The organism is Gemmatimonadaceae bacterium, assembly GCA_016720905.1.
GTDB lineage: Bacteria > Gemmatimonadota > Gemmatimonadetes > Gemmatimonadales > Gemmatimonadaceae > Gemmatimonas.
This window is the reverse complement of sequence record JADKJT010000029.1, coordinates 115344-172316: the sequence shown is the minus strand read 5'-3', so window position 1 is coordinate 172316 and position 56973 is coordinate 115344. Positions and strand designations below refer to the sequence as shown.

The following is a 56973-nucleotide window of genomic DNA, read 5'->3' as shown; positions in this document are numbered from 1 at the left end:
CGTTTGCGCGCTGGGAGGCGGACGTGCGCGAAGCCATGCGCGCTCGGGTCAGTCGCGGACACGTGACACTGACCGCCCGTGCGGAGCGCACTGCGGCCGCCGCGGCGGCGATCGACGAAAGCCGTTTGGCCGAGGTGGTGGCCAATCTGCGCGCCATCCAACAGCGCTTCGCACTCGATGGCGGGGTCGACCTCGCGACCGTTTTGCGAATGCCCGACGTGATCGCGTCGCCCAAGGATGATGAGGAATCAGGAACCGCCGCGGAGCTCGTGGTCATCGTCGAGAAGGCACTCGAGGAACTCGGCCGAGCACGGGCCGAAGAAGGACATCGGCTCGCAGCCATCCTTGCCGAGCGCCTCGATGTGCTGGCGGCCTCTCTGACCCGAATCGCGGCGCGAGCACCCGAGCGACTCGTGGCGCAGCGTGACCGCCTGCGCGCGGCCGTTCGTGAGCTGACAGAGGGTCTGGCCATCGATGAAGGGCGACTCGCCCAGGAAATCGCCATTTTGGCCGACCGGCTCGATGTCAGCGAGGAAATGGATCGCTTCCGCTCGCATATCACGGCATTCCGGACCGCGCTTGCCGATGGGGCCGGTGAGGCCATCGGCAAGCGCCTTGGGTTCCTTTTGCAGGAGATGCTGCGCGAGGCGAATACCACCGGAAGCAAGGGTGCCGATTCGATTATCCTTCACGAGGTCGTGACGGTCAAAGAGGAACTGGAACGGATTCGCGAGCAGGTGGAGAACCTCGAGTGAGTCCATTTCCGGTCATTCTGTCCGCACCGTCCGGGGGTGGAAAGACCACCATTGCGCGCCGCTTGCTGGAGCGCCGGACCGATGTGGGTTATTCTGTCAGTTGTACCACGCGCCCACCCCGCGAAAGTGAGGTGGACGGACGCGACTATCAGTTTATGAGCCCTGAGCAGTTTCTTGCCGCGCGGGCGGCGGGCGAGTTCGCTGAGTGGGCCGAAGTGCACGGGTCGTTGTACGGGACGTTGCGGGCGGAAGTGACGCGGGTACTTCAGGCAGGTCGACACGTGCTCATGGATATCGATGTTCAGGGGGCGCGGCAGTTTCATGCCGCTTTTCCTGACACCGTGATGGTGTTTGTTTTGCCACCGTCTGGCGAGGTCCTCAAGACCCGACTGGCCGGTCGGAAGAGCGAGAGTCGGGAGCGGTTGTTAGTGCGCCTGCGCAATGCGCGCGCCGAGTTGGGCGAGGTCGGTCGGTATCACTATGTGGTGGTGAACGACGATCTCACGCGCGCGGTTGATCAGGTGAGTGCCATCATCGATGCGGAAGGGTTGCGACATGATCGTGTGCATGAAGTCGAGGCACAGGTCGAAGCGCTCATCGCACAGCTGGAACTGGAAATCAACGACTTTACCAAGGGCGACTGACGCATGCAGGTATTCACGCCAGCAGAAGTAGCGAAGCACGCAACGAACAAGTACCTCAGTGTCCTGATCGCCGCGAAGTTCGCGCGCGTGCTCAACGAATTTCCACGCGATCGGTCGCTGCACGAAAAGAAGCTCACTACTCGGGCGCTCGAAGAGTTGTCAGCGGGTGAGATCGAGTATCGGGTGATGCCGCGCCGCAAGCCCGGCTGAGCCACCCACCACCTGCAGTCTCCGCGCCGCGCCGCGACCCATGTCGCGGCGCGGCGCCGTCCTTCTCCCCCCGTCGCGTGCGTCCCTTCGATCGTCAGCGCGTTCTGCTTGGAGTGACCGGCGGGATCGCGTCGTACAAATCGGCGTGGCTGGCCCGCTTGCTCACGCAAGCCGGCGCCGAGGTCGACGTGGTGCTGACGCGTTCCGCGCGCGAGTTCATTGGAGACGTCACGTTCGAAGCGCTCACCGGTCGCCCGGTCCATTCGGCACTGATTGCCTCTGGACACGCGCTTGATCATATCAAGCTTGCCCGCGCCGCCAAGGTCGTGATCGTGGCGCCGACAACGGCCGATTTTCTGGCGCGAGCGGTTGGCGGTCACGCAGACGACCTGCTCTCGGCGTGTCTGTTGGCGACAACCGCCCCCGTGTTACTGGCACCGGCGATGAACGATCGCATGTGGGCGCACCCGCAGGTGCGGCACAATGTCACCTCGGCGCGCGCGCTCGGGTATCATGTGCTCGAACCCGACACGGGCGCCCTGGCCGTCGGTGAGGGCAGCGGTCCTGGACGTATGCCGGAGCCTGAGGCCATCCTCGCGCACATTGGCCGACTGCTGGAACCGGCGTCGGCGTTGCGCGGACGACGTGTGCTGGTGACGGCCGGTCCGACGCGTGAGCCCGTTGACCCGGTGCGTTTCCTCTCCAATCGGTCGAGTGGACGCATGGGTGTCGAAATCGCGGCGGCTGCCTGGCGACGTGGTGCCGCAGTCACGTTGATTGCGGGACCGCTTGAGGTGGCGTCACCGGAAGGCGCGCACCTGATTTCCGTTGCCACCACACACGACATGCGCGAAGCAGTCGCCGAGGCGTTGCCCATCGCCGATGTGTTTGTCATGTCGGCTGCGCCGGCTGATTTCTCGGCGGCGGCGCCAGCCGAAGCGAAGATCAAGAAGGCGCAAGCACCAGGCGCCATCGCGTTAACCCCCACGCCGGACATCCTGCTGACCACGCGAGACGTGCGGCCGCCACACTGCGTCATTGTCGGTTTCGCGCTCGAAACCGGGAATGCGGTCAACGAGGGTCGCCGCAAGCGACGCGACAAGGCGATGGATCTGGTGGTGATCAACGATGCGACCGAACCCGGCGCCGGCTTTGGGGTGGACACCAATCGCGTCACCCTTGTCGGCCCGGATGATCGCGACGAGGTCCTGCCGTTGCAGAGCAAGCGCGAAGTCGCCGACGCCATTCTTGACCGCGTCGAGGTCCTGCTGCATGGACGCTAGAGAACGCCTGCGCCTGTATCTTGAACAACGTCGCGAGCTCGGCGAATCGGAACTCGTGCTCGACAGTCTGGCGGTCGACGACGTGATGGCCATGCTGGGCGCGCGCACCACGGCGAAACCGCCCCGCGGGGTGCGCGGTCCCGTATCCGCCATGGTACCGCCATCGAGTGCCACACCCGCCATGCACGCTGCGCCGCTCGCCGCGCCGACTCCCCCATTGGTCGTTCCGCCGTCAGTTCCGGAGACGCGATTCGACGAGACCGCCGCGAGCAGCGACTGGCGACAGACGTTGCGGAACGCCGACTCGACAGGCGTCGGATCGCCCGGCATCGCGCCTGGAAGCGCGCCGGCGCAGCCGGCGGCCCCCCGCGCCGCCGTGCTGCCGCCGTGGCTCATGACGCTGGGAATCCCGGCCGGGATGTCCGTCGAGCCGGAGATCGCCCCAGTCGCGGGATTGACTGCTCACGCCTCGGTGAGCGTGGACAACCTGGAGGCCATCGCGGAACTGATCCGCCTGTGTACGCGCTGTGCGTTGCACACGACCGCGCGCAATCCGGTGCCGGGTGAAGGCAACCCGCACGCTGAATTGCTGTGCGTGGGTGAAGCGCCCGGAGCGACGGAAGATGAGCAAGGCCGACCGTTCGTGGGTGAAGCGGGGCAACTCCTCACCAAGATCCTCGCGGCGATTCAACTCTCCCGGGACAGCGTGTACATCTGCAACGTCCTGAAGCATCGTCCGCCGGCGAATCGTGACCCGCTGCCGGAGGAGGTCACGGCCTGCCGGCCGTTTCTCCAGCGACAGGTGGAGCTTATCCGGCCACGGGTCATCCTGGCCCTCGGACGATTCGCGGCGCAGACACTTCTCGGCACCTCGACGTCACTTGGACAGTTGCGCGGACACGTGCACCAGTATCGTGGCATTCCCGTGATCGCGACATATCATCCGGCAGCGCTGTTGCGCAACGATGCCTGGAAACGGCCCACGTGGGACGATGTGAAGCTCGCCCGTTCAATTCTTGATGCCTCGCGCGCTGCTGACCGCCGCGTTGGCGACCAGTAGACTCCGCCCATGACCAGTCTCGCCATTCCCGGACCGTCGGCCGTCCCCGCAGTGCGCAATCCGTACAAGGAGCGTCTCGCGCCTTGGTCGCAGGAAGCTGAACAGGCCGTGCTGGGCGCCATGTTGCTCGATGCGGACGCGGTCATGCGCGCCATCGAGCATGTGGATGACACGATGTTCTATCAGGAAGGACATCGTCGGCTCTTTCGGGCGATGTATGCCATCACCGAACGCGGCGGGGTCATCGACCCGCTGACGTTGGCCGACGAACTCGAACGGCGCGGCGAGTTGGCGCACGCGGGTGGACGCGAGTATCTGGCATTCCTGCTGGACGCGGTGCCCACCGTGGCGAACGTCGAGTATCACGCGCGCATCGTCAAGGAAAAGGCGCTGTTGCGTCGGCTGATTGAAGTGTCGACGGAAGTCGTCAGTGAAGCCTTTGAAGGGCGCACCACCGCGTCCGACCTGCTCGATTCCGCCGAAGCGCGCATCTTTTCGCTGGGTCAGTCGAAGGAACGCACCGGCTTCTCGCGCATCAAGGAACTGCTCTGGCCCGCCATGGAGAAGCTGGAACTCCTGGCCCAGCGCGAATCCGCCATTACCGGGGTGCCCAGTGGATTTTATGACCTCGACAATCTGACCTCGGGCTTCCAGCCGGCCGACCTGGTGATTGTGGCGGCCCGTCCGTCAATGGGCAAGACCGCGTTCACGTTGAATATCGCGCAGCACGCCGCAATCACGGCCAAGACCGGTGTCGCGTTTTTTTCGCTGGAAATGAGCAAGGAATCGCTGGTGCAGCGTATGCTCGCCAGTGAAGCGCTCATCGACGCGCAGGCGTTGCGGAAAGGTGGTAGGGCGCTCGATGAATCGATGCCGCGCTTGGCGCAAGCTGCGGGTATTCTCAGTCATGCGCCAATCTTCATCGATGACACGCCGGGTATCGGTCTCTTGGAAATGCGCGCCAAGGCGCGACGTCTCAAGGCGGAACACGATATCGGCCTCATCATGGTCGACTACCTGCAACTCATGAGCGGACCGTCCAATTCCGAGAACCGTCAGCAGGAGGTGTCGCAGATCTCGCGCGGCCTCAAGGGACTGGCGAAGGAACTCGGCGTGCCGGTCATCGCGTTGTCGCAGCTCTCGCGCGCGCCGGAACAACGCACTGGCGATGATAAGGGCCGGCCGCAACTTTCCGACTTGCGTGAGTCGGGCGCCATTGAGCAGGACGCCGATGTCATCATGTTCATCTTTCGACAGGAAGTGTACGCCGAGCGTGATGAAACTGGGCGTCTCAAGGATCCGACGCTGGAAGGCAAGGCCGAGATCATCATCGGCAAGCAGCGCAACGGACCCATCGGCAGTGCGCGGCTGTTCTTTCACAAGCAATACACGCGCTTCGACAACTTCTCGAGTCGACAGGCGCCCACCGATGCCGGGATGGGGCCGAAGCTGGTGAAAGGTCCCGATGACTACGCGCCCTTCTGATGGCGAAGGCGCGCACGGTGTACCGCTGCACAGAGTGCGGCGCGGAATTTCCGAAATGGGCCGGGCGATGTGAAAGTTGCGCGGCCTGGAACACCTTGGCCGAAGAGCCGGTCGCGGCGACCACGGTCAGCAAGCGCACCGCGGCGCGCGTCGCAGGCGGTCTCGCGGGAGCGACCGTCCAGTTGCGTTCGGTCACGGGGGCGGAGACCCATCGGTGGCGCACCGGGCTCAATGAGTTCGACTTTGTCCTCGGCGGCGGTATCGTGCCGGGCAGTATGGTGCTGGTCGGTGGCGAGCCGGGCATCGGCAAGAGCACGCTGTTGCTGCAGGTTGCGGCGCGCCTCGAAACCGGGAAGCACGCCACGCTGTACGTCTCCGGGGAAGAGTCGGCGCTGCAGGTGAAGCTGCGGGCCGACCGTCTGACCGAAGCAGCGGGCTCCGTGTCGTTGCTCACCGAGACGTCGCTCGAAACCATCCTCGCCACTGCATCGCAGGCGCGGGACGATGGACAGCGCATCGACGCATTGGTGATTGATTCCATCCAGACCGTCCACACCGAGTTGCTGGAAGGCGCGCCGGGCAATGTCGGGCAGGTGCGAGAGTGCGCCGCACGGCTGATGCGGTTCGCCAAGGAAACCGGCACGACCGTGTTCGTGATCGGTCATGTCACGAAGGGTGGCGGTATTGCCGGGCCCAAGACGCTCGAGCACATCGTCGATACGGTGCTGTACTTCGAGGGTGACGGCACGCTGGATCATCGCGTGCTTCGCGCCACGAAGAACCGCTTTGGCTCCGTTGATGAGATCGGCGTCTTCCGCATGCTGCCGACTGGACTGGTGCCGGTGGAAAACCCGTCGGCGCTATTCGTGGGCGATCGCTCCGATGTCGCCAGCGGCAGCGCCGTCTGTGCCCTCATGGAGGGCACCCGTCCCGTGCTCGTGGAAGTGCAGGCGCTGGCGGTGCGTGCGGGATTCGGCACGCCGCAGCGAGTGGCCAGCGGCATCGACTCGCGGAGACTGGCATTGCTGCTGGCGGTGCTCGACAAGCGCGGCGGATTCTCGTGCGCCCAACTCGACGTGTTCTGCAACGTGGTCGGGGGGATGCGCGTGCAGGAACCGGCAGTGGACCTGGCCGTGGTAGCGGCGTTGGCGTCAAGCGTGGTGGACCGACCGCTGCCGGCGCGGGCCGTCTTTCTTGGTGAACTTGGCCTTGGCGGCGAAGTACGTCCGGTGTCGCAGGCCGAACGTCGACTCTCCGAGGCCTCGAAACTCGGCATGACGCAAGCGTTTCTGTCCGATCGCGCGGTACCGCGTCGGGTGCCCAAAGACATGGAGGTTGTCGGCGTGCGCACGTTACGCGATGTGCTCCAGCGAACCGTCGGTGCCGGCGCCGCCTCGTGAGGGCCTCTCAGATATGACCGCCTCTGACTTGCCGCATCCGCGTCGCCACGTCCCGCCGCCGACACCCGCGCGATCTCGGGACGATGCCGTGTCACTCACCAACACGTCCGTGACCCGTGATGTGGGTGTCGTGATTGTTGCCGGCGGGACCGGATCGCGCACCGGCAGCACGGAACTGAAGCAATTCCGCTGGGTGGCCGGTAAGCCGGCGCTGCTCCACAGTGTGCAGGCGTTCATGGCGCGACCCGACGTGGCCATCGTGGTGGTGGTCCTGCCCAAAGCGTACGCGGCCGATCCGCCGCCCTGGCTGTTTCAATGCGACGTCGATCGTCTGCTGGTGAGCACGGGCGGCGCCCATCGGCATGAGAGCGTCGTCAACGGCCTCGAGGATTTGCCGGAGGACGTGGTCATTGCCGTCGTGCATGATGCGGCGCGACCGCTGGTGACCGATGATACGATCGATCGGGTGATCGCCGAGGCACGCAAAGGGCACGGCGCTATCGCCGCATTGCCGGTGGTCGATACGCTCAAGGAAGTCGATGACACGGGTCGCATCGTACGGACCATTGATCGCGCGCATCTCTGGCGTGCGCAAACGCCTCAGGCATTCCCTCGCGCAATCCTTGAGCGCGCGCACGTCGAAGCGCAGCGCGACCGCATCGTGGCCACCGACGACGCGGCACTGGTCGAGCGCCTCGGACTGCCGGTCATGGTGGTGCAGGGGAGTGAGCGCGGCCTCAAGATCACCACGGATTCCGACTTCGCGCGCGCGGATGCGCTGAGCACGATTCCGGAATGAGCATGCAGTCGCTCACCATCCCGTTCTGGTCACCGGCCGAGATCGATGCTGCGCTGCGTGGCGTCATTGAGCACCTGACGAATCGCGGTGTCCTGGCTTATCCGACCGAGACTGTGTATGGCTTTGGGACGGCGGTCGATCATGAGTCGGTGGAGTCGTTGGTGACGCTCAAGGGTCGTCCTCCCGGCAAACCATTCCTCATGTTGATCGGTGACCCCGGGCAAGTGGCGCGACTTGACCTGCACCTGCCCACCTATGCGGCGCATCTGGCGGCCCGCTTCTGGCCGGGTCCACTCACGCTGGTTCTGAAAGGCGGGGATGGACGCGTTCCGACCCGATTGCGCGGTCCCGAAGGCGGCGTGGCGGTGCGGTGGACGCCGCATCCTGGACTGCAACGGCTCCTCACCGCCTACGGCGAACCGATCACCAGCACCAGCGCCAATCGCCCCAGGGTACCGCCAGCCATGACGTGTGGGGAGATTGTGGAACAGTGGTCGGAGGCGATTCATCGGGGCATACTGCACGTGCTCGATGGCGGCCGGTTGTCGCCCTCGCCACCATCCACCGTGGTCGATTGCACCGGACGACGTGGCCGCGTCATCCGACCAGGCGTGTTGTCGGCAGCGCTGCTTCGCGAGTGTGTCCCCGATCTCGTTGGTGATACCTGAACCCATGCACATTCTCTTTGTCTGCACGGGCAACACCTGCCGCAGTCCGATGGCCGAGGGGATTGCGCGCCGACTGATCGCCGACCGCGGCCTGCGTGATCTGGCCGTTTCGAGCGCGGGCACCAGCGCGTGGACGGACGCGCCGGCGTCTGACGGTTCGCTCCTCGTGGCGATGGAACACGGGATCGATCTGGCTGAGCACCGCGCGCGACAACTCTCCCCCGACATTGTGGCGGCCAGCGAGATCATCCTCGCGATGGGACCGCATCATCTCGAACGTGCGGAAGCGCTGGGCGGCAGCGGTCGGACCTGGCTGTTGACGGGTTTCGTCGATGCCAATCGTGCCCGGCCGGTCAGTGATCCGTTTGGCGGAGAACTCGACATCTATCGCGCCACCTACGATGAGTTGGAGGATGAGATCGGTCTGGTGCTTGATCGCATTGTCCGCGACCGCCGTGGGCCCTCGACCTGAGTTCGCCATGTCCGCGCTCGTGAAGCCGTCGCGACTGGTGTTACTCGGACACCCGATCGCGCATTCGCTGTCGCCGGTGTTCCAGAACGCCGCCCTGCGATACATCGGGTCCACGCTGCGCTATGAACTGCTCGATGTGACACCGGCGCGACTCCATGACACGTTGGATGCGCTGGCCGCGGAAGGCGCCGCGGGAAATGTCACCGTCCCGCATAAGTCTGCGGTAGCATCACGAGCCCGATGCACCGCGTTGGCCGAACGGGTCGGCGCCGTCAACACCTTCTGGCACGTTGATGGCATGCTCCATGGCGACAATACCGACGTCGCCGGCGTCTCGGCCTCGATCACCGCGTTGTGCCCCTTTGGCGTCGCAGAGACGCGCTGTGTCGTGATCGGGGCTGGGGGATCCGCCGCGGCCGCCATTGTCGCGTTGAGTACGCTCGGCTGTGGAGACATTGTGATTGCCGCTCGCAACGCCGAGGGGGCGCGTCGTCTCGCCGCGCATGCGGGCATCAGCGTGCGAGTGGTGTCCATCGACGACCCGGGTGTTGGCACCGCCGGATTGGTGATCAATGCCACACCGATTGGCATGACCGACGAATGCATGCCGGTACCGCCGTCCGCCTTGTCGGCCAACACCGCGGCCCTCGATCTGGTTTATCGGCGGAACGCCACCGCGTGGGTGCGGGCGTGCCGCGAGCGCGGTCACCGCGCTGAAGATGGGTTGCGCATGCTCCTGGCACAGGGCGCATCGGCGTTCGAACGGTGGTTTGGAGTCCCGGCCCCTCGCGAAGCCATGTCACGCGCCCTCATCGCGGAAGCCGGTCGGTGCGCCTGATGGTTGCAACCACCAGCCTCTCCCGATTCACCGGTGCCTCACACGCATTCCGGCGCGTCGCCATCGGACTCACCTCGGTGCTGATGCCGCCGGCATGCGCCGCATGTCGGGCCCCCTGGACTCCTGCGGTGAAGGCATCGTGTGTCGCCTGTGCGTGGCGCGCCTGGTTTCCTTTGTCGACCCTCGGTGCGTGCGATGCGGTCACCCGAGACTCGCGCCGTGGACCCCGCTTCCGGCAGGTGCGTCGGCGACCGGTTCGCCCGATGCCATCCCTCCCTGCCGCTGGTGTGCGCGTCTCCCGGCATTTGTGCGAGCCGTACGGTCAGTCTGCCGCATGGATGTCGGAACCGGGGCGTCCCTTGTGCATGCGCTCAAATACGAAGGGTGGCGCGGCACGGCACATGCCATGGCCCGCCGGATGTCCCGCGTGGATTTTCCGGATGACGTGGTGCGAGAACGGACGGCGCTTGTGCCGGTCCCGTTGGCCGCCACGCGTCAACGTGAGCGAGGCTACAATCAGGCCGAATGCCTCGCGGACGCCTTGTCGTTGCACTGGCGCGTGCCGGTGTGGAACGACGTCGTGTGTCGAACGCGACATACCAGATCGCAGGTGCGGTTGACACCGTCCGAGAGGACTGGCAACGTGTTGCATGCCTTCGCGGTCGGTGATTCGGCTGCGGGTCGGCTGCGTGGTGCGCATGTCGTGCTGGTCGACGACGTAATCACCACGGCGGCCACCCTCAACGCCGCTGCTCGGGCGCTGACGGATGGCGGGGCGCGTATCATCAGCTATATCACCTTCGGGCGGGCGCCGGATCCGGGCGACCGAGCCGACACCGACTTTGACTCTGACCAGGACTGACCGGAATGGCTATTCGTGTTGGCATCAACGGCTTCGGCCGCATCGGCCGTCAGGTGCTTCGTGCCGCCAAGCAGCAAGGCGTTGCCGATATTGATTTCGTCGCGGTCAATGACCTGACGGACACCAAGACGCTGGCGCACCTCTTCAAGTACGACTCGGTGCACGGCCAGTTCGAGGGAGAGGTCAGTGCCGACGCCGACGGCATTACGGTGGACGGCGATCGTATTCGCATCCTTGCCGAACGCGATCCCGCCAAGCTGCCATGGAAAGAACTCGGCGTGGATATCGTGCTCGAATCCACGGGACGCTTCACTGAACGCTCGGACGCGGCCAAGCACATCGCCGGTGGCGCCAGGAAGGTGATCATTTCCGCTCCGGCCACCAACGAAGACATCACCATCGTGATGGGGGTGAACAGCGACAAGTATGATCCGGCCGCGCACCACGTCATCTCCAACGCCTCGTGCACGACCAATTGCCTGGTGCCGATGGTAAAGGTGATTCGCGACAATTTCGGATTTGTGCACGGCTCGATGGTCACGATTCACAGCTACACCAACGATCAGTCCATTCTCGACCTGCCGCACAAGGACTTGCGCCGTGCCCGTGCGGCGGCGGTCTCGATGATTCCCACCACGACGGGTGCCGCGAAAGCCACCGCGCTCGTGATTCCCGAGGTGAAAGGCAAGATCGATGGCATTGCGGTGCGGGTGCCGACACCCGATGTCTCGCTGACGGACCTGACCTGTGTCGTTGAGCGGGTCGTGACAAAGGACGAGGTCAACGCCGCGTTCAAGGCCGCCTCCGAGCGGTCGCTGGCGGGGGTGCTTGGCTACAGCGAAGTCCCGCTCGTCTCCATCGACTACGTGGGCAATCCGAATTCCTGCACGTTGGATGCCCTGAGCACGATCGTCATCAACGGCACGATGGTGAAGATTTCCGGCTGGTACGACAACGAGTGGGGATACTCCTCCCGGTGCGTCGACTTGCTGCGTTTTGTGGGCGCGCGTCTCTGATCGCGCTGACGGCCCGCGATATTGACCGAGAACCGTCGAGCCCCGGTGCCCATGTGCCGGGGCTCGCGCACAACCGACTATGACCACTCGCACCATTCGTGACCTGACGTCGGCGGACCTCGCCGGCAAGCGCGCCCTCGTGCGCGTGGACTTCAATGTGCCGCTGGATGAGCACGGGCACGTCGCCGATGCGACGCGCATTGCCGCCGCGGTTCCGACGATCAACGCGTTGCTCGATGCCGGCGCGAAAGTCATCCTGCTGGCCCATTTCGGCCGACCCAAGGGCGCTCCCGAACCGAAGTATTCGCTGGCTCCGGTCGTCGGAACGCTGCGCGAATTGTTGGGGCGTCCCGTGTCATTCTTGCCTGAGACCGTTGGGGCGTCGGTCGTTGCGGCGACACGGGCACTCGCCCCGGGCGAGACACTGCTGCTGGAGAATACGCGATTCCTGCCGGGTGAGGAGAAGAACGACGACGCACTCGCGCGCCAGTTGGCCGAGTTGGGCGATGTGTATGTGAACGATGCGTTCGGCGCCGCGCATCGCGCGCACGCCAGCACGGCCGGCGTGGCGAAGTACTGCCATCCAGCGGTCGCCGGGCTGCTCATGGAGAAGGAACTCGCCTATCTCGGCGGCGCGCTGGCGGCGCCGAAGCGACCGTTCGTGGCGATTCTCGGCGGATCCAAGATTTCTGGCAAGATCGATGTGGTGGAAGCGCTGCTGCCCAAGGTTGATCATCTCCTGATCGGCGGCGCGATGGCGTGCACGTTCTTCAAGGCGATGGGGCTGGAGACCGGAAATTCACTGGTCGAACCCGATCGACTGGACATGGCCAAGGATCTGCTGGCTCGCGCTGGTGCCAAGCTGGTGCTGCCAGTGGATGCGATGATCGCGCCGGCCATGGACGCAACCGATCAGGCGCACGTGGTTGCCCGCGAGGCCATTCCCGTCGGACAGGCCATGTTCGACATAGGCCCTGAAACCATTGCGACCTATCGCGGCCTGGTGACCGGCGCGAAGACCGTGCTGTGGAACGGACCCATGGGCGTGTTCGAGAAGCCACCTTTCGACGCCGGCACGTTGTTGGTTGCCCGTGCGATGGCCGATGCGACTGACGCAGGCGCGACGACGATTATCGGCGGAGGCGATTCGGCGGCCGCCGTCACGGAAGCCGGACTTGAGCATCGCATGTCGCATGTGTCCACCGGTGGCGGAGCGTCACTGGAATTTCTCGAAGGAAAGGACCTCCCCGGCGTCTCGGCGCTGGACACCCACTGACGTCAGCACGTCGTTTCTGCACTCCGCCATCTGACCCGACTGATCATGCATCGCAAGCCCGTGTTCGCGGCAAACTGGAAGCTCAACCTGACGCCCACAGATGCGCGTGCGTTCCTCCAGCGATTTCTTGCGCTCACGCCACGGCAACAGGACCGCACCATCATCCTGTGCCCCTCGGCGATGACCGCCAGCACCGTGGCCGACGCCTTGCGCGATCGCCCGGACATCTGGGTGGGTGTACAAAACGTCCACAGCGAGGCGCAGGGGGCGTTCACGGGGGAGAACTCGGTCTTGATGGTCCGTGATATCGGGGCACGGGTCGTTCTGGTCGGTCACTCCGAGCGTCGACATGTCTTCGGAGAGACCGACGAGATGACGACGAAGAAATGCGCATTGGTGGCCAACGCACGACTCATCCCCATCCTCTGCGTGGGCGAGACGCTTTCGGAAAGGGAGTCTGGCGCGACCGCTTCCGTGGTCGAGCGTCAGCTGGCGGCGGGCATCGCCGAAATGGATGATGTGCAGGTTGGTGCGATGATGCTGGCCTACGAGCCGGTGTGGGCCATCGGGACGGGCAAGACCGCAACCCCTGAGGACGCGAGCGACATCCACGGCGTTTTGCGGCGCGCGCTGACGGGGCGCGTTGGCGAAAAGGCGGCGCAGGCGGTCCCGATTCTCTATGGCGGGTCGGTGAATCGCGGCAATGCCTCGACCCTTCTGGCGTCCACTGACGTGGACGGGCTGCTGGTTGGAGGGGCCTCGCTGGATCCCGACGGATGGAGCAGCATTACTCGCAGCTGACGGAAAAAGCCGAGTCTGTCGCAAGCCTCGGCAAGGGAAGGACTTGAATCCCGTCGCGCGAAGCGTGATTTTACAGGGCTAACGGTTTCCGTAGTCGCCTCGCACCTCATTCGCACCATGTACACGTTTCTCCTCGTCCTGCTCATCCTCGATGCGCTCGTGCTCGGCGCCGCCATCCTGCTCCAGTCGGGGAAGGGGGGTGGCCTCGCCGCCAACTTCGGTGGCGCGAGTTCCTCGTCCGATTCCGTGATGGGTACGCGACAGGCGGGAAACCTGCTCACGAAGGCCAGCTGGTGGTGCGGAGGGATCTTCCTCGGTCTCGCTTTCATACTCCAGCTGATGTCGTCGCGTAGCGCGGCTCCGAAGTCGGTGCTCGACAAGATCGGCGGCCCAGCGGCCGTTCCGACGGCGCCATCGACAGGCGCCCCGGGCGCGGCCCCCGCGTCTCCGCTCACGTCGCCCGCTGCGGCTCCCGCCGCGCAGCCCGTCACCCTCCCGTCAAGCCGTAACGCGCGTGGATGCACTCGCACCCAAAGGGTTCCTCCTCCTCGAGGACGGAACCCTTTTTCTCGGGCGGCTGATCGGGCCGACGCTGCCGACGGTGGCCGAGGTGGTCTTCACCACCAACATGACCGGCTATCAGGAGGTCTTCACGGATCCGTCATATCGCGGCCAGATCGTGGTCATGACGGCGCCGCAGATCGGGAATTACGGCGTGAACACGGAGGACCCCGAGTCGGCACGGCCGCAGGTCGCTGGCATCGTGGTCCGCGAATTGTCGCGCACGTATTCGAATTGGCGCGCCACGGGAAGCCTGCGTGACTGGCTCCTGGAGGGGGGAGTGCCCGCCCTCACCGAGGTGGACACGCGACGACTCACCAAGCACTTGCGATCGTCCGGCGTAATGCGCGGAGTAATCGGGCTTGGAGAAACTCCATCGCGCGAGGCGCTGGAGGTGCTGGATGCCTGTCCCAGCATGGAAGGGATGGACCTCGCCACCGTGGTCTCGACGCGCGAGAGCTATTAGTGGGGTCGTGAAGACGCCCAGTATCACGTGGTGGCCTTCGATTACGGGATCAAGCGAAATATCCTTCGGTTGCTGGAGGCTCATGATTGCCGGGTGACGGTCGTTCCGTCGGACACGTCGGCGGCGGCGGTCATGGCGATGCATCCCGACGGTGTATTCCTGTCCAACGGTCCCGGCGATCCCGCGGCGGTTACGTATGCGCCAGCGACCATTCGAACCCTCGCCGGTGCGCAGATGCCGATGTTCGGAATCTGCCTTGGTCACCAATTGATCGGGCTCAGCTTTGGCGGCCATACGCAGAAGATGCCGTACGGCCACCGCGGCGGGAACCAGCCGGTGAAGGACCTGGCCACCGGGAGCGTCCTGATCACGTCCCAGAACCATGGATTCGCCGTCGCCGGATCTGCCTCCGGGGTTGATGGGGCACCGGATCTGGCGGTAACGCACATCAATTTGAACGATGGGACGGTTGAGGGGCTGAGGCACCGTACACTGCCGATCTTCGCCGTCCAGTACCACCCCGAAGCGGCTCCTGGACCCCATGATGCGGTCCCCCTCTTCGACCAGTTCGTGACGGCCCTCGAGTCCCGTCGTGTCTCAAGTGAGCCAACCGCTTGACTGATAAGCACTAAGGTCATACGTTCGGACCTTCGGTACGCTGCGTCTTTTGCCCCCGCTGGCGCGCGTCGAACCCCTGGTAGAGCCCATGACGAAAGCCGATCTGGTGGAGAACGTCACGGCGCGTATTGCGCAGACGGCCGGTCCGACGATCTCCAAGAAGGACTGTGCGCGGGTCGTCGACGCGTTTCTGGACGCGATCAAAGACGCCCTGCAGGAACAGAAGAACATCGAGGTTCGAGGTTTCGGGACGTTCAAGATCCGTCAGCGGAAGACCCGTATGGCGCGCAACCCGCGTACCGGATCCCCGGTCGAGGTATCGGCGCGTCCGGTTCCCGTCTTCAAGCCATCGAAAGAACTGCGTGCCATGGTGGCCGGCATCGACATCGCGCATCTCGACGATCACGACGACGACGATTACGAATCCTGACGCATGCGAACACCTGACAGCGCCCCGCGACGTGAGAGTGTCGCGGGGCGTTTGTGTTGACCGTGGATCGGGAACCAAATGAGGTGTCACGTGCTATCTTCAACAGTCACATGAGTATCCACGTGTTGCTCTTCGCGTCTTACGCCGATGCCTTCGGCGCGCGCCGGATTACGATTCCGGTCACCTTGCCCTGCACGATTCGCGATCTGGTGACAAGTCTCCGTCGACTCCCTGGTGGACACGTGCTTCCGGATGAGCCGTTGGTGGCCGTCAATCACGAATGGGTGCGTGACGAACGCGCGATTGTCGCGGGGGATGAGGTCGCGATCATTCCGCCGGTTGCCGGCGGCTGACATGGCGGTCGAGGATATCGGAGTCCCCCACGTGGCCATCGTGAACGGGCCCATCGACATCACGCGGTTGACGTCGTACGTGGAAGACTCGGGCGTCGGCGCGATATCGCTGTTCTTGGGCACCGTGCGCAATCTCAACGATGGGCGTCAAGTGACCGGCATCGATTACGAGGCGTACCAGCCGATGGCTGAGCGCGAGTTGCAGGCGATTGTGCGTGAGACCTGCGACGCCGTTCCGGGGCTGCGGTTAGCCGTCGAGCATCGAGTTGGAGCCCTGGTCGTCGGAGACGTGAGCGTGGCGATTGCCGCCGGGCATGCTCGTCGAGCTCCCGCCATGGCGGCGGCGCAACGGGTTATCGAAACTCTCAAGTTGCGCGTCCCGATCTGGAAGCGTGAACACTATGTCGACGGAGAGCGCCGGTGGGTGGACCCGACCGTATGACATCTGGCGGCGAGACGCTGACGGACCAGTTTGGTCGGTCGATCGAGTACCTGCGTATCTCGGTGACCGATCGCTGCAACTTCCGGTGCCAGTATTGCATGCCGATGGAAGGCCTGCCGTGGCTCCCGAAGGCGGACATCCTGCGTTACGAGGAGATTGCAGCCATCGTGCGCCAGTTGGCGCCGCTGGGCCTCAGGCGACTTCGCATTACCGGCGGCGAACCGACCATCCGGCCACGACTTGCGGCGCTGGTGCGTATGTTGCACGAGATCCCCGGCATCGAGGATATCTCGCTCTCGACCAATGGCGTGAAACTGCCGGAACTGGCCGCCGAACTGCGCGACGCGGGCCTCAATCGCGTGAACATCAGTGCCGACTCCATGCGGGCCGAACGGGTGGTCGCGATTGCCAGACGCGACCTGGGGTTCGACATCGTGCAATCAGCGCTCGCGGCGGAGCGGGCCGGATTGGCGCCGGTCAAGATCAACGTCGTGGTCATGCGCGGCGTGAACGACGATGAAATCGCCGACTTCGCCGAACTGACCCGATCGCACCCGTGGCACGTGCGGTTTATCGAGCTCATGCCCGTGGGCGACCTGCGTGAGCTCACCTGGGAACACGTGGTTTCCAGCGATGAGGTGCTTGCGCGGGTGCGCGGCCTCGGCACGCTCGTGCCGGATCCGGGGCCGGCGCGCGGGAACGGGCCGGCCGTCTACTGGCGTTTTCAGGACGCGCCGGGTTCGATCGGCGTCATTACCCCGATGTCCCACACCTATTGTGAGCGGTGCAACCGGGTTCGCCTGACTGCCGATGGCCGGCTGCGAACCTGCTTGTTCGGCGACCATGAGGTCCTGCTGCGGGATGCGTTGCGCGAGGGCCAACCGTTGGAGCCGCTTTTCCGACAGGCCTTGGCCAACAAGCCCAAAGCGCATGATCTGCTCCAAATGCGCGTCGGTGGCCTGCGGGCGCTCAGCGAAGTTGGCGGCTGATGTGCCGGTGTTGCGGCGGCGTTGCTCGCCGTGCCGCAGCGACCTAACTTGCGACCACAGCTCATCACGAACGCCGGGTGTGCACCACGACTCGTGCGCTCACAGTGGTGTTTCGCATCGTCATCTGCACGGACCCTGGTCCGGAGAACCGACACAACATGGTCAACAAGATCACGGTCGTTGGCGCGGGCAATGTAGGCGCGACCACGGCCCAGCGCATTGCCGAGAAGTCCCTCGGGCGAACGGTCGTCATGGTGGACGTCGTCGAGGGGATTCCACAGGGGAAGGGTCTCGACCAGTGGGAGTCCGCGCCCATTGAGGGATTTGACTCTCGAGTGATCGGTACGAACGACTACGCGGCCACAGCCGATTCCGACATTGTCGTGATCACGGCCGGGATCGCCCGCAAGCCCGGGATGACCCGCGACGACTTGCTGAACACCAATGCCGGCATCGTGAAGTCGGTGTCCGAGCAGGTTCGTGCGACCTCGCCGAACGCGATCGTGATCGTCGTGTCGAATCCGCTCGACGTCATGTGCTATGTCGCCAAGCAGGTGACGGGCTTCCCGCGCGAACGCGTGATCGGCATGGCGGGCGTGCTGGATACGGCGCGCTATCGCTCGTTCCTGGCAGAAGCGTTGGATGTCTCGGTGCTGGACATTCAGGCCATGGTCCTCGGCGGCCACGGCGATACCATGGTGCCACTGATTTCGTACACCACCGTGAGCGGCATTCCCGTGACGCAGCTGATGCCGCGCGAGCAGCTCGACGCGATTGTGCAACGGGCACGCGACGGCGGTGCCGAGATCGTGAAGCATCTCAAGACCGGCTCAGCGTACTATGCGCCGTCCGCCGGTGCGGTCCAGATGGTGGACGCCATCGTGAACGATCGCAAACGCATTCTCCCATGCGCCGCCTGGCTCGATGGCGAGTACGGGATGTCCGGCCTGTTCCTTGGCGTTCCCTGCAAACTCGGGCGCCGCGGACTCGAGAAGGTGCTTGAGATCGAACTCACCGCCGATGAGCGAGCCGCGCTCGAAAATCGGCGCACGCCGTTCGCGAACCGATGTCGGTTCTCTCCCTCTAGTCTTTCGGCACCGGCGCGGCCTTTCCAGGTCGCGCCGGTACTGTCTTCTACCCCCTCCATGTACGGACTCTCTCGATTCTGGCAGAGCACGATCGGCAAGAAGATCGTGATGGCGGTGACGGGGATCATCGGGATCCTGTTCGTCATCGGCCACATGTCCGGCAACCTGCTGATGTTCAAGGGGCAGGATGCCATGCATCACTATGCGCTGCTGCTGCGCACCAGCATGCCGCTGCTGTACGTCGTTCGCAGCGTCCTGTTGGCCGCCGTGGTGCTGCATGCCGTGTCGGCCTACCAGCTCACCATGCGCGCTCGTGCCGCGCGTCCCGATGATTACGCGGTTCGCAAACCGCAAGTCACGACCCTGGCCGCGAAGACGCTGCGCTGGGGCGGCGTGTTGCTGCTGGCCTTCATCGTCTTTCACTTGCTCCAGTTGACGTTGGGGGTCGTGCACCCGCGGTTCACGCATCTCGACCCGTACAACAATGTCGTCATCGGATTGTCGAATCCGTTCGTGGCCGCGCTGTACATCGTCGCCATGCTGGCGCTGGCGATGCACCTGTATCACGGCATTTGGGCGGTCGTGCGAACACTGGGGATGGCGCGACCGTCCACGCAGCCGTTGAAGCGCACGGTGGCCCTCGTGGTGGCCGTCGTCGTGGCCGCCGGTTTCCTGATCATCCCCATCGCCACGCTGGCGGGCGCCTTTGCTGAAGCCCCGCCATTGGTGGACACCGCGTCGACGTCGGTCGAACAGAACTCGCTACCGGCACCAGTTGCCGCGTTGCCCGCCGGGGAGACCCGCTGACATGGCTGATCTGAATCCGAAGGTCCCCAACGGCCCGCTCGAACAGAAGTGGGACGAACACCGCTTCTCCATGAAGCTGGTCAATCCGGCCAACAAGCGCCGACACTCGGTCCTTGTCGTCGGCGCGGGGTTGGCTGGTGCGTCGGCCGCCGCCACCATGGCGGAGTTGGGCTACAAGGTGTCGTGTTTCGTGTTTCACGATTCGCCGCGCCGGGCCCACTCCATCGCCGCCCAGGGCGGCATCAATGCGGCCAAGAACTACCAGAATGACGGCGACAGCGTGCGCCGCCTGTTCTACGACACGATCAAGGGCGGTGACTTCCGTGCCCGCGAGGCGAACGTGTATCGCCTGGCGCAGGTGTCGGTGAACATCATCGACCAGTGTGTGGCGCAAGGCGTGCCCTTCGCGCGCGAGTACGGTGGCCTGCTGGCCAATCGGTCATTCGGCGGATCGCAGGTATCTCGCACATTCTATGCGCGCGGCCAAACGGGACAGCAGCTGTTGCTGGGTGCCTACCAGGCGCTGGAGCGACAGGTGGGACTGGGCAGCGTCGCGATGCACACGCACGAGGAAATGCTCGATGTGGTCGTGGTGGACGGGCACGCGCGCGGAATCGTCACGCGCAACCTGGTCACCGGCGCGATCACGTCGCATGCTGCCGACGCGGTGGTGCTGGCCACTGGTGGATACGGCAACGTGTACTACCTGAGCACCAACGCGATGTATTCGAATGCGACCGCCATTTGGCGGGCGTACAAGAAGGGCGCCGCATTTGCCAATCCGTGCTACACGCAGATCCATCCCACCTGCATTCCGGTGAGCGGAGACCATCAGTCCAAGCTGACGTTGATGTCCGAATCACTGCGCAACGACGGCCGCGTGTGGGTGCCGTTGAAACAGGGTGACCACCGCGCCCCGTCGCAGATTCCCGATGCGGAACGCGACTACTTCCTGGAGCGGAAGTACCCGAGCTTCGGCAACCTCGCGCCGCGTGACATTGCGTCGCGGGCCGCCAAGGAAGCCTGCGACGACGGTCGTGGCGTGGGCCCCGGCGGATTGGGCGTGTACCTCGACTTCGCGGATGCCATCAAGCGACTTGGCCGGGATACGATTGCCGAACGCTATGGGAACCTGTTCGACATGTACCAGCGCATCACCGACGAAAATCCGTATGAAGTGCCGATGCGCATTTATCCGGCCGTGCACTATACCATGGGCGGACTGTGGGTCGACTACAACCTCATGAGCACCATCCCCGGCTTGCATGTGGCCGGAGAGGCCAACTTCTCCGATCACGGGGCGAATCGGCTGGGGGCGTCGGCGCTCATGCAAGGGCTGGCGGATGGGTACTTCGTGCTCCCGTACACCATCGGTGATTACATCGCCAGCACGAAACTCGCGCCGGTCGACACCACGCATGCCGCGTTCACGTCGGCCGAGGCGGCGGTGCGTGCGCAGCAGGAGACCTTTCTCTCCATTGGCGGCAAGCGCACGGTGGACTCGTTCCACAAGGCCCTTGGCAAGATCATGTGGGATCATTGCGGCATGGCGCGCACGCGCGAGGGGCTGACGAAGGCCCTTGCGCTGATCCCCGCGCTGCGCGAGGAGTTCTGGCGCGATCTGAACGTGCCGGGCAGCGGGAATTCGTTGAACCAGTCCCTTGAGAAAGCCGGGCGCGTGGCGGATTTCCTGGAGTTGGGTGAACTGATGTGCCGCGACGCGCTGCATCGGGAGGAGTCCTGCGGCGGACACTTCCGTGTCGAGTATCAGGAGGCAGGGGAAGCCAAGCGCAACGACGAGCAGTTTGCGTATGTGGGCGCGTGGGAGTACGCGGGTGACGGCAACACACCGATCCTCAACAAGGAACCGCTCGTGTACGAGAACGTGCACTTGTCCACGCGGAGCTACAAATAATGAAGCTTACTCTCAACGTGTGGCGTCAACCGGCGTCCAAGGCGCCCGGCAAGCTCGAGACGTATACACTCGATGGCGTCAGTGCCGACATGTCGTTCCTCGAGATGTTCGACATGCTCAACGAGCAGCTGACGCATCAAGGCAAGGAACCCGTCGCGTTCGCCCACGACTGTCGCGAAGGAATCTGCGGGTCCTGTGCCATGATGATCAACGGGCAGGCGCACGGTCCGTGGAAGGGAACCGCCACATGCCAACTGCACATGCGCGCGTTCAAGGACGGTGACATCATCACGGTGGAACCGTGGCGGGCGTCGTCGTTCCCCATCGTGAAGGATCTCGTGGTCAACCGCGGATCGCTGGACCGGATCATACAGGCCGGCGGATTCGTGTCGGTCAATACCGGCGGGGCGCGGGACGCCAACGAGATTCTGATCGGCAAGGAAGTCCTGGAGGAGTCCATGGATGCGGCGGCCTGCATCGGCTGTGGTGCCTGTGTGGCAGCCTGTCCGAATGCGTCCGCGTCGCTGTTCACGGGCGCAAAGATTGCGCATCTGGGCGCGTTGCCCCAGGGACAGCCCGAGCGTGATCGCCGCGCGTTGTCCATGGTCGAACAGATGGATCTCGAAGGATTTGGGCATTGCACGCTGGTGGGTGAATGCCAGGAAGCGTGTCCCAAGGAGATCAGCATTGATGTGATCAAGCAGATGAACCGCGATTACCTGATGGCCAGCGTCAAACGACGCGAACCGCGGGCGGGTGTCGGGGCGGGCTGAGTATCGCTGCGGCGACTCCATGAAATCGGGGTGGTGGTACGTCACGGCCGTGAGCGCACTGAGTACGGCACTTTGGGCCGTGGGCGGGGCGTTCGCGCGCGGTGCGCCACACCGCGCGGCCTGGACGCAGGGCGTCGCCGCGCCGGAGAGTGACCCCGGCCGCGGACTCGCGCTCATGAACGCGTTCCGGGATTCGCTGCCGCGCCACAGTGGTAATCGACTGCGATGCACGAGTTGTCACCTCGACAACGGCACACGACCCAACGCCATGCCGTGGTTGGGGACAGCCGCGCGGTATCCGCGCTATCGCGGCCGGCGGGGAAGCGAGGAGACCATCACGCAACGCATCAATGAGTGCATTGGTCGTAGTCTGGCCGGACGACCGTTGTTGGAGGACAGTCGGGACATGCGCGACATGGTGGCGTACCTGTCCACTTTGAAAAGCGCCGAGCGCCCGGCGGGTCCGGACACGGTCAGACTTGAGGGATCCTTCCGCGCGGGTCGTCGCGTGTATTCGAAGACGTGTGCGCGCTGCCACGGGGCCACGGGTGCCGGTTTGCTCGCGCCGGCCGTCTGGGGACGCCACAGCTATTCCATTGGTGCCGGACTGGCGCGGCAAAGTGTATTGGCCACGTTTCTGCAAGAGAACATGCCGTATGATCGTGCCGATACCCTCTCGGCGCAGCAAGCGGCCGATGTCGCCGCGTACGTGCTGGCGCAACCGCGGCAGGATCATCCCGGCAAGGAGCTCGACTGGCCCAAGGGCGATCCGCCCGTCGATGTGGCCTATGCCACTCGCGCTGCGCGAGCGGCGGGGAAGACCATGCCGACGCCGCGCCCGCTCCTGCCGCGACGGGTGAATCCGAAATCGCCGTAATCGTCTAGGCTGGCGGTCGACTCGGACTCGGCCGACTCACGGATATCACCAGTGCTGGCGGTCACGATCGCCCGCCAGCGATCGGACCGTTGATAGTCTGCCAAAGCGCCCTGCGCCCGCACCGGAAGCGAGTCCGTCGACATCACCACCATCAGGAACCCCGACGACAGTGCGCTGCGCATGGTCGCCTCGTGTCCTCACGGTTGCCCGCTCGGTGCCGAGTCTCAAATGCGCGGGAGCGTCACACCGTGTTGTCCTTGATACTTGCCCTTCTTGTCACCGTAGCTGATCTCGGGAGGCTCGTCGCCCGTGAAGAACACGACCTGCGCGATACCCTCGTTGGCATAGATCTTCGCCGGCAGCGGGGTCGTGTTGGAGATCTCCAGCGTGACGTATCCTTCCCACTCGGGCTCGAACGGCGTGACATTGGTGATGATGCCGCAGCGCGCGTACGTGCTCTTGCCAACCGTCAACGTGAGGACGTTTCGGGGGATCCGGAAGTACTCGACGCTGCGAGACAGCGCGAACGAGTTGGGGGGCACAATGCAGACATCGCCCTCAAATTCCACGAGGCTTTTCGGATCGAACGCCTTGGGATCGACGATCGAACTGAGCACGTTCGTGAAGATCTTGAACTCGCGGGCGACCCGCATGTCGTAGCCGTAGGAGCTGACGCCATACGAAATGACGCCTTCGCGAACCTGCCGGTCTTCGAAGGGTTCGATCATGCCATGTTCGCGCGCCATGCGCGTGATCCAGCGGTCGGAGCAGAGCCCCATCGGGATAGCGGAGGAGGGTGAGCGGTTCTGGCCGGCGGCTGCCGGACGAGCCAGAGTCACGCCGTCCGGCGCGACTCGCGCGAATCTTACCGGAGCGGGCCCCAAAGTGCCACGCGTCCGCGACCGGCTCCATCGCGACCGCCGGAACCGGGTGCGTGCCGCATCGCATTGAGTGGTAGCGGTCCAGTGCTTACCTTTTCCCGATGACTTTGTGAACTTTTTCACGAAGTCCATTCCAGGGGGCGGATTCGCCCTGCCGATCCCGCCCGATCCGGGACCCGTTCGGTCCCATCGCTCCTCTACAGTTCTTCCCCATCGTCTCGACGATGCTGCGCAATTACCTGCCGGTCCTGATGCTCCTCGGGTTCGTGATCGTCAACGCGGTGCTCATCCTGGGCCTCGCGCATTTGACGGTTCCCGCGCAGCCAACCGCAGTGAAGTCACAGCCCTATGAATCGGGGATCGCGCCCCTCGGCGATGCGCGCGATCGTTTCTCCGTCAAGTTCTATGTGGTGGCGATGTTGTTCATCGTCTTCGATATCGAGACCGTTTTCATGATTCCGTGGGGCGTGTACTTCCGCCAGCTCTCCTGCACGGTCCCCATGATGAACGGCGCCTGTCCCGCCGGGCACTTGACCTTCTTCGGGTTGGCCGAAATGCTCATGTTCGCCGTCATTCTCGTCGTCGGCTTTGTGTATGTCTGGAAGAAGGGAGCCCTGACGTGGGACTGAATCCGGCTGACCGACGCGCGACGACGACGTTTGATCCCGCCTCGCAGGACGGCTGGGTGACCTCGCGGCTGGACTTTCTGGTCAATTGGGCGCGTGCCGGATCACTCTGGCCCATGCCGTTCGGCACGGCGTGCTGCGCGATCGAATTCATGTCGACGGCGGCCAGCCGCTTCGATTTATCGCGCTTCGGCATGGAACGCCTGAGCTACTCGCCGCGCCAGGCCGACGTGCTGATCTGCGCCGGCCGCGTGCCGTTCAAGCTCGCGCCGGTCATCCGCCGCATCTACCAGCAGATGCCGCAGCCCAAGTGGGTCATCTCGATGGGGGCCTGCGCCTCGACCGGCGGCATGTTCGACAACTACGCGGTGGTGCAGGGCATCGACACGATCATTCCGGTGGACGTGTACGTGCCGGGATGCCCGCCGCGCCCCGAAGCGTTGATGCATGGCATCATCATGCTGCAACACAAGGTGAGGCAGGACCGGCTCAAGGACCGCACGCGCCATGTCGAGATCGAGCCGGACCCGAGCAGCATGCTGTATATCCCGCCGTCGCGTATCGATGAGTTGTCCGAGCCATTCGGCAACTCGGTGAACCAGACCCGGCCCGTGACGTCCGCGCATCGGTCGGGTGAGCGCCGGTGCGGCCGCGCTCGGACGCGCCGGCACCGGATGCAGACGGCGCGCCGATCTCGCCAAAGGCATCGCGCATCGCGGCGGCGCTGCACGCATCCGTGGCCGCGCTCGAGGCGCAGTTCGGCGACGCGGTTGTTCGCCACGAGGTGGTGTGGGGTGAGACGACCGTGTTCGTGCGTCGTGAGGCGCTGCATGACATCATCCGCTGGCTCCACGATGAACCGACGCAGCGTTACGACTACCTGAGTGACGTGACCGCCGTGGAGTACCGCGATGCCGACCGCCCCATCGAAGTGGTGTGGCATCTGCGGGCCCTCGGTCATCGCCGTTTTCTGCGACTCAAGGTTCAACTACCGAAGGGCGGTGCACTCGCGGTCGCGTCGATTGTCGACATCTACTCGGGTGCCGATTGGCTGGAGCGGGAGTGCTTTGACATGTTCGGGATCCGCTTTGAAGGACATCCCGACTTGCGCCGGATCCTGATGTGGGACTCGTATCAGGAAGGCTTTCCGCTTCGCAAGGACTTTCCCTTGCGCGGACGCTTTTCGCGCGCCGAGCAGCTCAAGCAGGCGCTCGCCGCGAACCCGGAGGCGCGCTATTCAATGGAGGAATTGCACATCGCCGAGGCGTTCGACTCGCTGCCGGACGACATGAAGCAGCGCCTCGCGGTGGAACGTGTCGCCCGACGCGGCATGGAGGGCGGCGAGTGAGCGCGCGTCGTACCGTGGAAGTGGCGTTGGGCACCAGTGGTCTCGATGCGCACGGCATGCCGATCCGCGCGCCGCTGACGGGGCAGGGCGCGGGAGCCTGCGCATGGCGCGCCCAGACGCTGCGGAGCCGGAGCTGGAAGGCGATCACATGCTGATCAACATCGGGCCGCAGCACCCGGCGACGCACGGCGTGCTCCGGCTGGTGCTCGAGCTCGACGGCGAGACCGTGGTGCGCTGCATCCCGCACGTCGGCTACCTGCACTGCGGCTTCGAGAAGATCGGCGAGTACCGCCAGTACAACCAGATCATCCCCTGGACCGACCGCGAGGACTACCTCAACTCGCCGGGGAACAACATCGCCTTCGCGTTAGGTGCGGAGCGGCTGTTCGGCGTCGAGTGCACCCGAGGGCGACGGTGCTGCGCGTGATGCTCATGGAGCTGTCGCGCATCATGTCGCACATCGTGTGGCTTGGCACGACATCCGTGGACATCGGCGCGTTCACGCCGTTCCTGTGGCTGTACCAGGAACGCGAGAACGTGTACAACCTGCTCGAGGCCTGGTTCGGCGCGCGACTGACCACGTCCGCCACGCGCGTTGGTGGCATGGCAGCGGATCTGCCGAACGGATGGCTCGACGGATTGCGGGCGTTCCTGCAGGGCTTTCCCAAGACGCTCGACGAGTCGGTGAAGATGCTCGAGACCAACGGCATCTGGGCCGGTCGAACGGTCGGGCTCGGCGCGATCGACGCCGCAGGAGGCGGTGAACGCCGGTCTCTCCGGCCCCATGTTGCGCGCGTCCGGCGTAGCGTACGATGTGCGAAAGGACTTCCCATACCTCGACTACGAGACGTACGACTTCGACGTCCCCGTGGGCACCACCGGCGACGTCTACGATCGGTTTCTCGTGCGGTGTGAGGAGATGCGACAGAGCGTGCGGATTCTTGAGCAGGCCGTCATGCGGTTGCCTGATGGCCCGATCAACGTCGATGACCCGCGCCTGATTCTCCCGCCAAAGCATAAGGCGACGAGTGAGATGGAATCGATGATCCATCATTTCAAACTCGTCATGGAAGGTCCGCGGCCGCCCGCCGGCGAGTGCTATGTCGCGGTGGAGAGCCCCAAGGGTGAAAAGGGCTACTACTTCGTCAGCGACGGCACGGCGAAACCGGTACGGTGGCGCATTCGGCCGCCATCGTTCGTGAACTTGTCGGCCATTCCACGGCTGGTCGAGGGGCACCTCCTCTCCGACGTCATCGCGATCAATGCGAGCATCGATATCGTGATGGGAGAGATCGACCGATGAGCCACGGTCCATCGGCGCGAGGCGGCGCCCTGGTCGCCGTGTCGCAACACGGCCAGCACGACCCGTCGCCGTACGTGCCGGTATTCACCGGCGAGCGTCGCACGGAGCTTGAGCGCATCCTCTCCCGCTATCCGACGAAACAGGCCGCGCTGCTGCCCGCGCTGTGGATCGTTCAGGATACGCACGGATGGGTGAGCGCGAGCGCGATCGAAGAGGTCGCGGGCGTGCTCGCGCTCACGCCTGCGTACGTCAAGGGCGTGCTGACGTTTTACACCATGTATCACCAGCACCCGGTCGGACGGCATTTCATCCAGGTGTGCACGACGACCCCGTGCAATGTGTGCGGCGCGGACGACGTGGTACGCGCATTGCTGGAGCACACCGGCTGCGGTGACCTGGGGTTGACCAGCGAGGACGGTCGGTTCACGGTGGTTGAAGTGGAATGTCTCGGCGCCTGCGGATTCGCCACGCCGCTCATGGTCAACAACACCTTTGTCGAATCGGTGACTCCCGAATCGGTGCCGCGATTGCTTGCGGAGTTGACGTAATGGGATATCCCCACAAGTCGCATCCGCGGGAAACACCAATCCTGTCGCGCTACTTTGGCGACACGGGCGCGCGGACGCTTGATGGTTGGCGACAGCGTGGTGGCTACGAGGCCCTCGACCGTGCGCTCGACACCGACCCGCAGGCGTTGCAGGCGGTGATCAAGGAATCCGGTCTTCGCGGCCGCGGCGGGGCCGGATTCCCGACCGGTCTGAAATGGTCGTTCATGAAGCCGGACGGCAAGACGCACTATCTGTGTTGCAATGCCGACGAGTCCGAGCCCGGCACGTTCAAGGACCGCGAGATCATGCGGTGGACGCCGCACGGGCTGGTGGAAGGCGTGGCGCTGGCGGCGCATGCGATCTACGCGCAGACCGCGTACATCTACATTCGCGGAGAATTCACGGAACCGCTTGCCCGGGTGTCTCAGGCCATCGAGGAAGCGTATGCGGCCGGCGTTCTCGGGGCGGATGCCATGGGATCGGGCAAGCGCGTGGACGTGCATGTGCATCGCGGCGCCGGAGCCTACATCTGCGGTGAAGAGACGGCGCTCATGAACTCGCTGGAAGGGCGCCGCGGCAACCCGCGGATCAAGCCGCCCTTCCCGGCGGTGTCGGGATTGTTCGGCATGCCGACGACGATCAACAATGTCGAGACGCTGGCGACGGTGCCCTATATCATCAAGAATGGGGCGGAGTGGTACAAGGAGTTCGGGCGTCGAGACAACCCGAAGAGCATCGGCACCAAGCTCTTCTCCGTCTGCGGGAACATCAGTCGACCCGGCAACTATGAGGTCACGCTCGGATTTCCGTTCAAGGATTTCCTGTACGATCTCTGCGGCGGCCCGTTGCCCGGACGCGAGATCAAGGCCGTCATTCCGGGTGGCTCGTCTGTCCCCATCCTCACGCGCGAGGAAGCGGAGGGGGCACTGATGGACTATGAGGGTTTCGTCGCCGCGGGGACCATGCTCGGCTCCGGCGGCGTCATTGTCTTCGATGACCGGCAGGACATGGTCAAGCAGATCGCGCGCCTTGCGCGATTTTACGCGCACGAGAGCTGCGCGCAGTGCTCGCAGTGCCGTGAAGGCACCGCGTGGACGACGCGCATTCTGGAGCGCATTCGCGACGGAGAAGGGTCGGTCGAGGATTTCGACACGTTGCTCTCCATTGCTGACAACATGAGCGGCAAGACCATCTGCGTGCTTAGCGACTCCTGCGCGACGCCCGTGATTTCCGGACTCGCCAAGTTCCGACCCGAGTTTGAGGCGAAGATTGTCGCGACACGCGGCGTGATTGCGGTGCCGGAGATGCCGCGCTTCGAGGGTGTGAGGCGCGCGTGACAGACCGCAAGATGATTTCGCTGACGATCGAAGGTCGTCCGGTCACGGTACCGGAGGGCCTGTCGATTTTGGAAGCGGCCAAGTCGGCTGGCGTGGTGGTGCCGCACTACTGCTATCACCCGGGCCTGCCAGTCGCTGGCGTGTGCCGGATGTGTCTGGTCGAGGTGGAGAAGTTGCCGAAATTGGCGCCGGCGTGCGCCACGTCTGTGATGGAAGGGCAGGTGGTGCATGTGCACTCCCCCAAGGCCCTTGAGGCGCGAAAGGGCGTTCTCGAGTTTCTGCTGATCAATCATCCGCTGGATTGCCCTATTTGTGATCAGGCCGGCGAATGTGAACTGCAGGATTACACCTTCGCCGAGGGACGTGCCGACTCACGCTATCGCGAGTCGAAGCGCTTCAATCCCGTCGAGGATTTTGGCGGCGATGTGCTGTACGTGCCCAACCGCTGCATCCTCTGCACGCGCTGCGTCCGCTTCATGACGGACGTGGCGCACGAGCCGGTGCTCAACGTGTCGGAGCGCGGTGACCGCGCGTTTATCGGAAAGGCGGACGGCCACGACCTGACGAATTCGTGGGCCGGCAACGTGGTGGATCTGTGTCCGGTGGGCGCCCTGCTGTCCAAGGACTTCTTGAACAAGGCCCGCGCCTGGGAGCTCGATCGCGCACCCACGATCTGCACCGGATGCAGCCAGGGCTGCAACGCCGTGGCAGAGACACGAGACAACGTGCTGGTCCGCCTCAAGCCGCGATCGAATGATCAGGTCAATCATTTCTATCTGTGCGAAACCGGCCGACTGGGATATCGTGCGTTCAATCGTCGCGATCGCGTGGACCAGCCACTGGTGCGACACGATGGGGCGCTTCGGGTGGCGGACTGGGAAGCGGCGGTCGCCACGGCCGCGCGCGTCATTGGCAGCCGTCGGTTGATGGTGCTGGCCTCGCCAAACCTGTCCAATGAATCGTTGTTTCTGTTGGCGCGCCTTCGTGCCGTCCTGCCCGGCGACGGGGTCTTCCGCGTGGAACAGGGTGCCGAGGTGCCGTTGCCGGGTGTCGCCGACCTGGCGTTGCGTGCCGAACGCGCCGCCAACGCTACCGGCGCTCGCCTTCTTGGATTCACCGATGCGGTATCGTTGTCGGACGTGCTGGAGCACGGCGACGCATTGCTGATTGTGGGTGACGACCTCGAAGGCGTCGGAGAGGTCCTGCTCGATCGCGCATCGTCGACAGTGTACATCGGCACCGTGCTTCCCGAGGCGCTCGCCACGCGCGCGGATGTCGTATTGCCATCGACCAATACGATGGAAGAAGAGGGAACCCTCACGAACCTCCGCGGTCGCGTGCAGCGATTCCTGCAGGCCAAGGCGGCGCCTGGGATGGCGCGTCCAACCTGGTACGTCGTGGCCGACGTGCTGGAGGCCTGCGGCGGAGATGGCCAGTTCTATCTGCCGTCCGAGGTGTTTGGAGCGATGGCGGCGAACCATGGTCCGTTTGCGGGACTGAACTACGAGATACTCGGACTGCGTGGCCAAGCGCTCGTGACGGAGGAAGTGCTGTCGCTCCCGACCGAGGCGGTGTCGTGAACGCGCTCAGCACGCTGTTTCCGCGGGCCGACTCGCAGCTGGCGCCAACGGCGATTGGCACATTCGTGCTGGCCAGCGGCATCAAGATCCTGGTCGTGTTCGTCCTGTATTTGCTGGGCGTGGCATTTTTGACGCTGGCGGAACGCAAGCTCGCCGCATGGTTTCAGGATCGTCGCGGACCCAATCGGACCGGTCCGGGTGGCATCTTGCAGCCGGTGGCCGACGGCCTGAAGAATTTTATGAAAGAGGAAACCAGTCCCGGGCAGGCGGACACTTGGCTCTTCCTGATCGCGCCGGCCCTCGCGTTCATTCCGGCGATGCTCACGTGGGCGGTCTTGCCCCTGGCGGCGCCGATGCCGACCGCGTGGGGCTTGATCGACATGGCGGTGGCGTCACTGCCCATCGGGTACCTGTTCACGCTCGCGATCTCCTCGCTGGGCGTGTATGGGATCGTACTGGCCGGATGGTCTTCGAACAACAAGTATGCGCTGCTCGGCGGCCTGCGCTCCAGCGCCCAGATGATCTCGTATGAGATTGCGATGGGGATGTCCACCATTCCGATCCTGTTGCTGGCCGGCAATGTGTCACTGCACACCATTGTCGAGCAACAAGTGCACATGGGGTGGAACGTCTTTTCGCTCACCGTGGCCTGGTTCACGTTCCTGATTGCCGCGTTCGCCGAGACCAACCGGCTCCCGTTCGACTTGCCGGAAGCGGAGTCGGAACTGGTGGCCGGCTACCATACCGAGTACAGCGGCATGAAGTTCTCGATGTTCTTCATCGCCGAGTACGCCAACATGGCGACCGTCAGCGGGCTGATGGCGTCGCTCTTTTTCGGCGGCTGGGATATCCCCTTCACGTCGTGGGACAACCTGCCACCGTTCACGGTCGTGAAATCACTGGCAACACTGGCCATGTTCGCCGCCAAAACCGGCAGTTTCCTGTTTCTCTTCATGTGGGTGCGCTGGACGCTGCCGCGCTTCCGCTACGATCAGCTGATGTCGCTCGGATGGAGCATCATGCTCCCAGTGGCGCTTGGCATATGTGATCCTCGTGATCGCCAGTGCGCTGGACACTGGCGGGTCTGACGCGCGGGGGCTCGCGCGCGGCCCGCGGTGTTCGGGGTGCACTGCTCGGCCTGATTGTCGTGCTGATGGCGGGCGCATCATCAGCCCGGCCCGATCGTGGCAGACCACAGCCCTCGAGTGCGCGGGTCGGACCGGCAGATCTCGCGCGGTTGCGCGCGCGCGGACTGGATCTGTCACGACGACAACTGGCCGAGGCTGGCAGCCTCGCAACGCGCCCGGTGGAGACGCCCGACTGATGGCCATCGGAGTGAAAGTCCTGCATCGCCCGCTGGAGCGAGTGAGTTATGTGCGCGCAACCCTCAAGGGGATGGCGGTGACGCTCAAGCATCTCGTCGATCCGCACAAGGTCACGATGCAGTATCCCGAGACGAAGTGGGACCTGTCGCCGCGTTGGCGTGGCACGCACCGCATGCTGACGACGGAGACCGGGAAGGCGAAGTGCGTTGCGTGCGGCCTGTGTCCGTCGGTGTGTCCGGCCAATTGCATCAAGCTGGTGCCGGGCGAGGACGAGCAGGGCAATCGGTATCCGCTTGTGTTCGAGATCGATGAGTTCCGGTGCATCTTCTGCGGCTACTGCCAGGAGGTGTGCCCGGAAGAGGCCATTCATCTTGGACGACACTACGAGAACGCCGAGTTCGATCGCGCGGGCTTCGTGTACGATCTGGAGCGGCTCATGGCGCAGACGCACCCGGTGAGCGAACTGTGGGATCCGTCGGACCCGAGGGGAGAATGAGCGGCTTCTACGCGTTTCAGTTCTACCTCTTCGCGTTGTTGGCGATCGGCTCGGCGCTGTTGTTTGTGACCCGTCGCAAGCCCGTGCCGGCCGCGCTGTGGCTGATGAACGTGATGTTTGCGTTGAGCGGCCTCTATGTCATGCTGGATGCGCCGTTCGTCGGCGTCATCCAGGTCCTGGTCTATGCGGGTGCCATCATGGTGGTGTTCGTCTTTGTCGTCATGCTGCTCAACCTCAGCGAGAGTCCCGTGACCGACGTGCGGCGTCTCGGCGTGCGGAGTGGGGCCGGCGTGGTCGCGCTTGCCCTGCTCGCGAACCTGCTGGTCGTGCTGCGCGCGCCGATCGCCCGCGTCGCGCTCGCGCCAGAGACGACCAACGCGGTGATGCCGGTCGCCGTCTCGTTGTTTACCGACTACCTCGTGGCATTTGAGCTGACCAGTGTCGTGCTGCTCGTCGCCGTCATCGGCGCCGTGCTGCTGGCCAAGAAGCGAGTCCGCGCATGATCGCCGAAGCCCTGGTCGTCTCGGCCATACTGTTTTGTGATCGGCGTGTTCGGCGTCCTCACTCGACGGAATGCCCTCATCCTGTTCATGTGCATTGAGCTGATGCTCAACGCCGTCAACCTGACGTTCGTCGCGCTCGCCAAGGTGCACGGGGTGGCGGGCCAGGTCTTCGTGGTAATGGTGATGACGGTGGCCGCCGCCGAGGCGGCGGTCGGGCTGGCGATCGTGATCTCGGTCTTCCGTCACTTTGGGACCGTGGGGCTTTCGGCACTCCGGCTGCTCCGGGACGGATGACGATGCCTCAACGCCTGCTGCAGGCGGGCGCCCCGGCGCGGCATCCGTTGGATGGGACGGTCGCGGGACTGAGCCTGGTTGTTGCCTCTCTGCCGCTCCTTGGTGCGCTCATCAATGGCGCGGTGGCGATCATGCCGGTCGACGGCCCGGGCATCGTGCGCCTCGGTGGTGGCGCCGGGGGTCATGGTGCTCGCCTTTGCGTTGGCGGCCGCCATGTTCGTATCGATGACCCACGTCGCCGCGTTGACCGATCCCTTCATCCGCAGTTACGGACAGTGGATCCCGGCCGGAGCGCTGGTCATCGAGTGGGCTTGCAGATTGATCAGCTTTCGATGGTGATGGCCCTGGTCATCACCGGCGTTGGCACGCTGATTCACTTCTTTTCGCTGGCCTACATGCAGGACGATCCCGGATATGCGCGGTACTTCGCCTATCTGAATCTGTTTGTGGCGTGCATGCTGACGCTCGTGCTGGGCGCGAGCTATCCGGTGATGTTTGTAGGCTGGGAAGGCGTCGGGCTCTGCTCGTATCTCCTCATTGGATTCTGGTTCAGCGATCGCGCCAACGTGGCGGCCGGCACCAAGGCGTTTGTCGTGAATCGCATCGGGGACTTTGGGTTTCTGGTGGCGATGTTCCTGATGTGGAATACCGTGCAGCGATTGGATTTTGTCGGGGCGCATGCGGCGCTGTCATTGATGGGCGGCTCGCCAGCCGTGCTCGCCATTGCGCTTTTCCTCTTTCTTGGCTGCGTCGGCAAGAGCGCGCAACTGCCGCTGTATGTGTGGCTCCCGGATGCGATGGCCGGCCCGACGCCGGTCTCTGCCCTGATTCATGCCGCGACCATGGTCACCGCGGTGTGTATCTGGTGGCGCGCGCGAGCCCGATATTTGCGGGCGCGCCGTCGGCGTCCCTGTTGGTCACAACCATCGGTGGGTTGACCGCCCTGTTCGCCGCAACCATTGCGCTGCGACAGTGGGACATCAAGAAGGTGCTGGCCTATTCCACGGTCTCGCAACTGGGATTCATGTTCATGGCCGTCGGGAGTGGCGCCTATACCGCCGGCATCTTCCACCTCGTCACGCACGCGTTCTTCAAGGCGCTCTTGTTCCTTGGCGCCGGGTCAGTCATTCACTCGCTGCACGCGGCGTTCCACGCGGCCACCGGCAGGAGGATGCACAGGATATGCGCAACATGGGAGGTTTGCGGCGCTACCTCCCGCTGACCGCGTCGATGATGGGGATTGCGTGGCTGGCGATCGCAGGTGTCCCGCCGTTCGCCGGATTCTTCTCGAAGGATGAGATCCTGTCTTCGGTCTTCACCCGCGCCCACGGTTCGCCCTTGGCCAGTGCGTCACTGCTGGGGATTTCTGGCACGACCGTGCTGCTTGTTGTCTACGGTTTGGGGCTGCTCACGGCATTGCTGACCGCCCTCTACATGACGCGCCTCATGCTGCTGACCTTTGCTGGAGCCAATCGGAGCGGTGAGGCTTCACAACGGTCGCTGAAAGCGGCACCCGGCATGATGACGGGCCCCGTCATCGTGCTGGCATTGCTGACGATGGTCGGCGGTTGGATCAACCTGCCCGGCCTGTTGCCGCTGGGTCCAGTCGGGTTGCTTGAGCGCTGGCTCTTGCCTGTCACCGGCGCGAGTGCCGCGCGCCTCGCCGGCATGCCAACAGTGTCACACGAGAGCGAGCAATTGCTGCTGGGCGTGGCGGTGTCGGTCGCCGCTATCGGTATCGGGCTGGCGTTCATGCTGGTTCGCTACCGAGGCGCTGTCAGCGACAAGGCGCGCGCCGTCCCTTCTGCGGGCGTGGCCCTGGCTTTGGAGCAGGCCTACGGCGTGGACGCGGGCATCGATGCGCTGCTGGTTCGCCCCTTCAATGTGATCGCCCGCAGCCTGCTGACTCGCGGCGTCGAGGCCGGCGTCGATCGCGCCTTCTCCGGCGGTGGCACGATATTGGCGCGAACGGCCGCACGGGTCGGCGCCCGAATGCAGGACGGCGACGTCGGCAAGGTCGCATGGATGATCGTCATCGGCGCGGTCGCTGTGCTCGCGGCCCTCGCGTGGCAATGACGATGCGCGAATCCCTTCCCCTGGTGTCCGGCGAATCGTGGTTGCTGCCGGCGCTTGTGCTGTGGCCGCTGGCGGCGGCGCTCCTGGTGCGTATTGCCGGGCGCGACGTGTCACGGGAAGAGGTCGAGGGGAGTGTGCCGAACGATGGCGTCGATGCGCGATGGTTGACCCTTGGTGCGCTGGTGATCGAGGCCATCCTCGGACTGGCGCTGTGGATGGCGTATGATCCCGCTGTGACCGGCTGGCAGAGTCGCATCGATCTTCCTTGGCTGACCGATCTGGGGGCCAGCTTCAGTGTGGGCGTCGACGGGCTGTCGCTGCCCATGGTCGTCCTCACCGTCGTGCTCCTGCCGCTGACACTGCTCGGATCGTGGAACAACGTGCGCGTCCGCACGCCGGCATTCGGGGCATTGGTTCTGCTGTTGACGGCCGGGTTGGTCGGCGTGCTCGTCTCGCTGGACCTCCTGCTGTTCTATCTGGCGTGGGAACTCATGTTGATCCCCACGTACTTTCTTATCGGCATCTGGGGCACCGGCGCCGCCGTTCGCGCCAGCCTGCGGTACGTCCTGTTCACGCTGGTCGGTTCACTGCTGATGCTGGTGGCGATCATGGCGTTGTGGAACGCCGGTGGCGGCACGTCGTTCCATCTGGATTTCCTCCGATCGATTCCGCTGGACGAGCGCCATCAACTCCTGATGTTCGGCGCGTTCTTTTTGGCGTTCGCCGTCAAGTCGGCCCTCGTGCCGTTCCATACCTGGTTGCCGGACGCGCAGGGCAGTGCACCAACCTTTGCGGCGGTGACGTTGGGCCTGAAAGTCGGCGTGTACGCCATGCTGCGCTTTGCGATCCCATTGTTTCCGGCGGCGGCGCTGCACCCCACGGTACGTGGCACGATCCTCGTACTGTCGGTCGTGGCGATCGTGTACGGCGCCCTGGTCGCCCTGTCGCAACGCGACGTGAAACGATTGGTGTCGTACAGTTCGATCAGCCATCTCGGATTCATCATGCTCGGTGTTTTCGCCCTCACGCCGCAGAGTATGCAGGGGGCCATCCTGATCATGATCAACCATGGCATCACCACGAGTGCGCTGTTCCTCATGGCGGGCATGCTGCAGGATCGCCGCGGCACCACGAGCATGAGCGCATGTGGCGGCGTGGCGAGTGTGGCACCGGCCTTCAGCGTCTTCTTCACGCTGGCCATGCTGTCGACGATCGGGCTTCCGGGAACCAATGGGTTTGTCGGCGAATTCCTCGTGTTGCTGGGCGTGTACGGCAACCTGCCGGTGCTGGCGCTGATGGCCACGTCCGGGGTCGTGTTCGCGGCCATCTATGGTCTGCGCGCGTTGCAGGCCGTGCTCTTTGATCGGCTTGACACAGCCGCGAACCAATCCTTCGGAGACCTGAGTCGTGGCGAAGTCTCGGTGCTGACCGTCTTGGCGATCGGCATCGTATGGATGGGCATCGCCCCGTCGCCGGTGCTGCGACGGATCGAACCGGCTGCGCGCGCGGTGATCGAATCGGCGCACTTCGGGCTCAATGCCCCGGCCGCGCCGGCGTCCGTCTCCATCACCCGCTGAACCATGGACGCGCTCGTCAATCCCGGCTCACTGCTGCAGGCGCTGGCACCGGAGCTGCTCATGATCGCCGGGGCCATGGTGCTGTTGCTGGCCACCGTCTGGCGACCGCAGGGCAATGAACGCGGCAGCGCCGAGGGCGCGGAGCGCACGGGCGTGATTGCGCGCTTCTCGACCCTCCTGTGTGTCGTCGTCAGCGTGGTCGTGATCATCATGTGGGGCGACGCCGCGCCAGGTACCCCCGATCTGCGCATCGCCGGTGACGGCTTCCGCTGGGCGATCGATCTCATCATCCTCGCCGGCACCGGCCTGTCGCTCACATTGCTTGAGGGTGATCACGAGCGCAGCGGGGCATTCAGCCCCGAAACGCCGATCCTCATGGTGCTGGGAGCGGCCGGCATGATGGTGCTGGCGGCGGCGCGCGACTTGATGTTCATCTTTCTTGGCATCGAACTGATGTCGTTGGCTGTCTACGTCCTCGCCGGTGTGAATCGCCGAAGCGCCCGAGGTGCCGAGGCCGCGATCAAGTATTTCCTGCTGGGGGCATTTTCGACGGGATTTCTCCTCTACGGGATGGCGCTGGTGTTCGGCGCCACGGGCAGTACGCGCCTGGTGGATATCAACACCTGGGTGATGGCTCACGCAGCATTGTCGCCCATGTTGCGCGTGGGACTCGGCCTGTTGCTGGCCGGCTTCGCGTTCAAGCTGGCGTTGGCGCCGTTCCATTTCTGGACGCCCGACGTCTACGACGGCGCCCCGTTGCCGGTGACCGCATTCATGTCGGCGGTGGTGAAGACGGCCGCGTTCGCCGCGTTCGCGCGCGTGATGACGGAAGCACTGCCCGGCGCCGTGGCGGCCTGGCATCCGGTGCTCTGGTGGCTTTCGGTCCTGACCATGATCGTCGGCAACATGCTCGCGCTTTCGCAGCGCAATCTCGTCCGACTGCTGGCGTACTCGAGCATCGCCCATGCGGGATATCTGTTGGTCGCCATTGTCGTCAGTTCGAACACCGGCACGGCGGCACTTGTCTTCTATGCGGTGTCCTATACGTTGGCCACCATGGGCGCATTCGGAGTGCTCATCACCGTGAACGGTGGACGCGATCGCTCCCCGACGATCGAGGATCTCGCTGGCCTCTGGCTCGTGCGACCGGGACTGGCCATTGCCATGGCGGTGTTTCTGCTGGCGTTTCTCGGGATGCCGCTGGCGGGCGGCATGGGATTCTTTGCCAAGTGGTATCTGCTGCAATCGGCGCTGCAGGCATCGATGCCACAGACCGTGCTGGCGGTCGTATTGGCGCTCAGCAGCGCGGTGGCGGCGGCGTACTATCTCGCCGTGATCGCCGCCATGTTCATGCGTCGCCGACCGGACGGGCAGGCTGTACCGTCCGGCGCACCACTCGTCGGCGTCCTGATCGCCGGGTCCGCCGTGGCCCTCCTCGTGCTTGGGGTGTATCCAACACCGATGGCCCGTCTCGCTCGGCGTGCCATTCCGTCCCACACGGTCCAGCCGCCGCGCCCCGATTCGGTTAGATCTCCCGCGGTACCGCTGACCACCGCGACGCTCGCTCGCTGACACCCCTTTCTTCCCGCACGCGCATGGCTATCAGTCAGACCATCTTTCGGCAATACGATGTCCGCGGCATCGTCGGACAGGATCTCACGACCGAAGTGGCGTACGGTCTCGGACGCGGATATGCCGCATACCTCGAAAGCAAGGGAATTCGCGGCGCGGTCGCGGTCGGACGCGACAATCGGCCCAGCGGGGACGCGTTGCGCGACGCGTTGGTGCGGGGGCTGACCGAATGCGGCGTGGATGTCATCGACATCGGCGTCGTGCCGACTCCGCTGCTGTACTGGTCGCTCCATCACGAACCCGTCGTGGGCGGCATTCAGATCACCGGTTCACACAATCCGCCCGAGTACAACGGGTTCAAGATGTGTGTTGGCACGGGTTCGCTGCATGGCGCCGAGATCCAGGCGCTCTATGCCCTGATCATCGCCGGCCAGTTTCCCTCGGGTCATGGAGGCGTTACGCCAGTCGCGGTCATCGATCGGTACGTCGCCGACATCGCGGCGCGCATCGGGCCGATCCATCGAGCCGATGGCACGAGACTCAAAGTGGTCTATGACTGCGGGAATGGCGCCGGCGCGTTGGTGGCACCGCAACTCATGCAAGCCCTCGATGTGGACGGGGTCGGGCTCTTCACGGACAGCGACGGCACGTTCCCGAACCATCATCCCGATCCCACGGTCCCGGAGAACCTCGCCGATTGCATCACCGCGGTGCGCGCCAATGACGCGGAGATTGGCGTCGCCTTTGACGGCGACGCGGACCGCATCGGGGTCGTCGATCGTGATGGGCGAATCATCTGGGGCGATCACGTGTTGATTTTGTATGCGCGCGATGTGCTGGCACGAACGGGGGAGGGTCAACCGATCATCTTTGACGTGAAATGCTCGCAGGCACTCACGCACGGCATCGAGCAGGCCGGTGGCGTGGCCGTGATGTGGAAGACAGGGCATTCACTCATCAAGGACAAGATGAAGGAGATGCATGCGCCAATTGCCGGAGAGATGTCCGGGCACATGTTCTTTACGGAGGGATTCTATGGCCACGACGACGCGCTGTATGCCGCCGCGCGCCTGCTGCGCATCATTGCGGACTCCGGACTGCGCATTGACCAGTTGCTGGCCGATGTACCGCCGTTCGTCTCCACCCCGGAGTTGCGCATCGACACCGATGAAACACAGAAGTTTGCGATCGTCGAGCGCGCCGCCGCGCACTTCAGGGCCACGCATGAGGTGATCGAGGTTGACGGCGTGCGCGTGCTGTTTGGTGACGGCTGGGGACTCCTGCGCGCGTCCAATACACAGCCGGTGATTGTCGCGCGGTTCGAAGCACGGACCGCCGAGCGCCTGGCCGCTATCCGTGGCGAGATGGAACGCTGGCTTCACACGCAAGGCGTCCGACTCTGATGGGAACGCGGGTGACGCCCTGATATGCGTCTGAGGAGCCTGCTGGTCCTCTCCATCGCCGTGCTCGCCGTGCTCCTCCTTGGGGGGCGCGCGCTCACCGCGCTGGTGGTTGACCATGCGTGGTATACGGCGATGGGTGTCCCAGGCGTCTTCTGGGAGCGGGTCACCGATACGCTCGCGCTCCAGGGGGTGGCGTGGTTGGCGGGCAGCCTGTTTGCGTTTGCCAATCTGCACGCCGTGCGCCTGACGATTCTGGCGGTGGCCGTACCGTCGCGCGTCGCGAACATCGAGATGACGGCCATGCTGCCTCCGCGACGACTGCTGTCTATCACCATCGTCATGGCCGCCGTCGTCGGATTGGCGCTGGCCCTCCCGTTGAGTGATTGGACCACGGTGGCGATGGCCCGGCACGGAGTGCCCTTCAACGAAATTGAGGGCATCCTCGATCGGGATCTCGGGTTCTACGTGTATGCGCTGCCGCTGGAAGAGACCGCCTATCTGTGGGCGTTGGCCGCAGTCGTCTCGATCGTCCTCATTGTCCTGCTCCTGTACACGCTGACACGGAGCTTGCGGCTGGACGGGCGGCGCGTCCTCGCCTCGACGCACGTGCGCCGACATCTGAGCGTGCTGGGCGCCCTCGTGCTGTTGCTGCTGGCCTGGAGCTATCGTCTGGACGGCTTCGATCTGTTGCAGCGCGGCAGCGGACCGGACGGACTTTTCCTGCGCATCGACCACGTCGTGACGCTGCAGGTGGATCGCGTGCTGGTTGTGGTTTGCGGCATCGCGGCGGCCATCGTGTTGCGCGCCGGTTGGATCGGTCAGATGCGATTGGCGTTCATCACGCTGTCGATCGTGCTGCTCGCATCGATCGGCGGGCGGCAGGTGCTGCCCAGCGCGCTGGCCCGTAGCGCAGTGGTTGGCGACCTCGCGCGACGCGACCTGCCGTATGTGGCCACCCGGACGCTGGTCAGTCGACGGGCCTACGACGTGGATCGGATCCTCAATGCCTCGCCCGAGAGATCCGGCCCTGTGCGACCGACGGCGAATACACGCCTCGCGTTGAGCGAGTTGGCCGCGCAAGTGAGTTTGTGGGATCCCGACGGTGCGCGTCGGCGCACAACCGACCGGGGAAGCAACACGCTCGATGCCGGTGCCGTCGGCTGGACGCGCACCGCGACGGGCCGCCTGGCGGCGTTGCTGGTGCGTCGTCCAACCACCGGCACGGATGAATGGAGTATCGCCGTGGCGGACGTCACCCAGCCGTCGCTGCGCGACAGCGTGCTGGATATCGCCATCAGTTCGCGCGGTGAGGAGCGCCCGTCCGATCGCGAACCGATTTCCGCGCCCGGTCTCCACGGCCACCGGCTCGTGGCTGATCCAGCCGGCGTATTCGGAACGCCTGTCCGCAGTCTTGGGATGCGCATCGCGCAAGCCTGGGCCCGGCGCGACCCCTCGCTGCTCGATGCAGACACGATTGCCGGACCCGCGCCGCGACTGGTCGCCTATCGGGATGTACGCGAACGGGTGTCCCGTCTTGTACCGGTCCTGGTGCAGGGGTCGGACGTTCAGCCGATCCTGTACGACGGCGACTTGCTCTGGGCGTTGAGCCTCTACAGCAGCTCAGATCGCTTTCCGCTCAGTCAGCGCTGGACGCTGCTGGGCGAAGAACGTAGTTACTTTCGATTCGCTGCCACCGTACTCGTGGACGCGGCGACGGGGCGTGTCCGGATCGTTCCCATTGATCGACCGGACCCGATCGCCCGGAGCTGGCTCGAGCGCATTCCGTCACTGGTCACCAAGGCCAGCGACCTCCCCGCCGGGCTACTCGACCTGTTGCCGCCGGCGAGTGATGGGGCCATCGCACAAACGCGGGCCTTTGCGCGGTACGGATCCCGTCTCGAGGGACCCGTCGCACGCCACCTGCCGGATAGCACGTTGTCGGACAACGCACCCTCCGTGCATGTGGTGAGCGGCGTCCAGAACGCGGTCACGGCGTGGAGCGTGCCGCTCCTCGATAGTGGTGACAAATTGGGCGGCGTGATCACTGCGGTAGGGGGACGCGTGCGCGCCACGTACTGGGACTCCACCACGGTGCCTCGCGCCCGGTGGAGTGAGCAGACCGATCGCCTGCGCGCGGCGCTCGATACGGCGCGGGCCGAAGTACCGGAAGGCAGCCGACGCGAACCCCGGGTCCGGATGGGACGGGTGCACGTGCTGGCTGGGGAAACCGGGCCGATTCTGGTGCAGACCCTGGTGTGGAATCGGGTCGAGGGCGCGCCGTTCATCGCCCGGGTGGGGGTCCTCGTGGGAGATCAGGTGGTGTTGGGCGGGACCTTGGCGGAAGCGGTGTCCAGGTTGCGTGGCGAGCCGGCCCTGCCGCGCGGGCCGACGGTGTGGCCGCCTATGGATAGTGATGCCCGCGATGCGCGTATCGCCCGGCTGTACGACGTCATGCGCGACGCGATGCGGCGGGGCGACTGGACCCGGTTTGGAGCGGCCTTCGATAGCCTCGGGACGGTGTTGGGCCGAACACCGCCGTAGCCAGGGGTGAGAACCGGTGCATCGCGAGCAGTTGGCACCTCCGCAGGTGACCGGATAGCATTGAACGGTATCATTTCCTCGATTTGGAGACAGCGTGAACCTACATGAGTATCAGGCGAAAGAGCTGTTGCGGGCGGCTGGTGTGCCGATCCCGCCCGGCGACATCGCCACGACCCCTGAGGCCGCAGAAGCCATCGCGCAACGCTTTGGAACGGCCGTGATGGTGAAGGCACAAGTGCATGCTGGCGGACGTGGTAAGGCCGGCGGCGTGAAATTCTGCAAGACGCCGGCGGACGCCCGCGAAAAAGCCACGGCGATCCTCGGCATGACCATCAAGGACTTGACGGTCGAGAAGGTGCTCGTCACCGTCGCCGCCGATATCGGATCCGAAGCCTATGTCGGGATCATTGTGGACCGCGCGACCAAGAAGCCGGTCTTCATGGTGAGCGCCGCGGGCGGCATTGATATCGAAGAAGTCGCCGCGAGCACGCCAGAGAAGATCCTCTACTACCCGGTGGACACGCGGTACGGGCTGCTGCCGTTCGAAGCGATGCGCATGGGGTTCTTCCTGTACAAGGACGTGAAACTCGCGCGGCAAGCCGCGAAGATCATGCAGCAGCTGTACACGGCGTTCATGAATGCCGGGTGCTCGCTGGCCGAGATCAACCCGCTCGTGATGACGCCGCAGGGCGAACTGATTGCCGTCGACGGCAAGATGGTCATCGACGACAATGAGCTCGATCGCCGCCCGGAGATCGCCGCGCTTCGCGACGAGTCGTCGGAAGCCCCCAGTGAAGTCGACGCGCGGAACGCCAACCTCACGTTCATCAAGCTCGATGGTAACGTCGGCTGCGTCGTCAACGGCGCGGGTCTCGCGATGGCCACGATGGATCTGGTGAAGTATTACGGCGGCGATCCCGCCAACTTTCTCGACATCGGCGGTTCGTCGAATCCGGAGAAAGTGGTGAATGCGCTGCGCATCATCACCAGCGATCCGAACGTGAAGTGCATCCTGTTCAACATCTTTGGCGGCATCACGCGCACCGATGACGTGGCGAATGGTATTGTCACGGCCACGAAAGCCAATCCGCTCAAGGTGCCGATCGTCATTCGCCTCACCGGCACCAACGAGGAGATCGCGGTGAAGATTCTGCAGGACAACGGTTTCTCCGCTTCGAACGACATGGATGCCGCCGTGCAGCGCGCCGTGGAACTTGCGACCAAGGGAGGGGCCGCGTGAGCATCTTCATCGACAACTCCACCAAGCTGCTGGTGCAGGGCATCACGGGTCGCGACGGCTCGTTCCACACCAAGCAGATGATCGAGTACGGCACCAAGGTTGTGGCCGGGGTGACGCCAGGAAAGGGCGGGCAGCAGTTCGACGGCACCGTGCCCATCTACGACACGGTCTACGACGCGGTGCAGGCCACGGGCGCGAATACGTCGGTCATCTACGTCCCGCCGATGTTCGCCGCCGATGCCATCATGGAAGCCGCCGCCGCCGGGGTGAAACTCATCGTCTGCATTACCGAAGGCGTGCCCGTCCTCGACATGACGAAAGTGTACCCGTACGTGAAGGAACACGGCGCGCGACTGCTGGGACCCAATTGCCCCGGTCTCATCACGCCGGGGCAGTCCAAGGTCGGCATCATTCCGGGCCGCATCTGCCTGGCGGGCAACGTGGGCGTCGTGAGCCGTTCCGGCACCCTGACATACGAGATCGTGAACCAGCTGACGAAGGCCGGCATCGGCCAGAGTTCCTGCGTCGGTATCGGCGGTGATCCGATCAACGGGACCAACTTCATTGACTGCCTCGCCGCCTTCGAAGCCGATCCGCAGACGAAAGCGGTGGCGATGATGGGCGAGATCGGCGGCACGGACGAGCAGGAGGCCGCGATGTTCGTGAAGGAGCACATGACAAAGCCCGTGGTGGGTTTCATCGCCGGGCAGACGGCGCCACCAGGTCGGCGCATGGGTCATGCCGGCGCCATCATCTCGGGGTCCGCCGGAACGGCGGCCGAAAAGATCGATGCCTTCAAGGCCGCAGGCATGGGGGTCGCGCAACGTCCAGTCGACTTTGTCGACCTGATCAAGGCCCGACTGTAACCCGCGCCGCCTCCGTTCGCGTCCGTCGTACGCAGAACATCATCATTCGCAACTCAACAGGATTCTATCCATGGCTGGACGACGTACCCTGACCATTATCAAACCGGATGCCTTTGGCGCCGGCAAAGCGGGTCTTATTGTCGCACTGCTGGAAAAGGAGGGCTTTCAGGTTCGGGCTGCCCGGGTCATGCAGCTGACCACGGCGCAAGCCGGGGAGTTCTACGGCGTCCATCGGGATCGCGGGTTCTTCGGCGAACTGGTGGAGTTCATGACCAGCGGCCCATGCATGCCGCTCATCCTGGAGCGAGACGACGCGGTTGCCACGCTCCGAACGGTGATCGGCGCGACCGATCCAGCGGAGGCGGCCGCGGGCACGGTGCGAAAGCTGTATGCCGAGTCGAAGGGTCGGAACGCCATCCATGCCTCGGATTCTGACGAAAACGCCTCCCGCGAGGCGGGGTTCTTTTTCGCTGAGTGCGAGGCGGTGACGGGCTGAAGCGAGTCGGCGACCACTTGGTCTAACTCTGCGTCTGGACTCCACTTGGAGCTCTCCTGGCAGTGGTAGATGGACGGCGGCGGCCCTTGTGTCAGGGGGGTCGCCGCTCTACATTTGACGGCTATGCTGTACTTCGACATTCGGAGTCTGGAGGCCCGTGCGGAAAGCGTCGATGGGACGCTCTCCTCGTCAGATCCGGTGTGGGAGGCCGATGATGTGCGCCCGCTTGGCGAAGGGGTGCAGGTGCAGGGTCGGCTCTCTGCCGCTGGGCATGGTCGATTCTTCTTCAGCGGCACACTGGCAGGCGCGGCGGCCAGTACCTGTCGGCGCTGCCTGATCGAAGTACAGTTGCGGGTTTCAGAAGACTTGCAGTTGCTGTTCGCGGAAGCCAGTCTCGACGAGGGGGAAGAGGACGATGTCGTCCCGATTCCACCGGGATCACGGGAATTGGACATGCGACCAGCGGTGCGTGAAGAATGGCTGCTGGCCGTTCCCGCGTTTGCATTGTGTCGGGACGACTGCAAGGGGATTTGTCCCACTTGCGGCGCCGACCGCAACACCGGCGCATGTACCTGTGCGCCGATTCCTGATGTTCGTTGGGCGGGGCTGCGCGATACGCGCACGCCGGACGCCTGACGATTTTTCTGTCTCGAACGTCCAGGTCAGGGACTCATGGCCGTACCGAAGCGTCGTACCTCAAAGCGCCGCAAGCGCGCTCGCAACACACACAAGACCGCTCCCGCGATCGTCATTCAATCGTGCCCGCAATGCGGGACGATGAAGCGCCCACATCGCGTGTGCGCGGAGTGCGGATTCTACGCGGGTGAGCAGCGAGTCACCGCGCAGGAAGCGTAAGCGTTGGCGCGCATCGCCGTGGATGCCATGGGGGGTGACTATGCTCCTCGGGCCCCCATCGCGGGTTCATTGCACGCGCTCGCTGAGCTTCCGGCCGAGCATGACATCGAGTTGATCGGCCGCTCAGCGGTCATCGAGGCCGAGTTGAACGCCTTGGTGAGCGGTGAGCTGTCGGCACTCGCGCCGCACCGGCACCGTCTCCATGTCGTGGACGCGCCCGAAGTCATCGAAATGACCGACCGGCCGTCGGTGGCCTTGCGCGGCAAGACCAACAGTTCGATGGTCGTCGGCATTCGCCGCGTCGCGGACGGACAGGCCCAGGCGTTTGTGTCCGCCGGTAACACGGGCGCGCAGATGGCCGCATCGCTGATGCTGCTGAAGCTGCACACGGGTCTCACGCGTCCCGCCATCGGCACCATCTTCCCCACCGCGTTGCAGCCCGTGCTGGTGCTTGATTCCGGCGCCAACGTCGACTGCTCCGCGGAAGAGCTCGTGCAGTTCGCCCGAATCGGCGCGGTCTATGCGCGCGACCTGATGGGTCGCGATCGTCCGGCTATCGGCCTGCTCTCCATCGGCGAAGAACCCGAGAAGGGCAATGTGGCGGTGAAGGACGCCCATCAGCGTCTCGCCAAGTCGGACCTCAACTTCATCGGCAATGTCGAAGGACGCGACATTGCGCGCGGGACGTGCGAGCGCGGCGCCATCGATGTCGTCGTGTGCGACGGGTTCACCGGGAATGTGCTGCTCAAGTTCTACGAGGGTCTGGCGCCGATGCTGATCGGGAAAGTCTCCCGGATCGCCGGGATCGATCCTCGCCGAGCGTTTGAGTCGTTGAAGGAACTCGACGCCGATGAGCACGGCGGCGCCCCGCTGTTGGGTGTGCGCGGCGTCTCGGTCATCTCACATGGTCGCAGTTCGCCACGGGCCATGATGAACGCCATTCTGGTGGCGCGGCGCGCGTACGAATCCGGTATGACCGAGGATATCGGACGGGCGTTGGCTCAGGAGGACGTCGCATGAAACGCCCGTTTGCGTATATCGCCGGCACCGGTCACGCGGTGCCGAAACGCATCGTCACCAACGCCGATCTCGCCGCCATGGGGATCGAAACGGATGATGCATGGATCATCGAACGTACCGGCATCCGGCAGCGGCATATCGCCGACGCCAGTGAGTCGCTGACTTCACTGTCCGCCGATGCGGCGCGCCAGGCCATGGCGAAAGCCGGTGTCCAGCCAGGCGAGATCGATACGATTGTGCTCGGGACGGCGTCCCCGGACCATCTGCTTCCCGCGACGGCGGTGGAAGTGCAGACGGCGCTTGGCTGCACGCGCGCCGCCGCGTTTGACCTCGGCGCAGCGTGCTCGGGGTTCCTCTATGGCGCCATCGTGGGTGAGTCGCTCATCGCCAGCGGCAGCGCGGATACCGTGCTGGTCATCGGCGCCGAGAAGCTGAGTGCCATCGTCGACTGGACGGATCGCAATACCTGTATCCTGTTTGCCGATGGCGCTGGCGCCGCAGTGCTGCGCCGCACGCGTGGCGGGCAAAAAGGCATCTTGTCGACGTATATGCGATCGGATGGCGCGCTCGCAGAGTTGTTGTGGCGGCCGGCCGGAGGGGGGGCCGAACCGTTTTCCCCCGAGGTGTTTGACGGCCGTCGACAGTTCGTCCGCATGGCGGGTCGCGAAGTGTTCAAGCATGCCGTGCGATCGATGGCGGAGGCAACAGACCGTGCCCTCGACGCCGCGCGACTTACCGCCGCTGACATCGATCTGCTGATTCCGCATCAGGCGAACATCCGTATCATCGAGGCGACGGCCAAGCACGCCGGCATCGGCATGGATCGCGTGTTTGTGAATGTCGATCGATTCGGGAATACCTCGGCGGCCTCGATTCCCATTGCGTTGAACGATGCCATTGAGCAGGGGCGCGTGAAGGAGGGCATGACCGTGTTGTTCGTTGCGTTTGGCGCCGGATTCACCTGGGGCTCGCTGGTCGTGCGCTTCTAGGCGCACACCAGCCACCGTACACTGCCAGATGATCTCCAGCATCGTAGCGCTCCTTCCAGGGCAGGGCTCGCAGCGCGTCGGCATGGGCAACGATGTCTATGAAGCCTTTCCTGCCGCGCGCGACGCGTATCGGGAAGTGGACGACGCGGTCGGTGCCGCGCTCTCCACACTCGCTTTCGAGGGCCCGGCCGACGAGCTGACCCGCACGCTCAACGCGCAGCCGGCGTTGCTCGCGCACAGCGCGGCGGTGTGGGCCGTGGTGGGTGAGACACTGGGCCCTTCGGTTCGCGCGGCCGCCGGTCATTCGCTCGGTGAGTTTTCCGCCTACCACATCGCCGGCATGTTCGATCTTGCGGACGTCGCGCGCATCGTGCGACGGCGTGGTACGCTGATGTTCGAACAGGGTGTCGCGCGCCCTGGGGCCATGGCCGCGATACTGGGCGTGCTCACCGCGTCCATCGAGTCAATTTGCGCTCAGGCCACCCAAGAGCGCGGATTGGTGGTGCCGGCGAATTTCAACAGCCCCGAACAGGTGGTCATTTCCGGGGAAGTTGCGGGCGTCGATCGGGCCATGGAACTGAGTAAGGAAGCCGGCGCCAAGCGATGCCTGCCGCTCCCGGTCAGCGGCGCATTTCATTCACCGCTCATGCAGGGCGCAGCCGATGGTCTGGCGGCGGCACTGACGGCCGCAAACGCGCACGCGCCGCGACTGCCCGTCGTCGCCAACGTCAACGGCGAAGCGGTGACGGACGCGGGGCGAGCGCGCACACTGCTGGTACAGCAACTCACCGCCCCCGTTCAGTGGACGCTGGTCATGCAACGACTGGTCGCGATGCATCCGGATGCACTCTTCGTCGAGTTCGGGACAGGCGGTGTGCTGACGGGCCTTGCGCGCCGCATTGCCCCCGAAGTGAAAACGGCCACCTGCGGGACGGTCGCCGAGATCGAAAAACTCCTTCAGATGGCCGGTGCCCATGACTGATACGCTGCACGCGCCACGTGTCGAGCTGACAGGCCGAGTCGCCCTGGTGACGGGGTCGACCCGCGGAATCGGTCGGGCGATCGCGGAGACGCTGGCCGCGGCCGGAGCGCGTGTCGCCGTGACGGGCCGCGACCAGTCGCGCGCCGAAGCCGCCGCCGCGGAGATCGCGGCCGCCTCCGGACGTGAGATTCGGGGATATGCCGTTGATGTGGCTGAAAGCGCCCAGGCGGCGGCACTGGTCGAAGCGGTCGAGCGCGACTTCGGTCAGCTCGACATCCTGGTGAACAACGCTAATCTGACTCGTGACAACCTCCTCATCCGCCTCAAGGACGATGACTGGGACGCGGTGATGAACGCCAATTTGCGCGGGGCCTTCGCCACCTGCCGGGCGGCCAGCCGCGGGATGATGAAGCGCCGATGGGGCCGGATCATCAACGTGGCCAGCGTGGTCGGGCTCATCGGCAACAAGGGGCAAGCGAACTACGCGGCAAGCAAGGCCGGGCTCATCGGGATGACAAAGTCCATCGCCAAGGAGCTGGCCTCGCGGAATATTCTGGCCAATGTGGTCGCGCCGGGGTTCATCGAGACCGATATGACGGCCGCGATGCCACCGGAGGCGCGCAGCGCCATGAGCGCAGGAATCCCCCTCGAACGCTTGGGGACGCCCGATGATATTGCGGGCATGGTTGCCGTTCTGGCCTCGGACCTTTCCCGGTATATCACCGGGCAGGTATTCGTGGTGGACGGCGGTCTGGTGATGTAGCTAAGTTCCCACTCTACCTTCTCAACCCAGAGGAATCGTTCCATGTCGGATCACTCGGCCAAGATCAAGGATATCATCGAAAAGGAGCTCGGAGTGGAGCGCGAGAAACTCACGCCCGAGGCGAGCTTCATCGAGGACCTCGGTGCCGATTCGCTCGACATCGTGGAGCTCGTGATGGAGTTCGAGAAGGAGTTCAACATCGACATCCCCGACGAGGATGCGGAGAAGCTCCGCACGGTAGGTGACGCCGTGGCGTACCTCGAGGCGAAGGTCGGCAGCTGATGCGTCGGCGGGTCGTCGTCACAGGGCTTGGCGCGGTGACGCCCGTCGGGAACGACGTGGCGACGACCTGGCAGGCGTTGCTGGCAGGGAAGTCTGGCGCGGCAAACATCACGCGCTTTGACGCATCCAAATACTCGGTACGGTTCGCCTGCGAGGTCAAGGGCTTCGATCCGCTGGCCTACATGGATCGCAAGGAGGCCAAGCGCGCGGACGTGTATTCGCACTATGCCGTGGCGGCCTCATTGCAGGCCGTTGCCGATGCGGGCATCACGCCCGGTTCCGTGGAACCCGAGTCGATGGGGGTCATCATTGGCAGCGGGATTGGTGGCATCCGCAGCTTCGAAGACCAGCACGACGTTTATCGCTCGCTCGGCCCCAGCAAGATTTCCCCGTTCTTCATCCCGATGTTCATCGGCGACATTGCGGCGGGCATCGTGTCCATGCGACTGCAGGCCAAGGGACCGAACTATTCCACCGTCTCGGCCTGTGCGTCAAGCGCGCACGCCATTGGCGACGCGTATCGAATCATTCAGTACGGCGATGCTGACGTGATGGTCGCGGGCGGTTCGGAAGCCGCCGTCACGCCCATGTCCATCGGTGGATTTGCGAACATGGGCGCCCTGTCCTCGCGCAATGACGATCCGGCATCGGCCTCGCGCCCATTTGACGCGGACCGCGACGGGTTTGTCATGGGCGAGGGATCCGGCGTGGTTATCCTCGAGGAACTCGAGCACGCCCGTCGTCGTGGCGCCCGTATCTACGGCGAAGTCGTCGGCTATCGCGCGACCGGTGATGCGTACCACCTCACCGGTCAGCCGGAAGCACATGAGGGCCTTCAGCGCGCCATGCGCGGGGCCCTGAAAGATGCCAGCTTGTCCACCACGGACGTTCAGTACATCAACGCCCATGGGACCTCGACGCCGCTCAATGATCCCAATGAGTCGCGGGGGATCCGGGCAGTCTTCGGCGATCACGCCGAAGTGTTGTCGATCAGTTCCACGAAGTCGGCCACCGGGCACATGCTCGGCGCGGCAGGCGCAACGGAGTTCCTGATCTGCGCCTTGGCGATTCGGGACAACCTGATCCCGCCGACGATCAACTACCACACCCCCGATCCCGAGTGCGATCTGGACTACACGCCGAACACCCCGCGGAAGCGCGTCGTGGACGTCGCGTTGTCGAACAGCTCTGGATTTGGCGGACACAACGTTTCGATCGCGCTCCGACGGTGGCACGAGTAGGCCCGTCGGGGCGTTCATCGCGGTGATGGTTCGCGCGAATTGCTCGCGCATCTGCCCCGGTACGCCCTGATGCCACTGCCCGTTCCATTCGACCTGTCGCGGCTGCGTGATCCGATGCTCGGACCCATCGGCGACAAGCTTGTCGCCGGCGAGCGGCTGACCGACGCCGACGCCGTGACGCTGTTTCGTTCACCCGACTTGCTCGGCGTGGGCGCCATGGCCGACGCCGCCAATCGCGCGCGCCACGGGGATCGCGTGACCTTCGCGGCGAATCAGCACATCAATCCCACCAACATCTGCGTCCTGCGTGCCACCTGCGCTTTTTGCGGCTACGCGCGATTGCCCAAGGAGGACGGCGCCTACCGGTACAGCCTCGAGCAGGTGCTGACCGAGTCCGACCGCGCCGATGGTACGATCACGCGTGAGTTTCACATTGTGGGCGGGCTCGACATGAAGGCTGGGCTCACCTATTACGCCGAGATGTTTCGCGCCCTGAAGCAGCGGCACCCGCAGGTGCATATCAAGGCGCTCACGGCCGTGGAGATCGCCCACATTGCCCGCATCGAGAAGATGACGCGTGAGGACGTGTTGATTGCCTTGCGTGATGCGGGGCTCGACACGCTGCCCGGCGGCGGCGCGGAGACTTTCAGTGCGGCCGTGCGCGACGTGATCGCGGACAAAAAGCTGGGAGGCGCCGACTACCTCGATGTGCATCGCACGGCGCACCGACTGGGTATCCGCTCCAATTGCACGATGCTGTACGGACACGTGGAGTCGATCGAGGACCGCGTGCAGCACTTGGCCTCGTTGCGGGCGCTGCAGGATGAGACGGGGGGGTTCCTCGCCTACATCCCGTTGGCTTATCACCCCGATGACAACGCGCTCGGGAAGACACTGGGGCGAGAAGGGATCGCCAGCACGGGCTTTGACGACCTGCGCAATCTCGCGGTCGGTCGGCTGTTCCTCGACAATTTCGACCACATCAAGTCGCACTGGATCATGGTCACGTCGGCCGTGTCACAGATCGCCTTGCATTTTGGCGTCAATGACATCGAAGGCACCGTGGTGCGCGAGAAGATCTATCACGCCGTGGGCGCGCATACCCCGCAGGGAATGACCTTGCCGGAACTGCTCGCGCTCATTCGCGGCGCGGGCAAGCATCCCGCCGAACGGGACTCGTTCTATCGCGTCCTCCGGGATTTCGATGCCGAAGCCAGCGCTGAAACGTTGGACGCTGTGCTCGCACTCGCTCCGGGTTGATTCGCCATGCAATTGCGCGTTGGCCGCATCCCCTATATCAACTGCTATCCCGTGTACGGCGGGATCGATCGCGGCATCGTGTCCATGGATGGCGCACTGGTCGACGGCATTCCCACCGTGCTCAATCGATTGATGGCGAGCGGCCAGTTGGACGTCAGCGTCGTCTCGGCGGTGGAATACGCGCGTGACGCCAAGCGGTACCTGCTGCTGCCGGAACTGGGCATCACCAGCGATGGACCGGTCCGCAGCGTGATGTTGTTTTCGCGTCGGGATCCGTCAGGCCTTGGCGGTCGGAAGGTGCTCGTGAGCCGCAGCTCCATGACCAGTGTGGCACTGCTCGAGTTGCTCTTCGAGAACGTCTGGCGCTGCGCGCCGGACTTTGTCCCGGGTGATGCTGAGCTGGCCGATCTGGCCCGGTTTGATGAGGAGCCGCATGACGCGCGGCTGGTGATCGGCGATGCCGCGCTGCGCCTCTCCGACGAAGCGAATCGCGGCGGACCGTGGGCCGACCGATATCCGTTTCGCATCGATCTGGGTGAAGCCTGGAAGCAGTGGACCGGCCTGCCGTTCGTCTTTGCGGTGTGGGTGGCGCAGCGCAGTGCACCGGTGCGCGACGCGCTCGGCGTGCACGCCTCGCTCATCGCCTCCCGCGACTGGGGGCTCGAGCATCTTGATGTGCTGGCCGAGGACGCGGCGCGAGCCAGTGGTGTGCCGCGTGAGACCTGCGCGGAGTACCTCTCCGGACTCGATTATCGCTTGTCGTATCCGCATCTGGCAGGCCTGACGGAGTTCTTTCGTCGACTGCTGTTGGTTGGCCGTGTGCCCGACGGTACGCTTTCGTTTCTTCCCGCGGCGTAACGATATCCCTGAGTGACCATGCGCGACTTGCTGGATTTCTACACCAACGCTCCGTTGCTTGAACTCGGCCTCGAAGCCGATCGTATGCGCGCGGCCAGGCATCCGCACAACGTCGTGACCTACATCGTCGACCGGAACATCAACTACACCAACGTGTGTGTGGCCGACTGCGGGTTCTGCGCGTTCTATCGTCGCCCGAAGCACGGCGAGGGATACACGCTGTCCTTCGAGCAGATCGGCGAGAAGATCGAGGAGACCAAGGCGCTGGGTGGCGTGCAGATTCTCATTCAGGGTGGACACAATCCCTATATCCCGTTCGAGTGGTATCTCGACTTGATGCGTTACATCAAGCAGTATCACCCGATTCATATCCACGGGTTCTCGCCCAGCGAGGTGGACTTCTTCTCGACGCGTTTTCGCATGGACGCCCGCGACGTGATCCGCGAGCTCAGGGCGGCGGGTCTCGACTCGATTCCCGGCGGCGGCGGCGAGATTCTGGTGCAACGGGTGCGGGACATCGCCGCCCCCAAGAAGGCGGGTGCTGACCGTTGGCTTGAGGTCATGGAACTCGCGCACAACGAGGGAATGAAGACCTCGGTGACGATGATGTACGGCATCGGCGAAACGCTGGCCGAGCGCCTGGAGCATCTGCAGCGCGTGCGCGAGCTGCAGGCGCGTACCGGCGGATTCACGGCGTTCATCACCTGGCCGCTGCAGCCGGAGAACACGCCGACGATGTCGCACATGCCCAAGACCGATGCGATCACCTACCTGCGCACGGTAGCGATCTCGCGCATTGTGCTCGACAACGTGCCCAATCTGCAGTCCAGCTGGGTCACGATGGGCATGAAGGTCGGACAGATGGCCCTCAGCTATGGATGCAACGACTTCGGGTCGCTCATGATCGAGGAGAACGTGGTGTCCGCGGCCAATACCACGCATCGAACCACCACCGAGGAACTCGAGCGACTGATTCGTGACGCGGGATTCACACCGGCCCGCCGTCGCCAGGACTATTCGATTCTGCGCGACAGTGCCGTGACCGTGGCGGCATGAACGGCAGCGCGAGCAACCTGCGTGTCGGGATTGGCTACGACTCGCATCGCTTTGCCGACGGGGGCCCGATGCGTCTGGGGGGCATCGACGTGCCGTCGGAGGTGCACTGTGCCGGTCACTCGGATGGTGACGCGATCTGTCACGCGGTTACGGACGCGATGTTGGGCGCGGCGGCGCTCGGGGACATCGGCGAGATGTTTCCGGACACCGATCCGGCGCATCGAGGCAAGGACTCGATCATCATGCTGGCCGCGGCGACGCGACGACTGCGCGCGGCAGGCTGGCGGGTGAGCAATGTCGATATCACCGTCATTACGCAGGCGCCGAAGATCGGTCCACAGCGTGAAGCAATGCGAGCGCGGATTGCAGACGCCGTTGGCGTGGCCGTCGACGACGTGTTTGTCAAAGGAAAAACGAACGAAGGCCTGGGATGGATTGGTCGTGGCGAAGGGCTCGCCGTGATGGCAGTCGCCATGATCGTTCGTCAGTCGGACTAGGCATCGGTTGAACGCCATGCAAGCATGGCTTGACTGGCTGTCCACGCTGCCGGCACCGTGGCTGTACGGCGCCATCGCCGTGGCCGCGTTCGCGGAAAACATCTTTCCGCCGCTGCCGGCCGATACGGTCGTGGCACTGGGTGCGTTTGTCGCGGCGCGAGGGCAGGGCACCGCGTTCGGCGCGTGGAGCGCCACCATGATCGGCAACCTCGGTGGAGCAATGGCCATGTTCGCGGTGGGTCGGCGCGTCGGCATGGATTGGCTCAGCGTTCGGCTGCCCAGAGTGTTTCCGCCGGACGCGTCCGCCCGCGTCGCGGAGCGGTTTCACCAACAGGGTCTGGTCGCGATCGTCATCAGTCGTTTCCTCCCGGGGGTGCGCGCCCTCGTTCCGCCAGTGGCCGGTGCGATCGGCATGAAGGCCGTGCGCACCGCGTTGGCCATGGCGATCGCGTCTGGTGCGTGGTACGGAGTGGTCTGCTGGTTGGCGTTTCGCGCGGGCGCGAATGCCGACGTCCTGTTGGCGCGAATCGCCGCGCAGCAGCGGATCGCCGGGGGCATTGCCGCGTCCGTCGTCCTGCTGGGCGTGGGGGTCCTCATCTGGCGCCGTCGAGGCCGCGCGTGAGCGCCGATCATCCTGACGCCGACGAACACGCCCTCGTCGGACCGTTCCATCTGCGCACCTTTGAGGACGCGCTCACGCTGGAAGACGGGGCATCGCCCAGGACCCTCGACGCCTACCGGCACGATGTCATTCGTTGCGCCACGTTCATGCGCGCGAACGGCATCACCAACGTCGCCACCATTACGCCGGCGGCGCTGCGGGAATTCATCTACCACCTGAAAGATCTCGGGTTGGCAGGGAGTTCGATTCGGCGGAACATCTCGGCCCTGCGGACGTGGTACCGCGTGCTGCTGGCGGAGGGCATTGTCACACACGATCCGACCGAACGACTCGACTCGCCGCAACGATGGCGCGCACTGCCCGAGGTCCTCAGTGTCGACGAGGTCACGCGACTGCTGGCCGCCCCGGGACTCGATGAGCGACTCGCCTTTCGTGATCGGGCCATGCTGGAGTTGGCGTACGGGGCGGGGCTGCGCGTTTCGGAGTGGATCGGGCTGGCCGTGAAGGACGTGCTCTTGCAGGACGGCCTGGTGAGGGTGTTTGGCAAGGGCAGCAAAGAGCGCCTCGTGCCCATTGGTCGCTCGGCGATCGGCGCGGTGGCGGTCTATGTCCGGGAACTCCGCCCAGTGCTCGAACGCGGCAACGGGAGGGGCACCCTGTTCCTCAATGCCCAGGGGCGACCATTGAGTCGCATGGGCGCATGGAAGATCCTGCGAAAGTACGTGACGTTGGCCGGAATCGAGAAATCCGTGTCCCCGCACACCCTGCGGCATTCATTCGCCACGCACCTGCTGGAAGGCGGGGCTGACTTGCGCGCCGTGCAGGAGATGCTTGGCCACGCCGATATCGCGACGACGCAGATCTACACGCATGTCGATCGTGAGTATCTTCGGAGCGTCCACCGGCAATTCCATCCGAGACCCTGACCCGCTGGCTCCCACGTGATCGACGCCTCATGATTCTCGTGATCGACAACTACGACTCATTCACCTACAATCTGGTGCAGTATCTGGGTGAACTGGGAGAAACGGTGACGGTACGCCGCAACGACGCGCTGACGGTCGACGAGGTATTGCGTCTGGCGCCTGACGCGATCGTGGTGTCCCCGGGTCCATGCACGCCAACCGAAGCGGGCATCTCAGTGGAGTTGATCCGGCGCGCGGGTCCGCACATCCCGCTGCTTGGAGTCTGCCTGGGCCACCAGGCCATTGGCGAGGCATTCGGCGGCCGCGTGATTCGCGCGTCCCGCGTCATGCATGGCAAGCCGTCGACAATTGCGCACGACGGCACCCGACTGTTTGCCGACATCCCGTCGCCCGCCTCCGTGATGCGTTATCACTCGCTGATCGTCGAGCGGGCGACCCTGCCCGCCGAACTGGAAATCACGGCCGTCGCCACGGATGATCCGAACGAAATTCATGCCCTGCAGCACCGCATTCATCCCGTGTGGGGCGTGCAATTTCATCCGGAATCGATCCTCACCGAACATGGCCGGACCATCCTCGTGAACTTTCTGAAGATGGCGGCGAGCGCGCGGGCCGCGCGCGCCGCCTGACGATCAGCGTTCGGGCGGCGCGTCCGGGGGCGACTCATGTCGCGGCGGTATCCATAGGGACAAGAGGACGCTGGACAGCAGGAAAGCGGCAAC

Annotated in this window: 59 protein-coding genes and 5 pseudogenes (2 of these 64 running past the window's edge); 62 read left to right on the top strand and 2 right to left on the bottom strand. The window is 64.5% G+C overall.

Annotated features, from left to right (window positions below):
• The 25 genes and pseudogenes from IPP90_17445 to IPP90_17325 form a co-directional block, all read left to right on the top strand.
• Positions 1-755, top strand: partial view of a YicC family protein gene (locus IPP90_17445; GenBank protein ID MBL0172460.1) — the 3' portion only. The gene continues 121 nt to the left of window position 1, outside the view; 755 of the gene's 876 nt are visible here — the last part of the coding sequence; its start codon lies beyond the left edge, outside the window; its stop codon occupies positions 753-755.
• Entirely contained in the window at positions 752-1399 is a 648-nt protein-coding gene (gene gmk / locus IPP90_17440) for a guanylate kinase (GenBank protein MBL0172459.1), read from the top strand. The genes IPP90_17445 and gmk overlap by 4 nt, the downstream gene beginning before the upstream one ends.
• 3 nt (positions 1400-1402) lie before the next feature.
• Positions 1403-1609 carry a DNA-directed RNA polymerase subunit omega gene (locus tag IPP90_17435; protein MBL0172458.1) on the top strand — a complete coding sequence of 69 codons (207 nt, stop codon included), beginning with the start codon at positions 1403-1405 and terminating at the stop codon, positions 1607-1609.
• A 77-nt stretch (positions 1610-1686) separates the two neighbouring features.
• The gene (gene coaBC, locus IPP90_17430; protein ID MBL0172457.1) at positions 1687-2892 is read left to right on the top strand and encodes a bifunctional phosphopantothenoylcysteine decarboxylase/phosphopantothenate--cysteine ligase CoaBC; all 1206 of its coding nucleotides are present in this window, start codon (positions 1687-1689) and stop codon (positions 2890-2892) included.
• Positions 2893-3073: 181 nt separating this feature from the next.
• Positions 3074-3952 (top strand): uracil-DNA glycosylase, encoded by an 879-nt coding sequence (locus tag IPP90_17425; GenBank protein MBL0172456.1) that lies wholly within the window; start codon positions 3074-3076, stop codon positions 3950-3952.
• Between the two features lie 9 nt (positions 3953-3961).
• Positions 3962-5437 carry a replicative DNA helicase gene (dnaB, locus tag IPP90_17420; protein ID MBL0172455.1) on the top strand — a complete coding sequence of 492 codons (1476 nt, stop codon included), beginning with the start codon at positions 3962-3964 and terminating at the stop codon, positions 5435-5437.
• Positions 5437-6837 carry a DNA repair protein RadA gene (gene radA / locus IPP90_17415; GenBank protein MBL0172454.1) on the top strand — a complete coding sequence of 467 codons (1401 nt, stop codon included), beginning with the start codon at positions 5437-5439 and terminating at the stop codon, positions 6835-6837. Before dnaB ends, radA begins: the two co-directional genes overlap by 1 nt.
• A 13-nt stretch (positions 6838-6850) precedes the next feature.
• Positions 6851-7636, top strand: coding sequence for a 2-C-methyl-D-erythritol 4-phosphate cytidylyltransferase (ispD, locus tag IPP90_17410; protein MBL0172453.1), 786 nt, complete (start codon positions 6851-6853; stop codon positions 7634-7636).
• The gene (locus tag IPP90_17405; GenBank protein MBL0172452.1) at positions 7633-8304 is read left to right on the top strand and encodes a threonylcarbamoyl-AMP synthase; all 672 of its coding nucleotides are present in this window, start codon (positions 7633-7635) and stop codon (positions 8302-8304) included. The genes ispD and IPP90_17405 overlap by 4 nt, the downstream gene beginning before the upstream one ends.
• A 4-nt stretch (positions 8305-8308) precedes the next feature.
• Positions 8309-8776: a low molecular weight protein arginine phosphatase gene (locus IPP90_17400; protein ID MBL0172451.1), complete on the top strand. Its 468-nt coding sequence runs from the start codon at positions 8309-8311 to the stop codon at positions 8774-8776.
• A gap of 7 nt (positions 8777-8783) precedes the next feature.
• Positions 8784-9614, top strand: a complete 831-nt coding sequence (locus tag IPP90_17395; protein ID MBL0172450.1) for a shikimate dehydrogenase — start codon at positions 8784-8786, stop codon at positions 9612-9614.
• 334 nt (positions 9615-9948) lie between these two features.
• Positions 9949-10476, top strand: coding sequence for a ComF family protein (locus IPP90_17390; GenBank protein ID MBL0172449.1), 528 nt, complete (start codon positions 9949-9951; stop codon positions 10474-10476).
• A 5-nt stretch (positions 10477-10481) separates the two neighbouring features.
• Complete coding sequence (gene gap, locus IPP90_17385; protein MBL0172448.1) at positions 10482-11492, top strand: type I glyceraldehyde-3-phosphate dehydrogenase; 1011 nt, start codon at positions 10482-10484, stop codon at positions 11490-11492.
• A 79-nt stretch (positions 11493-11571) separates the two neighbouring features.
• Positions 11572-12768, top strand: a complete 1197-nt coding sequence (locus IPP90_17380; GenBank protein ID MBL0172447.1) for a phosphoglycerate kinase — start codon at positions 11572-11574, stop codon at positions 12766-12768.
• Between the two features lie 45 nt (positions 12769-12813).
• Positions 12814-13569 carry a triose-phosphate isomerase gene (locus IPP90_17375; protein ID MBL0172446.1) on the top strand — a complete coding sequence of 252 codons (756 nt, stop codon included), beginning with the start codon at positions 12814-12816 and terminating at the stop codon, positions 13567-13569.
• Positions 13570-14083: 514 nt separating this feature from the next.
• Positions 14084-15214 (top strand): annotated as a pseudogene (gene carA / locus IPP90_17370) (glutamine-hydrolyzing carbamoyl-phosphate synthase small subunit).
• Between the two features lie 88 nt (positions 15215-15302).
• Positions 15303-15644, top strand: a complete 342-nt coding sequence (locus IPP90_17365) for an integration host factor subunit beta (protein ID MBL0172445.1) — start codon at positions 15303-15305, stop codon at positions 15642-15644.
• Between the two features lie 110 nt (positions 15645-15754).
• Positions 15755-15997, top strand: a complete 243-nt coding sequence (locus IPP90_17360; protein MBL0172444.1) for a MoaD/ThiS family protein — start codon at positions 15755-15757, stop codon at positions 15995-15997.
• Between the two features lie 31 nt (positions 15998-16028).
• On the top strand, positions 16029-16439 hold the full coding sequence (locus IPP90_17355) for a molybdenum cofactor biosynthesis protein MoaE (protein MBL0172443.1): 411 nt from the start codon (positions 16029-16031) through the stop codon (positions 16437-16439).
• Positions 16436-17428, top strand: a complete 993-nt coding sequence (gene moaA, locus IPP90_17350; protein MBL0172442.1) for a GTP 3',8-cyclase MoaA — start codon at positions 16436-16438, stop codon at positions 17426-17428. Before IPP90_17355 ends, moaA begins: the two co-directional genes overlap by 4 nt.
• Before the next feature lie 158 nt (positions 17429-17586).
• Positions 17587-18515: pseudogene (gene mdh, locus IPP90_17345) on the top strand (malate dehydrogenase).
• A 58-nt stretch (positions 18516-18573) separates the two neighbouring features.
• On the top strand, positions 18574-19323 hold the full coding sequence (locus tag IPP90_17340) for a succinate dehydrogenase cytochrome b subunit (protein ID MBL0172441.1): 750 nt from the start codon (positions 18574-18576) through the stop codon (positions 19321-19323).
• 1 nt (position 19324) lies between these two features.
• Positions 19325-21238 carry a fumarate reductase/succinate dehydrogenase flavoprotein subunit gene (locus IPP90_17335; protein MBL0172440.1) on the top strand — a complete coding sequence of 638 codons (1914 nt, stop codon included), beginning with the start codon at positions 19325-19327 and terminating at the stop codon, positions 21236-21238.
• Complete coding sequence (locus IPP90_17330) at positions 21238-22011, top strand: succinate dehydrogenase/fumarate reductase iron-sulfur subunit (protein ID MBL0172439.1); 774 nt, start codon at positions 21238-21240, stop codon at positions 22009-22011. Before IPP90_17335 ends, IPP90_17330 begins: the two co-directional genes overlap by 1 nt.
• Before the next feature lie 19 nt (positions 22012-22030).
• Positions 22031-22888, top strand: a complete 858-nt coding sequence (locus IPP90_17325) for a c-type cytochrome (GenBank protein MBL0172438.1) — start codon at positions 22031-22033, stop codon at positions 22886-22888.
• Positions 22889-23112: 224 nt separating this feature from the next.
• Here the strand turns inward: IPP90_17325 and IPP90_17320 are convergent, their stop codons facing one another.
• A complete protein-coding gene (locus IPP90_17320; GenBank protein ID MBL0172437.1) occupies positions 23113-23667 on the bottom strand; it encodes a dCTP deaminase in 555 nt (184 codons plus the stop codon).
• 326 nt (positions 23668-23993) lie between these two features.
• On the opposite strand from IPP90_17320, the gene ndhC reads away from it, so the two are divergent.
• The 37 genes and pseudogenes from ndhC (at position 23994) to IPP90_17135 (ending at position 56880) form a co-directional block, all read left to right on the top strand.
• Positions 23994-24398: an NADH-quinone oxidoreductase subunit A gene (gene ndhC / locus IPP90_17315; GenBank protein MBL0172436.1), complete on the top strand. Its 405-nt coding sequence runs from the start codon at positions 23994-23996 to the stop codon at positions 24396-24398.
• Positions 24395-25003: pseudogene (locus IPP90_17310) on the top strand (NADH-quinone oxidoreductase subunit B). Before ndhC ends, IPP90_17310 begins: the two are co-directional and overlap by 4 nt.
• Positions 25004-25131: 128 nt before the next feature.
• Positions 25132-25743 (top strand): NADH-quinone oxidoreductase subunit C, encoded by a 612-nt coding sequence (locus IPP90_17305; GenBank protein ID MBL0172435.1) that lies wholly within the window; start codon positions 25132-25134, stop codon positions 25741-25743.
• Positions 25740-25898, top strand: coding sequence for a hypothetical protein (locus IPP90_17300; GenBank protein MBL0172434.1), 159 nt, complete (start codon positions 25740-25742; stop codon positions 25896-25898). Before IPP90_17305 ends, IPP90_17300 begins: the two co-directional genes overlap by 4 nt.
• Positions 25847-27046 (top strand): annotated as a pseudogene (nuoD, locus tag IPP90_17295) (NADH dehydrogenase (quinone) subunit D). Before IPP90_17300 ends, nuoD begins: the two are co-directional and overlap by 52 nt.
• Positions 27043-27594 carry an NAD(P)H-dependent oxidoreductase subunit E gene (locus IPP90_17290; GenBank protein MBL0172433.1) on the top strand — a complete coding sequence of 184 codons (552 nt, stop codon included), beginning with the start codon at positions 27043-27045 and terminating at the stop codon, positions 27592-27594. Before nuoD ends, IPP90_17290 begins: the two are co-directional and overlap by 4 nt.
• Entirely contained in the window at positions 27594-28931 is a 1338-nt protein-coding gene (nuoF, locus tag IPP90_17285) for an NADH-quinone oxidoreductase subunit NuoF (protein ID MBL0172432.1), read from the top strand. The genes IPP90_17290 and nuoF overlap by 1 nt, the downstream gene beginning before the upstream one ends.
• Positions 28928-30511, top strand: coding sequence for a (2Fe-2S)-binding protein (locus IPP90_17280; protein ID MBL0172431.1), 1584 nt, complete (start codon positions 28928-28930; stop codon positions 30509-30511). The genes nuoF and IPP90_17280 overlap by 4 nt, the downstream gene beginning before the upstream one ends.
• 53 nt (positions 30512-30564) lie before the next feature.
• Positions 30565-31599, top strand: a complete 1035-nt coding sequence (nuoH, locus tag IPP90_17275) for an NADH-quinone oxidoreductase subunit NuoH (GenBank protein ID MBL0172430.1) — start codon at positions 30565-30567, stop codon at positions 31597-31599.
• A 277-nt stretch (positions 31600-31876) separates the two neighbouring features.
• On the top strand, positions 31877-32332 hold the full coding sequence (locus tag IPP90_17270; protein MBL0172429.1) for an NADH-quinone oxidoreductase subunit I: 456 nt from the start codon (positions 31877-31879) through the stop codon (positions 32330-32332).
• Positions 32329-32835, top strand: coding sequence for an NADH-quinone oxidoreductase subunit J (locus IPP90_17265; protein ID MBL0172428.1), 507 nt, complete (start codon positions 32329-32331; stop codon positions 32833-32835). Before IPP90_17270 ends, IPP90_17265 begins: the two co-directional genes overlap by 4 nt.
• Positions 32832-33129: pseudogene (gene nuoK, locus IPP90_17260) on the top strand (NADH-quinone oxidoreductase subunit NuoK). The gene IPP90_17265 and the pseudogene nuoK overlap by 4 nt, the downstream one beginning before the upstream one ends.
• 2 nt (positions 33130-33131) lie before the next feature.
• Positions 33132-34067, top strand: coding sequence for a hypothetical protein (locus IPP90_17255; GenBank protein ID MBL0172427.1), 936 nt, complete (start codon positions 33132-33134; stop codon positions 34065-34067).
• Positions 34064-34351, top strand: a complete 288-nt coding sequence (locus IPP90_17250) for a hypothetical protein (protein MBL0172426.1) — start codon at positions 34064-34066, stop codon at positions 34349-34351. The genes IPP90_17255 and IPP90_17250 overlap by 4 nt, the downstream gene beginning before the upstream one ends.
• Positions 34312-35205, top strand: a complete 894-nt coding sequence (locus IPP90_17245) for a hypothetical protein (GenBank protein ID MBL0172425.1) — start codon at positions 34312-34314, stop codon at positions 35203-35205. The genes IPP90_17250 and IPP90_17245 overlap by 40 nt, the downstream gene beginning before the upstream one ends.
• A gap of 2 nt (positions 35206-35207) precedes the next feature.
• Positions 35208-36782: an NADH-quinone oxidoreductase subunit M gene (locus IPP90_17240; GenBank protein ID MBL0172424.1), complete on the top strand. Its 1575-nt coding sequence runs from the start codon at positions 35208-35210 to the stop codon at positions 36780-36782.
• Between the two features lie 3 nt (positions 36783-36785).
• On the top strand, positions 36786-38354 hold the full coding sequence (locus IPP90_17235; protein ID MBL0172423.1) for an NADH-quinone oxidoreductase subunit N: 1569 nt from the start codon (positions 36786-36788) through the stop codon (positions 38352-38354).
• Positions 38355-38377: 23 nt separating this feature from the next.
• Positions 38378-39757 carry a phosphomannomutase/phosphoglucomutase gene (locus tag IPP90_17230; protein MBL0172422.1) on the top strand — a complete coding sequence of 460 codons (1380 nt, stop codon included), beginning with the start codon at positions 38378-38380 and terminating at the stop codon, positions 39755-39757.
• A 24-nt stretch (positions 39758-39781) separates the two neighbouring features.
• Positions 39782-42298 (top strand): UPF0182 family protein, encoded by a 2517-nt coding sequence (locus IPP90_17225; GenBank protein ID MBL0172421.1) that lies wholly within the window; start codon positions 39782-39784, stop codon positions 42296-42298.
• 94 nt (positions 42299-42392) lie between these two features.
• Positions 42393-43538: an ADP-forming succinate--CoA ligase subunit beta gene (sucC, locus tag IPP90_17220; protein MBL0172420.1), complete on the top strand. Its 1146-nt coding sequence runs from the start codon at positions 42393-42395 to the stop codon at positions 43536-43538.
• Positions 43535-44404, top strand: a complete 870-nt coding sequence (gene sucD, locus IPP90_17215; GenBank protein MBL0172419.1) for a succinate--CoA ligase subunit alpha — start codon at positions 43535-43537, stop codon at positions 44402-44404. The genes sucC and sucD overlap by 4 nt, the downstream gene beginning before the upstream one ends.
• Before the next feature lie 70 nt (positions 44405-44474).
• Positions 44475-44900 (top strand): nucleoside-diphosphate kinase, encoded by a 426-nt coding sequence (ndk, locus tag IPP90_17210; GenBank protein MBL0172418.1) that lies wholly within the window; start codon positions 44475-44477, stop codon positions 44898-44900.
• Positions 44901-45014: 114 nt separating this feature from the next.
• On the top strand, positions 45015-45536 hold the full coding sequence (locus IPP90_17205; protein MBL0172417.1) for a DUF177 domain-containing protein: 522 nt from the start codon (positions 45015-45017) through the stop codon (positions 45534-45536).
• Positions 45537-45572: 36 nt separating this feature from the next.
• Positions 45573-45755: a 50S ribosomal protein L32 gene (gene rpmF, locus IPP90_17200; GenBank protein ID MBL0172416.1), complete on the top strand. Its 183-nt coding sequence runs from the start codon at positions 45573-45575 to the stop codon at positions 45753-45755.
• A 27-nt stretch (positions 45756-45782) separates the two neighbouring features.
• Positions 45783-46775 carry a phosphate acyltransferase PlsX gene (gene plsX, locus IPP90_17195; protein ID MBL0172415.1) on the top strand — a complete coding sequence of 331 codons (993 nt, stop codon included), beginning with the start codon at positions 45783-45785 and terminating at the stop codon, positions 46773-46775.
• Positions 46772-47764, top strand: coding sequence for a ketoacyl-ACP synthase III (locus IPP90_17190; protein MBL0172414.1), 993 nt, complete (start codon positions 46772-46774; stop codon positions 47762-47764). Before plsX ends, IPP90_17190 begins: the two co-directional genes overlap by 4 nt.
• Positions 47765-47792: 28 nt before the next feature.
• Complete coding sequence (fabD, locus tag IPP90_17185; GenBank protein MBL0172413.1) at positions 47793-48746, top strand: ACP S-malonyltransferase; 954 nt, start codon at positions 47793-47795, stop codon at positions 48744-48746.
• Positions 48739-49509 carry a 3-oxoacyl-[acyl-carrier-protein] reductase gene (gene fabG, locus IPP90_17180; protein MBL0172412.1) on the top strand — a complete coding sequence of 257 codons (771 nt, stop codon included), beginning with the start codon at positions 48739-48741 and terminating at the stop codon, positions 49507-49509. Before fabD ends, fabG begins: the two co-directional genes overlap by 8 nt.
• Positions 49510-49551: 42 nt before the next feature.
• The gene (locus tag IPP90_17175; protein ID MBL0172411.1) at positions 49552-49791 is read left to right on the top strand and encodes an acyl carrier protein; all 240 of its coding nucleotides are present in this window, start codon (positions 49552-49554) and stop codon (positions 49789-49791) included.
• A complete protein-coding gene (fabF, locus tag IPP90_17170; protein ID MBL0172410.1) occupies positions 49791-51032 on the top strand; it encodes a beta-ketoacyl-ACP synthase II in 1242 nt (413 codons plus the stop codon). Before IPP90_17175 ends, fabF begins: the two co-directional genes overlap by 1 nt.
• Before the next feature lie 69 nt (positions 51033-51101).
• On the top strand, positions 51102-52292 hold the full coding sequence (locus IPP90_17165; GenBank protein ID MBL0172409.1) for a CofH family radical SAM protein: 1191 nt from the start codon (positions 51102-51104) through the stop codon (positions 52290-52292).
• Positions 52293-52298: 6 nt separating this feature from the next.
• Positions 52299-53150, top strand: coding sequence for a menaquinone biosynthesis protein (locus IPP90_17160; protein MBL0172408.1), 852 nt, complete (start codon positions 52299-52301; stop codon positions 53148-53150).
• An 18-nt stretch (positions 53151-53168) separates the two neighbouring features.
• Positions 53169-54206: a dehypoxanthine futalosine cyclase gene (gene mqnC / locus IPP90_17155; GenBank protein ID MBL0172407.1), complete on the top strand. Its 1038-nt coding sequence runs from the start codon at positions 53169-53171 to the stop codon at positions 54204-54206.
• Positions 54207-54223: 17 nt separating this feature from the next.
• Entirely contained in the window at positions 54224-54703 is a 480-nt protein-coding gene (gene ispF, locus IPP90_17150) for a 2-C-methyl-D-erythritol 2,4-cyclodiphosphate synthase (protein ID MBL0172406.1), read from the top strand.
• Positions 54704-54719: 16 nt separating this feature from the next.
• Positions 54720-55325: a DedA family protein gene (locus IPP90_17145; GenBank protein MBL0172405.1), complete on the top strand. Its 606-nt coding sequence runs from the start codon at positions 54720-54722 to the stop codon at positions 55323-55325.
• Positions 55301-56251 (top strand): site-specific tyrosine recombinase XerD, encoded by a 951-nt coding sequence (gene xerD, locus IPP90_17140; GenBank protein ID MBL0172404.1) that lies wholly within the window; start codon positions 55301-55303, stop codon positions 56249-56251. Before IPP90_17145 ends, xerD begins: the two co-directional genes overlap by 25 nt.
• A 29-nt stretch (positions 56252-56280) precedes the next feature.
• Complete coding sequence (locus tag IPP90_17135) at positions 56281-56880, top strand: aminodeoxychorismate/anthranilate synthase component II (GenBank protein ID MBL0172403.1); 600 nt, start codon at positions 56281-56283, stop codon at positions 56878-56880.
• Positions 56881-56883: 3 nt separating this feature from the next.
• Here the strand turns inward: IPP90_17135 and IPP90_17130 are convergent, their stop codons facing one another.
• Positions 56884-56973 carry the final stretch of a TerC family protein gene (locus tag IPP90_17130; protein ID MBL0172402.1) on the bottom strand. It continues 870 nt past the right edge of the window, so 90 of the gene's 960 nt are visible here — the last part of the coding sequence; its start codon lies beyond the right edge, outside the window; it ends in the stop codon at positions 56884-56886.

What these genes read in the sequence shown, in the direction of transcription:
- IPP90_17435 (MBL0172458.1), top strand. Translation starts at nt 1,403, where the DNA reads ATGCAGGTATTCACGCCAGCAGAAGTAGCGAAGCACGCAACGAACAAG.
- IPP90_17425 (MBL0172456.1), top strand. Translation starts at nt 3,074, where the DNA reads ATGCACGCTGCGCCGCTCGCCGCGCCGACTCCCCCATTGGTCGTTCCG.
- dnaB (MBL0172455.1), top strand. Translation starts at nt 3,962, where the DNA reads ATGACCAGTCTCGCCATTCCCGGACCGTCGGCCGTCCCCGCAGTGCGC.
- radA (MBL0172454.1), top strand. Translation starts at nt 5,437, where the DNA reads ATGGCGAAGGCGCGCACGGTGTACCGCTGCACAGAGTGCGGCGCGGAA.
- ispD (MBL0172453.1), top strand. Translation starts at nt 6,851, where the DNA reads ATGACCGCCTCTGACTTGCCGCATCCGCGTCGCCACGTCCCGCCGCCG.
- IPP90_17405 (MBL0172452.1), top strand. Translation starts at nt 7,633, where the DNA reads ATGAGCATGCAGTCGCTCACCATCCCGTTCTGGTCACCGGCCGAGATC.
- IPP90_17400 (MBL0172451.1), top strand. Translation starts at nt 8,309, where the DNA reads ATGCACATTCTCTTTGTCTGCACGGGCAACACCTGCCGCAGTCCGATG.
- IPP90_17395 (MBL0172450.1), top strand. Translation starts at nt 8,784, where the DNA reads ATGTCCGCGCTCGTGAAGCCGTCGCGACTGGTGTTACTCGGACACCCG.
- IPP90_17390 (MBL0172449.1), top strand. Translation starts at nt 9,949, where the DNA reads ATGGATGTCGGAACCGGGGCGTCCCTTGTGCATGCGCTCAAATACGAA.
- gap (MBL0172448.1), top strand. Translation starts at nt 10,482, where the DNA reads ATGGCTATTCGTGTTGGCATCAACGGCTTCGGCCGCATCGGCCGTCAG.
- IPP90_17380 (MBL0172447.1), top strand. Translation starts at nt 11,572, where the DNA reads ATGACCACTCGCACCATTCGTGACCTGACGTCGGCGGACCTCGCCGGC.
- IPP90_17375 (MBL0172446.1), top strand. Translation starts at nt 12,814, where the DNA reads ATGCATCGCAAGCCCGTGTTCGCGGCAAACTGGAAGCTCAACCTGACG.
- IPP90_17365 (MBL0172445.1), top strand. Translation starts at nt 15,303, where the DNA reads ATGACGAAAGCCGATCTGGTGGAGAACGTCACGGCGCGTATTGCGCAG.
- IPP90_17360 (MBL0172444.1), top strand. Translation starts at nt 15,755, where the DNA reads ATGAGTATCCACGTGTTGCTCTTCGCGTCTTACGCCGATGCCTTCGGC.
- moaA (MBL0172442.1), top strand. Translation starts at nt 16,436, where the DNA reads ATGACATCTGGCGGCGAGACGCTGACGGACCAGTTTGGTCGGTCGATC.
- IPP90_17340 (MBL0172441.1), top strand. Translation starts at nt 18,574, where the DNA reads ATGTACGGACTCTCTCGATTCTGGCAGAGCACGATCGGCAAGAAGATC.
- IPP90_17335 (MBL0172440.1), top strand. Translation starts at nt 19,325, where the DNA reads ATGGCTGATCTGAATCCGAAGGTCCCCAACGGCCCGCTCGAACAGAAG.
- IPP90_17330 (MBL0172439.1), top strand. Translation starts at nt 21,238, where the DNA reads ATGAAGCTTACTCTCAACGTGTGGCGTCAACCGGCGTCCAAGGCGCCC.
- IPP90_17325 (MBL0172438.1), top strand. Translation starts at nt 22,031, where the DNA reads ATGAAATCGGGGTGGTGGTACGTCACGGCCGTGAGCGCACTGAGTACG.
- IPP90_17320 (MBL0172437.1), bottom strand. Translation starts at nt 23,667, where the DNA reads ATGGGGCTCTGCTCCGACCGCTGGATCACGCGCATGGCGCGCGAACAT.
- ndhC (MBL0172436.1), top strand. Translation starts at nt 23,994, where the DNA reads ATGCTGCGCAATTACCTGCCGGTCCTGATGCTCCTCGGGTTCGTGATC.
- IPP90_17290 (MBL0172433.1), top strand. Translation starts at nt 27,043, where the DNA reads ATGAGCCACGGTCCATCGGCGCGAGGCGGCGCCCTGGTCGCCGTGTCG.
- nuoF (MBL0172432.1), top strand. Translation starts at nt 27,594, where the DNA reads ATGGGATATCCCCACAAGTCGCATCCGCGGGAAACACCAATCCTGTCG.
- IPP90_17265 (MBL0172428.1), top strand. Translation starts at nt 32,329, where the DNA reads ATGAGCGGCTTCTACGCGTTTCAGTTCTACCTCTTCGCGTTGTTGGCG.
- IPP90_17255 (MBL0172427.1), top strand. Translation starts at nt 33,132, where the DNA reads ATGCCTCAACGCCTGCTGCAGGCGGGCGCCCCGGCGCGGCATCCGTTG.
- IPP90_17245 (MBL0172425.1), top strand. Translation starts at nt 34,312, where the DNA reads ATGCGCAACATGGGAGGTTTGCGGCGCTACCTCCCGCTGACCGCGTCG.
- IPP90_17240 (MBL0172424.1), top strand. Translation starts at nt 35,208, where the DNA reads ATGCGCGAATCCCTTCCCCTGGTGTCCGGCGAATCGTGGTTGCTGCCG.
- IPP90_17235 (MBL0172423.1), top strand. Translation starts at nt 36,786, where the DNA reads ATGGACGCGCTCGTCAATCCCGGCTCACTGCTGCAGGCGCTGGCACCG.
- IPP90_17230 (MBL0172422.1), top strand. Translation starts at nt 38,378, where the DNA reads ATGGCTATCAGTCAGACCATCTTTCGGCAATACGATGTCCGCGGCATC.
- IPP90_17225 (MBL0172421.1), top strand. Translation starts at nt 39,782, where the DNA reads ATGCGTCTGAGGAGCCTGCTGGTCCTCTCCATCGCCGTGCTCGCCGTG.
- ndk (MBL0172418.1), top strand. Translation starts at nt 44,475, where the DNA reads ATGGCTGGACGACGTACCCTGACCATTATCAAACCGGATGCCTTTGGC.
- rpmF (MBL0172416.1), top strand. Translation starts at nt 45,573, where the DNA reads ATGGCCGTACCGAAGCGTCGTACCTCAAAGCGCCGCAAGCGCGCTCGC.
- plsX (MBL0172415.1), top strand. Translation starts at nt 45,783, where the DNA reads ATGGGGGGTGACTATGCTCCTCGGGCCCCCATCGCGGGTTCATTGCAC.
- IPP90_17190 (MBL0172414.1), top strand. Translation starts at nt 46,772, where the DNA reads ATGAAACGCCCGTTTGCGTATATCGCCGGCACCGGTCACGCGGTGCCG.
- fabD (MBL0172413.1), top strand. Translation starts at nt 47,793, where the DNA reads ATGATCTCCAGCATCGTAGCGCTCCTTCCAGGGCAGGGCTCGCAGCGC.
- fabG (MBL0172412.1), top strand. Translation starts at nt 48,739, where the DNA reads ATGACTGATACGCTGCACGCGCCACGTGTCGAGCTGACAGGCCGAGTC.
- IPP90_17175 (MBL0172411.1), top strand. Translation starts at nt 49,552, where the DNA reads ATGTCGGATCACTCGGCCAAGATCAAGGATATCATCGAAAAGGAGCTC.
- fabF (MBL0172410.1), top strand. Translation starts at nt 49,791, where the DNA reads ATGCGTCGGCGGGTCGTCGTCACAGGGCTTGGCGCGGTGACGCCCGTC.
- IPP90_17165 (MBL0172409.1), top strand. Translation starts at nt 51,102, where the DNA reads ATGCCACTGCCCGTTCCATTCGACCTGTCGCGGCTGCGTGATCCGATG.
- IPP90_17160 (MBL0172408.1), top strand. Translation starts at nt 52,299, where the DNA reads ATGCAATTGCGCGTTGGCCGCATCCCCTATATCAACTGCTATCCCGTG.
- mqnC (MBL0172407.1), top strand. Translation starts at nt 53,169, where the DNA reads ATGCGCGACTTGCTGGATTTCTACACCAACGCTCCGTTGCTTGAACTC.
- IPP90_17145 (MBL0172405.1), top strand. Translation starts at nt 54,720, where the DNA reads ATGCAAGCATGGCTTGACTGGCTGTCCACGCTGCCGGCACCGTGGCTG.
- IPP90_17135 (MBL0172403.1), top strand. Translation starts at nt 56,281, where the DNA reads ATGATTCTCGTGATCGACAACTACGACTCATTCACCTACAATCTGGTG.